Below are 56,758 nucleotides of genomic sequence, written 5' to 3'. Positions count from 1 at the left end.
ATTTCAGCGATGATTTTTCCCAATTATTTTTTTTGTTTGAAAACCATGTTTATGATTTCATTGTCAAATTAGATTACTTGGGGCTAATAGGCGTTTCTTTGATTTATCTGCTTGTGCTTATTTTAAAGCCTTTCACCCTCACGCGCCAAAAATGCGCTTGCGTAGGGATCTTATGCCTTTCTTTCTACGCTTGGAATTTTCCTGTTAAACATTCTTTAATGGTGCTTTATCTTTTCTATTTTGCGCTGTTAGCGGCTTTATTGTGGCGTTTTTTAGGGGCTAGCATGAAGCAATCTTTCTTGCCCTCTATGAATATTTGCATCGTGTGGGTTTTTGCTTCTTCTTTACAGAGTTTTAGATTTTTAAGCGTGTCTGATTGCGTGGATTTTTCCCTTTTTACACTCGCTCTTATTTTATTGATACTGGTTTTAATCTATCACAAACGCCTTTTTGGGTTGTATGAATACGCTAACACGCTTATTTTGATCGTGGGGCTTAGCGTGGTGGTGCTGTGTTCTAGCATGTTCATTCAAACTAAAGAATACTATGGCATGCGGTTGGGTTTTTACTTTTTAGGCTTATTGGGGTGGCTTTTAGAATACATCCATAACACTTTAAGGCGTTTGGAGCATCAAGTTTAAAGCTCTCATCAAATAGGGATAGCTAAAGTTTTTTGAGTGTCTTTGATTGAGTGTCTTTTTGGGGCTTAAAAGCGGGTTTAAGAAATCTTAAAGAGGTTTGATGATTTTTTGTTTTTGGCGTTCTTGCTCTAGTTTAGCCACTTGAGCGAAGACAATCGCCACCGCTTCAAACAATTCTTCTGGTATGGCGGCGTTTAATTTCACGTCTCTATAAAGCTCTCTAGCGAGCGTTTTATTTTCTATAATTTCTATGTCATGCTCTCTAGCGATGCCCTTAATCCTAATGGCTAAATAATCCGTGCCTTTAGCCACCACCACAGGCACAGGGTGTTCTTCATCAAATTGAAGAGCGACGGCATAATGGGTAGGGTTAGTCACCACGACATTAGCTTTAGGGATTTCTTGCATCATTTTATTCGTGGCGTTTTTTACCATCATTTGGCGGATTTTGGCTTTGATTTCTGGGTTTCCTTCTTGCTGTTTGTATTCGTCTTTAACTTCTTGTTTAGTCATTTTTAAAGAGTTGGTGTATTGGCGGCGTTTGATCACTAAATCCACAAAAGCCAAGACAAAAAATAAAAACAAAAGCGAAGAAATGAGTAATAACGCCTTGCTTTTAAACCACAACAACTGGCCTTGCAAATTCAAAAGAGCCGCATGGTTTAATTCCCCTAAAAACAAGGAAAAGATGAAAAACCCCAGAAAAAAAGCTAAAAAAACTTTTAAAGTGATCAAACTGCCATCAAGGAGCTTTTTTAAAGAAAAAAGGTTTTTGACGCCATTGATAGGGTTGATTTTAGAAAATTTGGGTTCAATGACTTTAGGGGCAAAGAGCCAGCCAAATTGCAAGACATTGGATAAAAACGCCACCACCATTAAAATGATTAAAAGGGGTAAAAGCAATAAAAAAGTGTCTTTAGCTAGTTGGTTAAACAGCTCTTGAACGCTTTCTTTATTAAAATCTAGGGAAAAGTCTTTCAACACATGGCGATACATTTCGCTAAAGCCATCCACCCACCATATAAAAAAAACAAAAATACTCATTAGCCCGGCTAATAACCCTAAAACCCCCACCACTTCCATGCTTTTAGGCACATTGCCTTCTTCTCTGGCTTTTTGGATTTTTTTCGCGCTAGGGAGTTCGGTTTTTTCTTCTTCAGCCATTTGATCCCTCTTTTAAAATTTGAACGGCTAATTCATAGTCTTTTAGGGTGTTGAGGTTTAAAAATTCTTCTTCTTTATCAAAATGGATAGCGGTTGAAGAGGTATTTTTCACAAGATCGCTCAAGCGATAATTTTGCGTTTTAAGGGCGTAACTAAGAGCGTTAAGGGTATTTTGATGCCACAAAGAAATCAAATAATGTTCTTTTGTGGGGCTTTTAGCATAGACTACGCTAAAGTTTTGGATTTTACAAAGAGTTTTAATGCTCTCAAAGGACACTAAAGGCACATCTACAGCGATAAAAAAAATATAAGGGGTTTGCAGCGTTAAAAAAGCGTTATAAATGCCAACAAGGGGTGAAAAAAGGCCGCTCTCTTTTTCTAAAAGGTAGGGAGCGTTTAGTTCATACGATTTCTTAGCGCTGATAATGACTTGTTTGAAAAGTTTTAAAAGGCGCGAGTATTGGTATTCTAAAAGGCTAGAATACGATTTTAAAGGCATGAGAGCCTTATTGATTTGAACATTATTGATGATGAAACGAGAGCTTTTGCCCCCAGCTAATAAAACGCAAGGAATGTTATCAATGATAGGGTTTTTCAAAAGATCTATCCGTTTTGATGTTGTTAAGTCGTTGTTTTATTATGTTACACTAAAAGCTTAAATAAAGGGCATAAGGGATAAAGGGAGTGTTAGTAGATAGTTTTAATAGGGTTATTGATTATATTAGGGTGTCTGTAACCAAACAATGCAATTTCAGGTGTCAGTATTGCATGCCTGCTACGCCATTAGATTTTTTTGATGATGAAGAATTATTGCCTTTGGATAATATTTTAGAATTTCTTAAAATCGCTATTGATGAGGGCGTTAAAAAAATTAGAATCACGGGTGGGGAGCCACTATTACGCAAGGGTTTAGACGAGTTTATCGCTAAATTGCATGCTTACAATAAAGAAGTGGCGTTAGTTTTAAGCACTAATGGTTTTTTACTCAAAAAAATGGCTAAGGATTTAAAAAATGCCGGGTTATCACGGGTGAATGTTTCATTAGATTCTTTAAAAAGCGATAGGGTTTTAAAAATCTCTCAAAAAGACGCTCTTAAAAACGCGCTAGAAGGGATTGAAGAGTCCTTGAAAGTGGGTTTAAAACTCAAATTAAACACGGTTGTGATGAAAAGCGTTAATGATGATGAAATCTTAGAGCTTTTAGAATACGCAAAAAACAGAAGCATACAAATCCGCTACATTGAATTTATGGAAAATACGCATGCTAAGGATTTGGTTAAAGGCTTGAAAGAGCGAGAAATTTTAGATCTGATCGCTCAAAAATATAAGATTATGGGCATGGAAAAACCCAAACAAGGGTCTTCTAAAATCTACACGCTAGAAAATGGCTATCAATTTGGCATTATCGCCCCGCATAGCGATGATTTTTGCCAATCTTGCAATCGTATCCGTTTGGCTTCTGATGGCAAGATTTGCCCATGTTTATACTATCAAGACGCCATAGACGCTAAAGAAGCGATCATAAATAAAGATATAAAAATGATGAAAAGGCTTTTAAAACAATCTATCATCAATAAACCAGAAAAAAACATGTGGAATGATAAAAACAGCAAAACTCCCACAAGGGCGTTTTACTATACAGGGGGGTAGGGGAAAATATTTACCATTTTAAACCTTTTTATTTAAAAATCAAGCGGTTTGTTTAGGATTTTTGGTTATAGTGGCTAGGATCAAACAATGAGGAGGTCTTTATGGAAAAAGTCCTAGCGTTTTTTATTTCCGGCTTTTTAGTTTCCGGTCTTTCGGGGGGGGGGTTACTTATAAGCCTACCCTAAACCTTTTAAAATCCCCAAAATCTCTCGCTTTTTTTAAATCTCTCTTTTTTGGAGTTAGGTCATGAAAAAAGATAGAGAAAAAAATACAACAACACCACAAATACAATCGGCGGACTTTGGGTCTTTAGTGCTAACGAATGTCTTTGAATGTATCGCAAAGGGTAAAGACCCCAAAGAATTGCTCAAGAACACCGCTATTGCCACGACAAAAGATGTAGTGCGTAGTTATGGTAGTGCGTTCATAGGATCATCTTTTGGAGAAATGGTGCAAAGTAGCGTTAATAAAGTCAGCCAAAGCCTTGGCAAAGACTCATGGCAAGCGATGATTTTAGATACTGGTGCGAAAAATGTTAAAATTTTTGATAATTATCTTTCTAAGAAGATCGATGAGACGGAATTGATTGAACAACTTCATCATGCTGGTAAAAATCTTCTGAGTGGCATTTTAGTTAAGTTTGGTAACAAAGTAGCTAGTATTAGTTCCTCTATTCCTGGGATTGGACCTTTGATTAGTGTTTTAGCTCCAATGGCGAGTAAATTTCTTCACACCTTTCTAAAGGCTCGTGAAGAGGCTAAATTGGCGCGCCAAAGGCGTATTGAGATTGAAAGAGAATGCCGTGAATTCATCAAGCTGTTAGAGATTTATCAAAATCAATTTAAGGAGGTGTTTGAGCAATATTTTCATGAAACTACAAGGTTTTTCAATCAGAATTTTGATGAGCTTGAGCGTGTGCTTTATGCAGGCGATGCGGATTCAGGTATAAGAGTCAATAATAAAAACCGAGAATGGCTAGGTCAAAAGCCGTTGTTTAATAATTCTAAAGAAATTTGGGAATTGATTACCAGTAATAAAGACATATAATAAAGACATAAGAATGTAAAGGAGAAAACATGGAAAAAAATGATAAATATGCGGTTGTAACCAATGTGATAGAGTCGCTAGAAAAGGGTGGTTCTTTCAGTCAAAGAGATCGTGAGAAATTCGCACAAGCCGCTAGAACGCATGGGATTGAAGACAGTGTTATTGAAGAAATGATTGATATTGCTCAAACGCTTCATTTTGCTTATCTCCATAAAGATCTGATTGATGCAAGCGATTTGCCAAGAGAACAAAAGAAAGCCGTGCACGCTGAGCTTCAAAAAAGCATTGATGAAAATCTAGAAGCTTTGAAAAGTATCAGACATGGTATTCTTATGAGAGATCTGCTGAGTCCTCTGTGGCTCATGTCTATGCGTTTTGCGTTCGATCATGTGTTCAAAATTCAAGAAATCTTAAACAACAAAAAATAACATTTAAGGAGAAAAACATGCCATTACCATTCATTTTAGGAGGGCTAGCCCTAGTGGCAGCAGGATACGGAGTCAAAAAAGGGATTGATGCGCTCGATGCCGATTGCGAAGCTGATGAATTTATCAAAAAGGCAGAGAGTTTAAAAGAGGAAGCAACTAAAAAGGCTGAGTCTGCGGAGTCTGATTGCAAGCGTGCTTTTATGAGGTTTGGCGAGAAAAAACTCCATGTTTTAAGCCATACGGTTTCAAACTTTTTGGATCATTTCCACCGATTGGAACGCAGTAGGATCACTATCGAAGATATCAACATCGAAAGTATCAACATGCAAGACATTCAAGGTCAAGTTTCAGACGCGCAAGAAATTACCAATCAATATCGTGAGATGGATTTTCTTGATGTTTCTGGTGCGGTTGGGAGCGCTATAGGAGGAGGAGTGTTTGCGGCTTATGGCGCATACGCTGGGGTGGGCATGTTTGCTAGCACGGCTACTAGTGGTGTAGCGATCGCTGAGCTTAGTGGTGTTGCAGCGACAAACGCTACCCTTGCTTGGCTTGGTGGTGGGGCGCTCTCTGTGGGTGGCTTTGGTATGGTTGGGGGTATGGCAGTGCTTGGAGGACTTGTTGCTGGGCCTGCACTCGCTATTTTGGGGGCTTTTAGCGCTTCTAAAATGGAAAAAAAGCGAGACGATGCTAAGGCTTATTGCTCTCAAGTTGAAGCAGCCGTCAAAAAAGCGGATGTGATGATTGATAATCTTAGATCCGTTGAGAAAATGGCAAAGCTTTTCACTAGGCAGATCACAAAGTTTGACGCGCTGTTTTTCTCGCTTTCTCAAGACGCCATCGCCACGATGAAAAAGCATCACTACGATATCTCTCGCTACAATCAAAAAGAAAAAGATCAACTTAGCGTTACCGTTTCAACCCTTATGACTTTGAGCGCTTTTTTGAAAGTGCCTATCATGGACGAACACCAAAAGCTTAACGAAAAAGCGCAAAACGCGCTCAATCTCATGCGAGATCAGACGGGTAGCTTAGAAAATGGGAATTATAGCTTGCGTGGTATTAGTTTTAGGCAGGCACAGCTTGAAGATCTAAGAGACGATAAGACTTCTTAGGGCTATAGAGCTTTAAAAGAGGAAAAAAGGGCATGAAAGAGAGAGTATAAAGAAGCGAGCAATGGAAGAATCAAAAAAGCAAACAACCCTTAATCGTTTCCCTTGCACCTCTTGTGGGCTTTGCTGTAAAAATATCGCTGGGATTATTGAGCTTATTGGGTTTGATGCTGGCAATGGGGTGTGCAAGTTTTTGGATTTAGAAACGAATCTGTGCAAGATTTATGAATCGCGCCCGTTAATTTGCAGGATTGATGAAGCGCACAAAAAGCTTTATTCCCATATCCCGCGCAAGGAGTTTTATGCCAAAAACGCAGAGATTTGTAACGCTTTGCAAGAAGCAAACCACATTGATATAAGTTTTAGGGTTATTATTAATCAATAATTTAGAATTTTATAAAAACGCTAATAGCATTTTTTAATTTATTGTTCCACAAACACCGCATCAACCAAATCTGCTATAAAGCGTTCTTCATCAAAAGCGATCAAATCGTCTTCTTTTTCGCCCATTCCTAAATAAAGAATGGGTAATTTCAACTCATACAGCACGCTTAAAATCGCTCCGCCTTTAGAAGTGCCATCAAGCTTAGTCATAATCACGCCGTCTAACGCCAAAGTCTCATGGAAAATTTTCGCTTGCGTTAGCCCAGAACTCCCTTGCGTGCCGTCTAAAATAAGGAATTTATAAAAGGGGGCGTCTTTTAAAACTTTAGAGCAGGTGCGTGCGATTTTAGAAAGCTCGTTTTTAAGGTTGGTCTGATTGTGCAGCCTCCCAGCGGTGTCTATAAAAACTTCATCTATATTTTTAGCGATCGCGCTTTCTATGGTGTTGTAAGCTAGAGAGCTTGGATCGCTCCCTTCTTTGGCGCTAATGACTTGAATGTTAAGCTTTTCGCCCCATAACTGCAGCTGTTTGACTGCGGCCGCTCTAAAAGTATCGCCGGCTCCTAAAAGCGTTTTTTTATGCTGTTTTAAAGAGAGCTTAGCTAATTTAGCGATCGTTGTGGTTTTACCCGCCCCATTAACCCCCACAATCAAATGCACTAAGGGTTTTGTGGTGATAGTCTTTAGGCGGGTTTTATCATAATAGCTTTCCCCACGCACAAAACGCAACAAAGCGACTTCTAATTGCTTGGGCGTAACCAAATCGCCTAAATGCTGTAACAGGCTCTCTATCAAATCGTATTGGATGTCAAAGCCAATCAAAATTTCTTCTAATGCCTCTTTAGGAATATTTTCACGCTTTTTTTCTTTAGTCTCTTCGCCCTTAATTTTATTGACAATTTTTTTGAAAAAATTAAACATAATTTTTAATCCTTTAAGTGGGAAATATCAAATTGGAGCATTTCTGCTGGCACGATCCCTTGATACATTTTAATCAATTGGTGTTTGTCATATAAGAGCATGTTAAAGGAATGGTTTAAAGCGTCATGGTTTAAATGATTAAAAAGAGCGGTATCTTTAGGGTTTAAAATCATCAAATCAGCTTGAAAATGTGCGCTAAAGTCTTTGATTGCATCGCTTGAGTAGGGTTGATTGAGTAAAATAAGCACTCTCAAACGATCTTTAAAAGTTTTTTTTAAGATGTTAAAGGTGGGGGCGTAATCTTTTAAAAAATCGTCTAAAGCGCTTAAAATCAATAGGGTAGGGGTGTTAGAATCCGGGCTGATATTTAAAGAATCTAAATCGCCTGTAATCGTGTATTCTTGGTTATTCAAATCCATAGCGGTGTAGGTTTTAGGGCTATTTTCTTGGGTGGTATTGTTTTGAGAATCTTGAGATTTTTGGGAATTTTTACAAGCGCTAAAACCCAACAAAACGATAAAAACCAGCGCGATAAAACGCAAAAAATAAGCCTTAATTCTCATTATAAACACATCCTTAAGAATAATAAAATGGTAACTAATAACCTAAAATTATACTATAATGTAAGTCTAAAATTTAAGGATTATAACCATTAAAACGATTTTTAGAGATTTTTGTAAAGAACGCTTGAAAAGGGCTAAAGCAAAAAATAAAGTCAGGGATAAATTGGCTTGCAAGCTTTTGTTTTGGAAACTCAAAGATTATCAAAATATTTTATTGTATAGCCCATTAGGGCATGAGCTTGACATTAGGCCTTTGATTTTGAAGTTAAGACAAAAAAATAAGCGCGTGTGGTTGCCTAAAAGCATCAAAAAAGGCACTCATTTTTCTAAAGAGGGTTTTAGTATCGCACCCTTTAGGTTGCCCTTAAGGCGTTTGGGGTGGTTTGATGAGCCGAGTTTGTCGCGCTATTATAAGCGGGAATTAGATTGCATTGTCGTGCCGATCTTAGGAATGGATACAAGCTTTAGGCGCGTGGGTTTTGGGCTAGGCATGTATGATAGGAGTTTGCCCCAATTGCTCAAAAAGCAACTAAAACACCCCTTAATCGTGTTTGTGAGTAGGGAATTAGCGATCGCTAATGGTATTCTTACAGACGCCTATGACATTGAAGCGAATCTTTACATGAATGCTCGTATCGTTATGAAGAATAATAAGAGGAAGCATTATGAGCAGCGGGTTAATTTACATTTCATTAGAAGTCTTGGTAGCGTGTTTGATTACCGCTCTAATCATGTATTATGTGATGAAAAAGATCTATTATGCTAAAGGGCAAGCCATTTTAAAAAGCGCTTCAGCTAAAGCCAAATTGATGGAGTTTCAAGCGAAATCTTTTGTGGAAGCTGAAGAGATGCGCATGAAAGGCCAAGAATACAAGTTGCAACAGCAATATGAAAACAAAAATTTGCAACTCCAAACCCATTTTGATAAAAAAGAAGCGCATTTGAAACATTTAGAAGCGCAGCACAAAGAATTTGTAAGAGATGAAAAACGCTATTTGGAAAAAGAAAAACAAGAGCTTGAAAAAGAACGCCAAATTTTAGAACAAGAGAGGGAAAATTTTAAAAAACAGTGCGCTATTTGTAAAGAATCTCAAGCCAAAGCGCTAGACGCGATGCTCAATTACATGGCTTATACTAAAGATGAAATTAAAAGCATGATTTTAGAGCAATTAGAAGAAGAATTAGAAGCCCAAAAAAGCGCGTTAATCAGGCGTTATGAAAAAGAAGCCAAAGAAGAGGGCAAGAAAAAATCGTATGCCATTTTAGCGGAAGCGACAGCCCGTTTTGCGGGTAATTATGCGACAGAGAATTTAACAAGCTGTATCGCTTTGCCTTGCTCAGATTATATCGGTCGTGTGATAGGCAAAGACGGGAAAAATATTGAAGCGTTTAAAAAGGTCAGTGGGGTGGATATAGAATTTAGCGAAGACAGCAGCAAATTGTGTTTGTCTAGTTTCAATCTTTATCGGCGTGAAGTAGCGAGCGAGACGCTTAAAATTTTAATAGAAGACGGCCGTATCCAGCCTAATAGGATTGAAGAGGTTTATAACAGAGTCGCGCGCAACCTAGAAAAAGAATTGCTTTCTGAGGGAGAGAGCGTCGTTTTAGAATTAGAGCTTGGGACTATGGAAGATGAGCTTAAAATTTTACTGGGTAAAATGCGTTACCGCTCTAGTTTTGGGCAAAACGCCTTACAGCATTCTAAAGAAGTCGCTCTTTTAGCCGGCTTGATTGCAGAACAGCTTGGGGGGGATAAAAAGCTCGCTAGAAGAGCTGGTATTTTGCATGATATTGGTAAAGCGCTCACCCAAGAGCTTGGGAGAGACCATGTGAATTTGGGCGTTGAAGTGTGCAAGCGTAATAGAGAAGATCCGGTTGTGATTAATGCGATTTATGCCCATCATGGGCATGAAGAAATCATGAGCGTGGAGTGCGCGAGCGTGTGCGCGGCTGATGCGCTTTCAGCAGGGCGTCCTGGGGCTAGAAGAAAGAGCGATGAAGAATACGCTAAACGCATGCAAGCTTTAGAAGAGATTGCGCTGGAATTTGAAGGGGTTGAAAAGGCGTATGCGATGGAGAGCGGGCGAGAATTAAGAGTGATTGTCAAATCCAACCAAGTTAGGGACAATCAAGTGCCTATTATTGCCAGAAAGATCGCTAAAAAGATAGAAGAGAGCGCTCAGTATGTGGGTGAAGTGGGCGTGCAAGTGGTGCGAGAAAGCCGTTTCAAAACGACCGCTACGCTCAAGCAATAATCAAGCCTTTTTCCCGCACCTTTTCCATATGCCTTTAGAAAAAACTTTATAGTAGATGAATGAGCGCAAAAAAGTTTCTGATGCGATCACTACAAAAATAAATTCCACCTTAAAATGATAGATTAAAAGCAAGTAAATAGGCATGATCCTTAACCCCCATAAGCTTAAGGTGTTAATGTATAGTGAGACTTTAGAAATGCCAGCCCCCCTAAAAACTCCATCTAGCACAAAATACCCAATTAAGGGGGATTGAGAGAGGCCCACAGCGATCAAATAAGAGCGCGCCACTTCCAAAACTTCTTCATCTTGAGAAAAAAGGCTCGCGAATTCTTTAGCGAATAAGACTAAAACAAGCCCTAAAACCCCCATTAAACCCATAGAGATTTTTAAAATCAAATGCGCGTATTCTGTGGCGATCTTTGGCTTGTTCGCTCCTAAATTTTGCCCTGTTAAAACCATCGCTGCGATCATAAACCCAAATCCTGGCATGAATGAAAAGGTTTCCACCCTAATGCCTATTTGCATGCCCGCTAACACTTTATCCCCATAGCTCGCTACAAATTTGGATAAGAGTATTAAAGAAAACAAGCTCAATAAACGCTCAAACCCAGCCGGCCAACCCACTCTAAACATGGTTTTTAAAAAAGAAAAATGAAAGGTTATTGTGAATTTTAAAGGGATTTTTTTGATTTGTATCCAAACGCTAAGCGCGAGTAATTCCCAATAAGAAACAACCACATTCGCTAAAGCAGAGCCTACAATCCCCATTTTTTTAAAACCAAAATCCCCAAAAATCAAGGCTTGATTCAAGAAAATGCATGCAATGACCATGATGATTTTGACAATAAAGGGGGTTAGGGTGTCTGAAAAGCTAGCGAGCGCTGAAACTAAAACGTTTTTTAAAAAAATACTCGGTAGCGCGATAACCAAGACTTCTAAATAATCTCGCGTCAATTGGCGTGAAGGATCTTGCAATTGCATCCAATTTAAAAAAGGCTCAATCAAAAAATAAGAAACAAACAGCACACCCAAACAAATCACAAACGCCCCAATGAAAATGCTTGAAAAAGCGTGATTGATTTGAGCAAAATCCCTAGCCCCCACAAGCCTAGAAAGAATGGCGTTAGTACCGGTGTATAAAATCGTGTTGATGCCATAAAAAAGCATCAAAAATTGCAAGCCCACCCCTAAAGCCACAATGTGATGGTGTGAAATCTTGCCCACAAAAAAGACCGAGAGCGCGACCACCAACACATCTAAAAAGGCATTAACCCCAGAGGGTAGGGCTAAAGAAAAGATTTTCTTAATTTGATAGATTAGCCTAATAATAACGCTCCAAGAACTCCAAAAACAATCAAAGGGAGATTATAAACTAAAAAAGTCGGCACGCATGTGTCATAGATATGATTGTGTTGGTTGTCTGCGTTAAGCCCGCAAGTAGGCCCCATGGTGCTATCGCTAGCCGGTGAGCCTGCATCGCCTAAAGCTGCGGCTATACCAACGAGTAAAATCGTGGATTCTATGCTGAATCCTAATTTCGCGCACAAAGGGACATAAAACACAGCGATGATAGGAATCGTGCCAAAAGAAGTCCCTATCCCCATAGTGATAAAAAGCCCTACAACAAGCATTAAAAAAGCCCCTAAAAGCTTCCCTTGGACTACGCTTGTGATCGCATTCACTAATCCATCTATCGCATGCACTTTTTGCAACACTTCTCCAAACCCGCTAGCCACTAACATCACAAAAGCGATAAACGCCATCATTTTCACGCTATCATCCATTAAAGAGTCTGTTTCTTTAAACTTAATGCCACGCCCTAGTAAGATGATCGCTAACGCTAAAAAAGCGGCTAAGGGCATAGAATCGGTGGCTAATTGGATCACAAACGCCACGACAATCCCTATAAAAGTCAAATAGTCATGGTAGTTTAATTGGAGCGAGGCGTAATTTTCTATATCAAAAGATTTTTCTTTGTAGCGCCTGGGTTTTTTGTATAGCGTCAATACCGCTAAAAGCAGCCCAGCAACCATCGCTAATCCTGCTATCCACATCACTCCTGTGATTTGCGCTATGGTAGTGCTAACGCCATTAGCTTTTAATTGCTCTAAAATGGTGGTTTGAAAAATCAAGCCAAACCCTACAGGAAGCACCAAGTAGGGGGCTTGCAAGCCAAAAGTTAAAGCGCAAGCGACCGCTCTTCTATCCAGTTCTAGTCGGTTCATTAAATGCAAAAGAGGGGGGATCAAAATAGGGATAAAAGCGATATGCACCGGCACTAAATTTTGCGAAAAACATGCAATAAAAGCGATCAAAAAGCAAAAAGTGGATCGCTTGTAATCCATTAAGCTTATTAATTTACTCAAAGCAACTTTAATGAGATTGCTTTTAGCGATCGCTACCGCTAAAGCCCCTAAAAGAATGTAGCTTAAAGCGATGTTTAAATTGCCTTTCATGCCGTCTATCATCACATTAAAACTCTCTGTGATTCCAAGCCCTCCCATAATCCCTGCTATGAGAGTCGCACTAATCATAGAAAGCATGACATTGAGCCTTAAAAGGCTAAGAACGCACATGCAAATGATAGCTACAAAGGCAGGATTGCTCCATATAGAGCTATTTTCTAGCATTTTTGCTCCTTGTTAAAGTGAAAATACCGCACAAAAATGATAGAATTTTTGCGCTTTTTTAGCGCAAGAAATTACACCTACCATGTTTAATCCTTTCTAACCTTATTTTCTAATCTTAAATGGACTAGCTATAGCGTTTCAACAAATCGTTATAAAAATCAATGCGTCTGTCTCTTAAAAACGGCCACATTCGGCGCACTTCTTCGGTGCGTTCTAAATCAATCTCTGCATACAAAATTTCTTCTTTATCGCTCGCTTTAGCTAAAAACTCGCCTAAAGCCCCCACCACAAAACTAGAGCCAAAAAAAGTAATGCCCCCTTTAATCGCACCGCTCGGATCTAACTCTACGCCCACTCTGTTAGTCGCAATCAAAGGCAAGCCATTAGCGATCGCATGCCCTCTTTGGATCGTCTCCCATGCGTTTTGCTGACACTTTTTTTCTTCATTAGAGTCTTCTTCTAAAAACCCTATCGCGCTAGGATAGATTAAAATTTCTGCCCCTTTTAAAGCCATGATCCTTGCCGCTTCAGGATACCACTGATCCCAGCACACCATAAGCCCTAATTTCCCCACGCTTGTAGTAATAGGCTCAAAGCCCAAATCCCCCGGCGTGAAATAAAATTTTTCATAAAAACCTGGGTCATCAGGAATGTGCATTTTGCGATACACTCCAGCGATTGATCCGTCTTTTTCAAACGCAACCGTGCTGTTGTGATACAGCCCTTTAGCGCGTTTTTCAAATAAAGAAGTAATAAGCACTACCTTGAATTTTTGAGCTAAAGCGCTAAAAAAAGCCTTATCCTCTTCAAAATACTCGCCCAAATCAAAAAATTTAGGGTTTTCGCTCTGGCAAAAATAACTATAAGGGTTTAATTCTTGCAACACCACTAAATTGGTTTTAGGGTGTTTTTTTAGCGCTTGTTCAAGCAAGTGTGCCGTATGCTCTATAGTCTTTTTTCTAGAGCCGCAATAAGCGTGTTGGAGGATGCTCGTGCAAATCATTTTTCACTCTTCTTCATAATCAGAGCTATAGTCTTCATAATCGTCATCATCATAGACATTTTTATAATCATCATACCCTTCATCATCTTCTTCAAAGCCCTCTAATTCTTCTTCTTCAAAATCTTCCAATTCGTCTTCGTAATCCTTCATTTCACTGCCTTTCATGTTTGATAATATCTTGCACGACTTCACTCGCTATTTGCAAACCAAAACTCGCCGTAACCGCATTAAAACTCCCAAGCTCTATGCAATGCGGGACTTCAGGGCTAAAAACCACTTTAAAATCCCCTTTAAAACGGCGTTTTTTTAACAAATCCCTAAATTTACGCCCGAATTTATCGCCATAGCTTTCCCACACGCTCCCCACTTGGATGTGTTTAGGGTTCAAGCGTTTCGCGCTCCCCATAGAGCTGATAAACTTCCCGTAAGCGAAATTCTGGCATTTTATCGCTAATCTTGTTTTAATAGGCAAATCGTCCATGCAATCTAAAATGTAATCATAATCTCTAAAATTAAATGAATTTAAAAACGCTTCATCTATGCGAGAATTCAAGGCTTGAATGCCCTTATAGAGATCTTGTAACACCAACACTTTAGATTCTCCTATTCTTTCTGAGCCAATCTGGCGGTTTTGATTGGTAACATCAAACACATCTTTATCAATAATAGTGATTTGCCCTATCCCCACACGATACAAAGAATCCAGTGCAAAGCCCCCAACACCCCCCACGCCACAGATTAAAACTTTTTGTTGGCGGATTTTTTCAAAATCGTTTTTAAATAACCACCTGATGCGTGTGAATCTATCTATGGGTTCGGACAATCTTTAGCCTTCAATAAAAATAGTGCTTTTATTGTATCGTAGTTTAAAAAATCTAAGACAAAAATTTTTGAATCTTTTTAGCCTTATACATTTGCGATTGCAGTTCTTCTTTTTCTTTTTCTAATAGTTCAATGCTTTGGGCTATCATTTCCTTAAGGCTTAAAAGCGCATCTAAATCCAAGCTTTTTATTTGCTCTAAAGAAAGGCGTTCTATCAATGAAAAGGCGAGTTTAGAATCTTTTTTAACAAGAGCGATTTTAAAGGAATCTAATAACGCATTAGGCGAGTTCATCTGAATGGATTTCCCTCCATGCTTCTAACAACCCCCTAGCCACATTCAACACCAAATCAATCTTACTCACATCATTTTCCACATTGGCTTGCGTTAAAACTTTGATTTGATGGGTGTATAAGCCTGTAAGATACACCGCCACTTCCCCCCCTTTTTCATAATCTAAAATATTCAACAATTCCGTGAAAATATCCGTAACCCTGTTAATATAATAGATTTTTTTTTCAATGTCTTCATTTTCAATACAGCGTTTGGCTTGCGAAGAAAATCTTAAAATCCCTTCATAAAGCATTTCAATGAGTTTTGCCGGGGATTCCACGCTCACTCGGTTATGCTGGTAGGCTTGATAAGCGTTAGCGTATTGCATAATGTTCCTTTATCCTTTAAAATTGATGACTCTCTGTTTTTTAATTCTTTTTAGCCGCCGCTTGATCGATCATCATTTGCACGGAATTGAATTTTTGATTCGCTTTAGAGATTTGACTATCATAAGCCGCAAAACGCTCCGCCATGATGTTGTAGCGGGTTTTTAAAAGCTCTTGAGCGTTTTCTTTGTCTTTGGTCAGGCTTTTAGCGTCTCTGTCTAGGGAATCTTCATAAATCTTTAATTTAGCGTTCCCTCCGTCTATGAGATTGGCGATGACTTGATTGAATTTAGAAAAAATGCCCTCTTGGTGGATTTCTCTGCCCCCCATGTCCTTGCTATCGCTCCCATAGAAAAAATCTTGAGTCGCTTTAGGGTTAGAATTTAAGGCACTACTCAATTTAGCTTCATCCAAACTCATCACGCCCTTATCGTCTAAACTAAGCCCGTATTTCATCAAGCTTTCTACCCCATTATCCGTATGCACGCTATAAGAAAACACGTTATTAAGAGAAGAACGGATCGCGCGAATATCGCCCACGCCGTTAAAAATCCCAGCGATTTTAGTGTCAGCGTCATAGCGCGTGTCTTCGTCTAGTTTGGGGATAAGCTCATTATAGGCTTTCACAAATTCCGTAAGGCTGTCTATAATGGCTTGATTGTCCCTGCTCACGCTGATAATGGCGGGTTTATTAGGCTCTGTGGTTTGCTCTAAAGTGATATTAACCCCACTGATCACATCATTGACCTCATTAGTGGGGCGCGTGATGCTCACCCCATTATAAGTGAATTGCGAATCGCTCGCTTTTTGTAAATTTTTAGACATAAAAAGCGTGTTTTGTGAAGCTTCATAAGATTGCATTATGCCAGCGCTCAAACCCAAATCCTTCAAACTAGCCTTGCCTAAAGCGTCCTCGCCCTTAATGGTGAGCATTCCGGTTTTAGAATTGATCACAAGCTTGCCTTCGGCGTTTTTAAACGCATTCAAGCCTTCTTTAGAATTAATCGCTTGAACGATAGCGTCTGTGTTTTCTTCGCTAGTGTTGCTCTCTTTGGTTAAGGCTTTTAAATCCAATTTTTGACCATTCAGGCTAATCACCCCTTCTAATTTACCCTCTTTTATCGTGCGAGAGCTTTTTAACAAATCGCTTTCTTGGGTGGCGGTTTGCAAAAACCCAAGCTCTTTAGCCTTACTCCCTTTAATTTCAATGTTTCCCCCACGCCTGTCATTAATGATTAAAGATTCCCCCCCATGAAGAGTGTCTATAGAAATATCCCCATTAGCGATCAAGTCTTTAAAATTAGGGTCGTTTTCTAAAGCCTGCTCTATCGCTTTTTGGATCGCTGTGTTTTTTTGTTTGATAGAAGCGCTTTCAGGGAGTTCTAGCATAATGGGGACTTCATGCATGTTCCCATCAGCCCCCTTTAAATTCAAACTCAATTCGCTTTTTCCGCTTCCATCAAGTCCCAAAGAAAGGGCGTTTTTGTTAGTGAGCGTGGATTGGAGGTGTGAGCCAAAATAGATTCGGTTGTCTTCGCCGGTGTTTTTGGTATTCACCATTAATTGGTAGGGGTCATTCCCTCCTGTTTTCATCACAATGCCCATCACTTCGCCATTGGTAGCGTCTGTGATGCTTTGAGCCACATCGCCCAAAGTCATTCCTGCTTTAATGTCAACGGCGTAGTCCTTGTTTTGCGTGTAAAATTTGAGCGTGGTATCCACTTGGCTAAAAATATCATCTCTTGAAGAAAATTTCGCCCCTAATTCATTAATATCGCCTTGCGCTAAACTTTGCACATCCACTTTAATATCCTGGATAGGCACGCCAGCCCCCACGCTCGCACTCAGTGCATCGCCTGTAACATTGCTTTTTCGGCTGATATAAGTGGAATAATCTGAAAGCGTTTTAACCGGGCCTTTTAGAGATGAAAGGAGCGTTTTAATTTCTACAAGGGCTTTTTGTTTTTCAACATTTTGCTCCATTTTCTTGTCTAGTGGGGCGATTAAAGCTTTTTCATCAGCGTCCTTAAGCTTGTCAATCACATCGTAATTCAAAACCTTACTGCCAAGCCCTAATGAGCTTAATGAACCTATTGCCATGTTTTACCTCTAATGTTTAGCCTCTTTTATCAAAGATAATGCCTATCACATCACGCATTCTTTGCATAAGCTCCACGGCTTCTTTAGAGGGTATTTCTCTTATCACCTTATCCCCATTAGCGTCTTTGACTGAAACCACCAACCCCTTGATCGTATCGTTATAACTAAAATTAATATCCGTGCCAATGCGTTTCATTTCTTCATTCAGACGCTCGCTCAATAATTCTAGCTTGGGTTTGTATTGATCAGGGTCTATCGTTGTCTTAGATTCATCAATAGTGCTTTCTATAGTGTTTATAGTGTTTGTGCGACTGATCTCTTTTGTGGGGGTTGTTTGAACGCTTGTGTGAGATGTGGGAATCCCAATCCCTTGAACTTCATTGACCATAAAAACCTCCAAATTTTTCCATGCCTACAAGTATAATTATTTCTTTGTTTGCATAAGCTCTTTAGCCAATATCGGCAATAAAAATGATTTGTTTAATTGCGCGCGATGAGTTCTAAGGGGTTAATGTGTTTTTCTCTCATGGTAACTTCAAAGCCCAAGCGTTGCTCAATGCGCCCTAAAACATAGCCTTTTTGAATCCGCATGCCGCTTTTAATGGTGGGGGCGATTTTATCCAGTTGGGAATAAATCGTGCGGATGCCGTTTTTATGCTCAATGATAACGACTTTTTTAAGCATGTTGATTTCTTTAGCGAACACGATTTTTCCGTCTAAAACATTACGCACTAAAGCGTTTGGGGTTTTTGACACTAGCGTGATAGACTCGCTAAAAATTTTTAAATTATAAACCGGATCAATATAGGGGCCAAATTTTTGCACCACTTCATAATCGTTCAAGGGGGCGATCGTTTTTGGCCCGTTATAGCTCGTGGTGTTGATATTTTGATAAGAGCTAGCCACTTGTTTGACTTCTAAGGCTTGAGAAGATTTTTTCAAACTGACCCTCTCTTCATTTTCTCTGTTTTGTTTGATGATATTCAAGCGTTTTAAAAGAGCGTTTAAATTCTGGCGCTCTTTTTCTAAAAGGGTTAATCGTTGGTTATAGATCGCATAGTCTTTTTGCATGCTCAAAATGAGCTTATTTTGTTCGGTTTGCAAGGATTTTAAGGTTACTTCACGAGTTTTTTGCTCATCTATAATGGAGAAGATTTTTTGAATGCTGCTTTTGACTTTTAAAGCTTGCGTATTGAGATCTTTTTCTTCTTGGCTTAGTTGCGACATTTTAGACAGAGTGCTTTGGTGCAAGTTTTCAAACGCTACTTGTAAAATCACATCATTAGAAGAGGCTAAATTCTGCCCCTTTAAGGCTTGTGAAAAAAGAAAATCCTCTAAAAGCGTATCAAACACTCTCTTTTGTAAAAATGATCGTTGTTTTTGCAAATGATCTAAAGACTTGCGGTAGTTAGTTAAAACTTTTTCTTGCGCCAAACTTTCGTTACGATTTTTTTCAAGACTCTTTTTTAAGGCAACCATTTGGCGCTCAATTTCCGCTTTTTGAAGCTCTTTAGAGCGGATCGCTTCACCTAAAGAACTCAAACGGCTGTTTAGTTGGTTTTTTTCTTCATGGGTTTTTTTTAAGAGGGTTTCTTTGTGTTGAATATCTTTGGCAATATCGCTCACTTTTTGCGTGTTAGCGAATAGTAAGGTGGCTAATAAAAATATTCCTAATTTATACATGTCTAGTCCTCCAAGCTACAAGTAAAACAGAAACAAATGAGACCACAAGGCTAAAAAGCAGTCCCCATAAAAAATGGTTTAAAACAAACGCGCCTCCTATAATACCCAAAGTATCCATCGTTTTTTCAAAACCTTTTTGCGAAGTGATATAAAGCATGAGCATGGGGGCTAAAAAACTAGCGATTACAGAATCCATTAAAGCTATTTTATACAAAAATCCGTTTTTAAAAGACACCGAAGCCCCTAATAAATCCATGATCTCTAACCTCTCATGGTATTGATAGATCCAAATGCGGACTTGCTTAAACATCAATAAAACCGATAAAACAAAGACCACTAACGCAAAGATATAGACCGCTGCTTTAATAAAACTCAAGAGATCATACACTTGCATGTAAGTTTTGGCAAAGACTTCAACTTTTTGAACGCCAGGGATTTTGAGCAATTTTTCTTTAATGTTTTCTAAACGCTCTTGAGTGGGGAATGTGGAAAGTTGTAAAGAATAAAAAAAGGGTAAATTTTTTTTTAATTCCTTAAGCCCGTCTGTGCCTAAAGTTTTTTGAAGAGGTTCTAAAGAATAATTAGGATCAATTTCTTTTAACGCTATGATTTCGTTAAAATTTTGACGCAACAATTCCAAGCCTAATTTTTGCGTGCTGGCCAACACGACTGAATAATCTTCAATCAATTTTTTTTCTTTCTGTTCGATCGCTTGATTGATAAACAACACGCACTCCAAGCTAAACAATAACGCTACTAGGGGAATGATAAAGGCTAAATGCTTTTTAAGAGTATTCATAAACTTCCCCATCTTCTATATAAAATTTTCGGTGATAAGCGCTAAAATTTTTAGGGAATTTATGCGTAACCACCACGATCGTAGCGTTTAATTGCGTGTTCATGCCCCTTAATAGGCTCCAGATTTTATCGCTAGAATAATCGTCTAAATTCCCAGTAGGCTCATCGGCTAAAATGAGTTCAGGGCAGTTCGCCATAGCCCTAGCCATAGCCACTCGCTGTTGTTCGCCCCCACTGAGCTCTTTGGGGTAGCGGTTAGCCTTATGGCGTAAATCAATATGCCCTAAAAGTTTTTCTAGCTGCAAATGGCATTCTTCTTTTTTGATTCCGCAAATAACCATCGGTAGTTTGATGTTTTGCTCAATCGTGTAATCCTGGATCAATTTATAATCTTGGAAAACCACGCCAATATTTTTACGCAAATCCAAAATCGTTGCTTTTGAAGCGTTATTCATGTTGATATTGCAAACTTCTAACTTGCCGCTAAAAAGTTTTAAATCCCCATAGAACGAACGCAAAAGCGTGCTTTTCCCGCTCCCGCTAGGCCCTGAAATGAACACAAAATCCTTCCGTTTGATGCGTAAATTGGCATGCTTGATGACCGGCTCGTTTTGCTGGTATTGTAAGCATAAATTATTTGCTGCAATGATGATACTCATCCAATTCCTTTAGGATATTTTGAAGCAAAAGATGCGCTTTGTGGTTGTTTAAGGTTTTTAAGGGGCTTTTATTGAGGTAAAAAATCTGATTTTCTGCCAATAAAACAAACAAACGCACAGGCCAATTAAAATCCCCCATGCTCAATTCCACTAAAAAATCCCCCTTATTCTCATAAATATTACAAACATGCACAAAATACCCCTCTTGAATGGTTTTTGGGGTTTTTAAAATCGTTTTAACGCTCTTTTTATTTATTGTTATTGTATCAAAAGAAAAATCAAATGCATGGTTATCAAAAGGGGTTTCATCCAATTCTAAAGAATAAATTCTTAAATCATAAATATCTTTTTTGAGTTTATTCCAACGCGCTTCATACTTGCTGACCACCGGGATTTGAGCGTTTTTTTTGATTTCTACCTCGCATTGAAAGTTTTTTAGGGCTAATTTTAGGCTGTCTTCAAAATAAAGGCTATCGTCGGTGCGTAATTCCAAAAACCCTTTAGGCTTTAAAACCCTTAAAGCTTCGTTTAAAAACTTTTCGCTTAGCACCCGGCGGTGTTTTTTCTCATTCCATGGCACAGGGAAATGCACAAAAATCTTCTCGCACTTGTGATTTGGCATGCTCTCTAAAATCAAACGGCCATCGCCTTGCAAGATGTGCAGATTCTTTAAATCCAACAATTCAATTTGCTTTAACGCTTGCGCGATAGAGGGGGTGTGAATCTCTATCCCTAAGCATGTTTTAGTGGGGTTGTTTTTGGCTAATTCTATCAAATGCCTCCCGCTCCCAAAACCAATTTCTATTAAAATAGGGGCTTGATTGTTTTGGATAAAGCCTTCAAAAGTTTCTAAATCAAGGGCTTTTTTTTGGCTCGCATGTTTAGAATTTTCTTGCAAATTATGCGAAATGACTTCAAAAGATTGCGAATAAATCCTTAAAGCTTGTTTTAAAATTTCTCGTTTTAAGGGCGTTGCTTTTTCGCTTTTGATCAAAAAATCACCCGCTCGCCGGATTTTTTGCAATAAAAAAATATGATCCTTAAAACTCGCATACACACAGCTTTTAGTGGGGTGTTTTAAGCTTAAAAATTCCTTATGAAAACAAAAATCCCCTTCAATTAAGGGGTATTCTAAAGGCTTGGAGTCTAGTCTGGCTAAAAAATGGGGCATTAAAACCCTTTTAGCGCTCTAAAAACAAACGCACTTCTTTGCTTGGGTGCGACTCTAAACCATCTTTATCCACGCTCACCACTTGATAGCGGTAAGCCACGCCCACTTTCATGTCTTTATCCACGAATTGGTTTTTGGTGATATTCCCAAAACGCAAAGGGGTTTTAGAATTGGCTTCAAAACGATACACCGCATAAGTGGCTATTTTAGCGCTTGGGTTATTTTCCCATTGGATAAAGGCTGAAGAATCTTGAATAGTCCCTTTAGTGATGATAGGGGCTTCGGGTCTGTCAGCGGTCTCACCCATGGCAGGCTCTTTAGGTAAAGCCCCTTCAAGATGCGTTTTATCAAGGGCGACGACTTTATAATAACGAGCGAGATTGTCTTTTTCTATCTTATCCACATAGGAAGTGTTGGTGGTTTGAGCGATGAATTTGTATTTGTCGTTGCGGTTATTGGAAGCGTAAATGCGATAAGCTATCACATCTTCTTCTGGGGATTTATCCCAACTCAATTCAATGTGTCGTGTGAGGTTTTGGCTCACTCTAACATTAGTGATTTCTTTGGGTAAGTCTTTGGTTTTCCCCTCCACTATCACGCTAGGCCTGGATTTATCCCCCATGAAATTTTCGGCGATGACTTGGTAGCGGTATTTTTTCCCATCCTCTAAATCTTTATCAAAAAACTCCACAAACAAGCGGTTTTTTACAGCCCCCACATTTAAAAATTTGCCGTCTTTATTCTGCCTTTGAATGATGTATTTAGAAACGCTGGGATTTGGGTGCGGGCTCCAAAAGACTTTCACGCTTTTAGGGTATTCAAGGCTTGCGAACACGCTTTCTACAGGATTGATAAAAGAGGTTTTTACTAGAATGGGGTCTGAAAGGTTAGAGATTTTATCGCCCTTGTAAGTAGCGAGTTGGTAAGTGTAAGAACTCTCTGTTTCTAGCCCCTCATCATAATAATGGGTCGCATAAGGGTTTTTAATCGTGGCGATTCTTTTGAGTTGGGAGTCTTTTTTCAAACGATACAAAATAAACCCATCAATGTCATAAGTATCAGCGATTTTAGGCCATTCAAAGCCTACTGAACTCACATCGTTAATGGTTTTAACAGAATGGACTACCGGAAGCTTAGTATCTGTATTTTCTTGATTATTAAGGGCTGAAAAAGTATGATTCCTGGTAGAAGAACACCCTATAAAAACCGCTAATACCACACTACTTTGCAATAAAAGCGTGAAGTATTTTTTCTTCATCCAAGACCTCATCTAAATTCTCCTTGTCAAAAACTTTTTTAAGGTATTCTAACATATCCTTTAATAGGGGAACTTTAAAGCACAGTTTTTGCTCGCTTCTGGGGTGTTTGAACTCTATCAAATAGGCATGCAGCATGATTCTTATGTCTTCTTTAGGAAGCGCTTCATTAAGCCCATAAAGATTATCGCCAATGATGTGTCTGTTTAAATATTCTAAATGCGCTCTGATCTGGTGCGTGCGCCCGGTAAATAGTTTAGCCCCTATCAAATCCATGCCATTTTGAGAAGTCAGCAAGCTAGTAAATGCGCTTTTAGAATAGCGGCTTTTTTCTTTTTGAGCCGCTTTGAGCGCTATCATTTTTAAGCGGTTATTGGGGTTTCTTGTCAAATAGCATTCCACGCTCATTTTTTCTTCTTTTAAGGGCGTTGAAAGCAAGGCGATATAATAGCGCCCCATTGTTTTAGTTTTGAGTTGCTCGCTCAAATGAACATGGGTAAAATTGTTTTTAGCGATGACAATCCCTCCGCTCGTGTCCTTATCCAAACGATGCACAATCCCATAGCGCTCTTTTAAGCCAAGATTAGAAAGCTCGTAATTTTGAGATTCCAACCAATCCACTAAAGTAGGCTCTTTCACGCTTGGGGCTTTATGGACGACTAGATTAGGGGGCTTATTCAACACTAACAAATCTTCATCTTCAAAAATGACTTCTATTTCTAAATCAAGCTCTTTTTTTAAGGGTTTGGGTGCGATTTTGGGCGTTAAAAGCGCGATTGCATCGCCCTCTTTTAAGGCTAGCCCCCCTTTTTTGACCTCCTTTTTTTGACAAAACACTAGCCCCTCTTTAATCAAATTCAATACCTGGTTTTTAGAAATTTGCAATTCTTTGGCTAAAAATTCATCAATGCGTTTGTAATGGGTAGGGGCGATGAAAACTTTTTGCATTCAAACTCTTTTTTGCATTTTTAAAAACCATTATTCTACTCAAAACCTTAAAAAAATCCTATTTCATTATTTGAATACGCTATAATCGGTGCGCCAACATTTCGTGGCTCAAATCATTTTTAAAGGGGTTCTAATGGAACATAATGGGCATGATAAACTGAACGGCGTTTTGCGTGGTTTTTTAGGCGACTCATTCACGCTTGATGGGAAAGAGGGAGGATTGAATATGAGCAAGATGCTTGAATTCATCAAAAAAGAAAAACCCAAGATGAATGTTTTGCTCATGGGGGCTACTGGGGTGGGTAAAAGCTCGCTCATTAACGCTCTCTTTGGTAAAGAAATCGCTAAAGCAGGCGTAGGAAAGCCCATCACTCAGCATCTTGAAAAATTCATTGATGAAAAGAAGGGCTTGATTTTGTGGGACACTAAAGGCATTGAAGATAAAGATTACCACGACACCATGCAAAGCATTAAAAAAGAAATGGAAGATTCTTTTAAAACGCTTAGCGAAAAAGAAGCCATTGATGTGGCGTATTTGTGCGTTAAAGAGACTTCTAGTAGGGTTCAAGAGAGAGAGAGTTATTAAGCTTCGCTAAAAATTGGAATATCCCAACGATTGTCGTTTTCACAAACACTCAAGCCGAAGCCGGCGATGCGTTTGTCCAAGAAACTAAAGAGATCATAGGCGAAGAATGGGGGTTTAAAGGTTTTGTCAAAGCTTATGTGAGAATCAATTCCGTTGCCTTTTCATTTAGAGGGTTGAAAGTCCCTGTTGAAGGTTTAGAAGAATTGGTAGATGAAACGAAAAAATGCCTTTCAGACGCTATAAAAAATAAGAGAAGGCATTTCTTGAGTATTCAAAAAGTTAAGATTCAAGAAAGAAAACAGGCTATGATAGAGGAATGTAAAACCATTATCCATTTTGCATCCGGCGCTGCAGGAGCGGCTGGGCTTATCCCCATACCTTTTAGCGATGCGCTCGCTATCGCACCCATTCAAGCAGGAATGATCTATAAAATGAATGACGCTTTTGGAATGGATTTGGATCAATCTGTGGCCACGAGTTTGATCACAGGATTGTTAAGCGTAACCGCTGTCGCACAAGTGGGGAGAACGCTCGTTAATGGTTTCCTTAAATTCATTCCTGTTGTGGGGAGTGTTTCAGGGGTTGCAACCGCTGTTGCTATCACAGAAAGCATTGGGTTTGCGTATTTGAAAGTGCTAGAAAAGTGCTTTAATGATGAGACGGGCGAAGTCAATTTGCCTGATGAAGTTGGCATGATAACTTCTCTCTTTAAGGAGAATTATCTCAACTTGGATACAATCAAAAAATTAACACAATAAGATTAGGGGTTATGAAAAACGCATGGCATTAGACAAAAGGATTTGGATGCATTTTGATCTTTTGCCTTTTGTGTTTATCATCCCTTTGTTGGTGGTTTCTTTTGTATTGATTTTTGAGAGCAGCGCGGTTTTGAGCTTGAAGCAAGGGGTTTATTATGCGATAGGGTTTCTTCTCTTTTGGATCGTGTTTTTTATCCCTTTCAGGAAGCTCGATCGGTGGCTTTTTGTGTTTTATTGGGCGTGCGTGATTTTATTGGCGTTAGTGGATTTTATGGGGTCTAGCAAGCTTGGAGCGCAGCGATGGCTAGTCATTCCCTTTACTTCTATCACTCTACAGCCCAGCGAACCCGTGAAAATCGCTATCCTTTTGTTATTGGCGCATTTGATTAAAATAAACCCGCCTCCTTTTAAGGGCTATGATTGGGGCATGTTTTTAAAGCTTAGTTTTTACATTTGCTTACCGGCAGCTTTGATTTTAAAACAGCCTGATTTAGGCACGGCTCTTATTGTTTTAATCATGGGTTTTGGGATTTTGTTGATCGTGGGTTTAAGGACTAGGGTGTGGCTCCCTCTTTTTGCCGCTCTATTAGTGGCTTCGCCTATCGCTTATCATTTCTTGCATGATTACCAAAAAAAGCGCATCTCAGACTTTCTTTCTGAAAAGCCTAATTACCATGTCATGCAATCCATTATCGCCATAGGATCGGGCGGGTTTTTAGGCAAATCCAAAGAAGCCTGCACACAAACCAAATTCAAATTCTTGCCTATTGCAACGAGCGATTTCATCTTCGCTTACTTCGTGGAGCGTTTCGGGTTTTTAGGGGCTATGTTGCTTTTTGCGATTTATATAGGCTTGAGTTTGCATTTATTTTTTTATCTGTTTGAGAGCAACAGCGATTGGTTTTTAAAGATTGTAGCCCTTGGGATTTCTATTTTAATCTTTGTTTATTCCAGCGTGAATATCGCCATGACTTTAGGGTTAGCCCCTGTGGTGGGGATTCCCTTACCCTTATTCAGCTATGGGGGGAGCAGTTTTATCACTTTTATGATCCTGTTTGCAATCCTAGAAAACCTGCTTGCTTTTCGCTATATTTTTGGATACAATAGCAAACCATCTTTTGGGAATTTTGGATTCTTAGCTCAGCTGGTCAGAGCGCTCGGCTCATAACCGATTGGTCGTAGGTTCAAGTCCTACAGAATCCACCACTCCAGCTTTTTTATTCCTTTTTTAAGTGAAAAGCGATTGGACGCTTTCGTTATGATAAATCCTTCTGATCACTTCCGCAAATAAGGGCGCTACGCTTAAAGTGGTGATTTTATCGCATTTTTGAACTAAAGGGATGGAGTTAGTTACCACCACTTCATCTAACGCGCTTTCTTTAATGCGCTTGATCGCATTCCCGCTCAAAACCGCATGCGTGCCTAACGCCATCACAGAAGTCGCCCCCTGCTCTTTTAGAGCCAAAGCGGCTTTACAGATCGTACCTGCGGTATCAATCATATCATCCACTAAAATCACATCGCGCTCCTTGGCTGAGCCGATAATATTCATCACTTCGCTTTCATTAGCTTTTTCACGGCGCTTATCCACGATGATTAAATCCAACCCCATTTGATTGGCAAAATACCTAGCCCTTGTAACCCCACCCACATCAGGGCTAGCGATCACAGGGTTTTTGAGCGCTTTAGAGCGGATATAGTCTCTAAAAACGATAGATCCGTATAAGTTATCCACCGGCACATCAAAAAAGCCTTGGATTTGCCCGGCATGCAAATCCATCGTAATGATCCTTTCAATCCCCACTTCTTGCATCAAATTAGCGACCATTTTAGCCGTGATAGGCACTCGTGGAGCCGCTTTTCTATCCTGTCTGGCATAGCCAAAATACGGCAACACCGCTGTGATAGAATTGGCCGAACTGCGCCTTAAAGCATCTACCATGACTAACAATTCCATTAAATTGTCATTGACAGGCACGCAAGTGGGCTGGATAATAAAAATATCCTTACCGCGCACCGATTCGCTGATTTGGATATTGATTTCGCCATCGCTGAATTTGCCTATCACCGCTTTGGATAAGGGAAAGCCTAAATGCTTTGACACTTCTTTGCCAAAGGCAGGGTGAGCGCTCCCTGAAAAAATCTTAAACCCACGCATCTTTGCCTTAAACCCACGCGCCTTCATCGCTGACACTCCCTAAAATGAATTAAAATCAATTGTAACACACCCAAATTAAAAGCGTTTGTTTTCAATGAAGCTCCTTTTCTAATAAGTTTTTTAAGGTAAGATAGGTTTCATTTAAATCAATCCCGCACACCCTGGTTTGAGCGATAACGCTCATAAAATTGCTATCGCCTAAAAACCTAGGCACTAAATGCATGTGCAAATGCTCAGGGATCCCTGCTCCGGCGTTTCTGTGCAAATTCAAACCTACATTGATCCCTTGAGCGCCATAAGCATACAACGCTTTTAACACTTTAGGCACTAAAGCATTCATGTTCAGCCAAATGTTCAGATCTAAAAGTTCAACGCTCGCTTGATGCGCATGAGGAACGATCAACAAATGCCCCGGGTTATAAGGGTAGGCGTTCATCACCACAAAGAGATCGCTATTCCTATAAAGCACTCTGTTTTCTAAATCTTTTGTAGGGTTTTGAGAAATCTCGCAAAAGACACAACCTTTATTTTTCTCTTTCAAATAACTTTCGCGCCAAGGAGCGTATAAATGTTGCATGTTCATTTCCTAAATGTAATTAGGGGCGTCATTAGCGAATAAAATCAAATCGCCTTGAATCGTGGTGGCTTGTAAGATATTTTCCAATTGCCCCTTATCCTTGAGTAAGATTTTTTGCGGTTTCTTTAAATGGGAAGCAATCGTTTTGGAATTCAACTCCCCTGTGATGATAGCGACATCAAAAACCTCGTCTATTTTTTGCGCTAAAGTCTCATTACTTTCTGTATTGCTTTCCACTAAACCCGGTGTTACAATAACCTTACGGCCTTGATGCAAGCTCGCTAAACGAATGCCCTCTAACATGCCCTTTAAATTCCCATTGAAGCTATCGTCTATGATGATTTTTTGATTCACTTCCAAAAGTTGCAAACGATGCGCAATAGGGTTGAGTTCTAAAACAAGCCGTTTGATCTTTTCTGTCTCTAAGCCTAAATGCTTAGCGACTAAAATCGCTGAAGCGATATTATAAGCGCTAAACTCCCCTAAAACCTTCGTTTCAAATCTTTCCCAAACGCTATCTATCAGCGTTTCAAAAGAAGTGCCTTTTAAAGTGGATTGGATGTTTCTAACCAGGCTAGAAACATCTATTAAAGGGCTATCTTTAGGGGCATAGGATTTGATTTTTTCCACAGAGTAACAAAAGGCTTTTTCTAAGTGCTTGGAATCCAATAATTCCGCTTTAGTCTCGCAAATATTTTCTAAAGTTTTAAAATATTCTAAATGCTGTTCGCCCACTTCTGCGACCACGGCAAGGTGCGGTTCAATGAGACGGGTGATTTCTTTAATATCGCCCTTGTTCCTCGCCCCGGCTTCAGCGATATAGATTTCACTCCTATCGTCTAAATTCTGATTAATATCATTCGCAATGCCTAAAAGGGTGTTGACGCTTTTGGGGCTTGCATGCGCGTTGAATTGGGTTTGTAAGATTTGATGCAAGAAATTTTTGGTGCTGGTTTTCCCAAAGCTTCCTGTAATGGCGATGACTTTTAAATTTTTTAAAGAGGCGATTTTATCTTTAGCGGTTTGCAAATACTGCTTGGATAGGACTTTTTCAAAGATTAAAGAAGCGCTCAAAACGAATATAAATAAACACCAATAGCCAAGCGCGAGCGAAATCCCATTTAAAGGGGCTAATTCTGTGTTTAAGATTTCATGCAAGATTAAAAAGAGTAATAAGAAAATAAAAAAGCGCTTCACCCTTGGCGTGAAAACTAAAGGCTTGTCGTTGCGTTTGGCCCAGATAATGAGCATGGGCATTTGAATCACGCCGCAAAAGAAATCAAAAACAAACGGCATTTTGAAAGCATACGACAGGATAAACACCCCTAAAGGCAATAAAAAATAAATCCCATGCCAACGCATTTTGTGGTGCTTGGTTAAGATCCTAAACACGCTGTAATGATACCATTGCAATAAAGTCATTATATAATAGCCAAGCCCTGTTATAAAGAGCCAACGAAACGCTAAATTCAGCCAACTAAGACTTTGCATGATGATAATTCTCCACTAGTTTTTCAATCTCTTTTGCTTGGTTTAAAAAAAAGAAATGATCCCCTTCTAAAACGAATAATTCGCTCTTTTTCAATAAGGTTCGCATTTTTTGAGCGGAGCTTAAGGGGGTTGCTTTATCATCTTTACCCCAAAATAATAAAACTTCCTTCTCGCATCGTTTGAAATGATCGCTAAAGTCTTCGCTAATTACTTTTTTAAAGGTTTCATACATGACTTGATTAAGCCCCATAGCGTCCTTACTCCTCAAAAACCCTAAATTCAAGCCTAATTTTTTAAAGATTTTAGCTAAAAGGATTTTACAACGCACTTTTAAGGGTTTTGGCTCTAAAATCCCGGCACTACTCAATAAAACCATCCGTTCGTTTTCACACAAAATCGCTACTTTCCCTCCAAAGCTATGCCCAAAAACGACATGCGCTTTTTTACCCACGCTTTTTAAGAATAAATTGATGATGTTAGCATAATCTTTAGTTTCTAAGACTTTTTCATCGTTAGGGCTTTGATTGAAACCGGGCAAATCCACATACAAATGATTATAATTTAAAAAACAACCTTGAAACGCTTGTTGCATGATTTCTTTAGAACTCCCCCAACCATGCAAAAACAAGGCGTTTAAAGGGCTATGGTGGTCTATAAAAGTGTAGGAAATGTCAAAAACGCTATCCAAATAAGCGATACTGCGTTTAGCCATTCATTTATTCTTTTGGATTTGCAACAAATAAGAGTTTTTGATTTGGATTTTAGGGGTTTTGGGCAATGATTGCGCTAAATGTTCTAGCGTTGTTTTAAAATCATCAAACAAATAATTCGCTAAACTGCCAGGAATGGGGTTGATCTCATTGAGATACACTTCATTTTCTATGACAAAAAAATCGCAACGAATGATCGCGCCATCAAACAAATCGTTATAGAGTTTTTTAAAATTTTCTTTTAATTGTTCTTCTAGGGCGTTAGAAAGGTTCGCTTTAGGGGCTTTGGCGCGTGAAAAATCCAAATATTTTTGTTTGAAATCTAAAAATTCCTGTTTGTTAGGCTCTTCCACATAGGAAAAACAAAAATCCTTTTTGATCTTACAGCCGGCTAAATTGTATTCTTTCACGCCCTGAATGAAAGGCTCTATTAAGACTTCTTTAGAATATTCAAACGCGCTGTCTAAAGCGTAAATTAATTCTTTTTCTTCTTTCACAATATTCACCCCTAAAGAGCTTCCGGCGTTACTGGGTTTGACAATAAAGGGAAAATTAAACCCAATCAAATCTAGGGCGTTAGCACGGTTTTTTTCATTCAAAAGAACATAATCTAAAACCTTTATTCCTAAATCTTTAGCGTAAAGCTTGGTTAAATATTTGTTATAACTCAGCACGCTCGCTTCAATCCTAGGGCCTATGAAAGCGATACGATAAAATTCCAACAAGCTCGCTAATTTTCCGTCTTCGCCATCGCCCCCATGCACAAGATTGATCACTAAAGGCAATTCTATCGTTTTAGCGCCTAAAAACGAGTTTTTAAGCAAGCCATTATGTGTCAGCATTAGGGGGGGTAATTTTTTTTCTTTGATTTGAGCGAAGTATTTTGAATGCATGTTGGATTCTTCAATCAAATAAAAATGGTGGTTTTCATCTAAAAAAATAAAATATTTAATCCTGTCTTTTAACACTCCTTTAAGCGCGATCGTGCTCACAATGCTAATTTCATGCTCAAAACTCGCTCCACCAAATAAAACGCAAAACTCCACGATCAAACTCCCTAAAAACGATTACAATAAAGTCTATCTATTTTACCTAAAAAAAGGCTTTTGAATTTTCTTAAAATCAGAGTTTAATGTTAAAAAATCCTAAAATATTGATGACTAACAACGCACTCAATCCGGCTAAAACACCCGCTAAAGCGTCATCAGCCACAACCCCTAAACCCCCCTTAACTTCTTTGTCTATCTTACCAATGAGTGAGGGCTTAGTAATATCATAGATCCTAAAAAAGATAAAACTCAAAACCACACCTGCTAACGATAACCCGCTAATCGCCATCGCAAGCCACATGCCCACTAATTCGTCTATCACAATGTAAGAGCTGTCATGCCTCTTAGTCTCTTCTTCTTCTTTATCTATTTGAGCGATAGCGACAAGCCCAACAAAAATCGCCCCTAAAAACAAAGTGTTAGCCGAAAAAATCAAAATAGGTAAGCCCAGTAACAACGCTACTAAACTCCCTATCGTTCCAGGAGCTTTTTTAGAATACCCGCTAAAAAAAAGGGTTAAAAAACACGCACGAAGACTAAATTTATCCAATCATTGCCTTAAATTCTTTTTAAACCATGGCATTTTAGCATTTTATTTGCATTAAAAAGCGATTTTCTTAAACAATAAGGCTTAATTTTAAGCGCGTTTTAGTATGATAACTTTTAAATTCTCTTTAAAAATTAAAGGTTAATTTTAAAATGTTGCTTTTCACTCCAGGCCCTGTAGCCATTAATGAAGAGATGCGCTCAAGCTTTTCTCAGCCAATGCCCCACCACCGCACCAAAGATTTTGAAAAGATTTTCCAAAGCGTGCGAGAAAATTTAAAAAAAATGACCGGTTTAGAAGAAGTTTTGCTTTTGAGCAGTAGCGGGACGGGGGCTATGGAAGCGAGTGTGATTTCCTTATGTCAAAAAGAGTTGCTTTTTGTTAATGCGGGTAAGTTTGGCGAAAGGTTTGGCAAGATCGCTAAAGCCCACTCCATCAAAGCCCATGAATTAGTCTATGAATGGGACACACCGGCTCAAGTGGATGAAATATTAAACGCGCTTAAAGCTAACCCTAATATTGATGCGTTTTGCATTCAAGCATGCGAGTCTAGTGGGGGGTTACGACACCCTGTGGAAAAAATCGCTCAAGCAATCAAAGAAACCAACCCCAATGTTTTTGTAATCGTGGATGCGATCACCGCTTTAGGGGTTGAGCCTTTAGAAATAACGCATGTGGATGCGCTCATTGGGGGGAGTCAAAAAGCGTTCATGTTGCCTCCTGCGATGAGCTTAATCGCATTGAGCCAGAAAGCGATTGATCGCATAGAAGAACGCGATGTGGGGTTTTATTTCAATTTAAAGAGCGAATTGAAAAACCAAAAAAACAACACCACAAGCTACACCGCTCCTATTTTACACACTTTAGGGTTGCAGCGCTATTTTGAATTGGTGCAGAATTTGGGGGGCTTTGAAGCGCTCTATCAAGAGACTAAAAGAGTTGCTTTAGCCACTCAAAAAGCCGTTTTAGCGCTCGGTTTAAAGATTTTCCCTAAAAGCCCGAGCTTGAGCATGACAACGATTGTTAATGAGCATGCCAAAGAATTAAAAAACCTTTTGAAAGAAAAATACCAGGTGCAATTTGCGGGCGGTCAAGAGCCTTATAAAGACGCGCTCATTCGTATCAACCACATGGGGATCATTCCTGTTTATAAAAGCGCCTACGCTTTAAACGCCCTAGAGTTAGCCCTAAACGATTTGGATTTAAGGGAATTTGACGGCACGGCGAATGCAACCTTTTTGAAGCAATATCATGAAATTTAAGGATCACAATGCATTATTCTTATGAAGCCTTTTTGAAAGACAGCTTGGAATTAGTGAAACAAGTGGAGCGCCTTTGCGGTATCCCAGAAGCCCTTGTGTGCGTGATGCGAGGGGGCATGACTTTGACGCATTTTTTGAGTTTGCACTGGGATTTAAGGGAAGTTTATGGCATCAATGCGATTTCTTATGACACCACCCACCGACAAAACGCCCTAAAAATTGAAAATATCCCCACGATCAAAGAGCGTCTAAAAACCATTTTAGTGGTAGATGAAATCGTAGATAGCGGTAATTCTTTGGAAGCGGTGCTTAAAGTGTTGCAAGACAAACACCCTGATAAAAAGTTTTATAGCGCGAGTTTGTTCCAAAAAACAAGCGCGAAATACAAAGCTGACGCGTTTTTAAAAGACGCTCCTGAATGGATTGATTTCTTTTGGGAAGTGGATTTGAAAAACTTAAAAAGCCATTAACATGCAAGTTAAAGAAAACAAACAACTTTGCTTAATCTCATTAGGTTGCTCCAAAAACTTGGTGGATTCAGAAGTGATGCTAGGCAAGCTTTATAATTACACGCTCACCAATGACGCTAAAAACGCCGATGTGATCCTTATCAATACTTGCGGTTTTATTGAAAGCGCTAAACAAGAGAGCATTCAAACCATTCTCAACGCCGCTAAAGACAAAAAAGAGGGAGCGATTTTGATTGCGAGCGGGTGCTTGAGCGAACGCTATAAAGATGAAATCAAAGAGCTGATCCCTGAAGTGGATATTTTTACCGGCGTGGGGGATTATGACAAGATTGATATTTTGATCGCTAAAAAACAAAACCAGTTCAGCGAGCAAGTGTTTTTAAGCGAGCATTATAACGCACGCATCATCACCGGCTCTAGCGTGCATGCTTATGTTAAAATTTCTGAGGGCTGTAACCAAAAATGCTCTTTTTGTGCTATCCCTAGCTTTAAGGGGAAATTGCAAAGTAGGGAATTAGACTCCATTTTAAAAGAAGTGGAGAATCTAGCTCTTAAAGGCTATAAAGATATGACTTTTATCGCTCAAGATTCTAGCTCATTTTTATACGATAAGGGGCAAAAAGACGGCTTGATCCAGCTCATTAAGGCGATTGACAAACAGCAAGCCTTAAAGAGCGCGCGTATTTTATACCTCTACCCCTCTAGTACCACTTTAGATCTGATTGGCGCGATTGAAGACTCGCCTATTTTTCAAAATTATTTTGACATGCCCATCCAACATATCAGCGACTCCATGCTTAAAAAAATGCGGCGCAATTCCAGCCAAGCGCACCATTTAAAGCTTTTAGATGCCATGAAACAGGTTAAAGAAAGCTTTATAAGAAGCACGATCATTGTAGGGCATCCAGAAGAAAATGAGGGCGAATTTGAAGAATTGAGCGCGTTTTTAGACGAGTTCCGGTTTGACAGATTGAATATTTTTGCTTTCAGCGCGGAAGAAAACACGCATGCCTATTCTTTAGAGAAAGTGCCTAAAAAAATCATCAACGCTCGCATTAAAACTTTGAATAAAATCGCTTTAAAACACCAGAACCATTCTTTTAAGGCTTTGTTGAATAAGCCCATTAAGGCGTTAGTGGAACATAAAGAGGGCGAGTATTTTTACAAAGCTAGGGATCTCAGGTGGGCGCCTGAAGTGGATGGGGAAATTTTAATCAATGACAGTGCCTTAACCACCCCTTTACAACCCGGGCATTACACGATTGTGCCTAGTGTGTTTAAAGACAATATCTTACTCGCTAAGGTTTTAAGCCCTTTTTAAAAGTTAGCCATAGGGCTAAAAGCGCGGCTAGAGCGTAGTTAGAGCGTGGGGGTTTGCGTTTTTTTTTGTTAAAATGCGCAAGAAAAATCCGCTTTGAGGCATGCAAAAATGAAAAACATTTATTCTAGCGTAGAAAAAAGTATTAAAGATCTTCAGAGTATTTTTAAAAACACTGATGCTAAAGATGAAAAACTAAAGCGATTCAACCAAGAAGCGTTAAAGGTATTCCAGCAATTAGAATCTAAAAGTTTAAAAGAGCTTGAAAGCTTGAAAAATAATGAAGAGTGGGAAAATTTTACCATTGCCTTTTATGGGGAAACCGGTGCGGGGAAATCAACCCTTATTGAATGTTTGAGGATGTTTTTTAAAGAACAAAGCAAAGTGGATTAACAAGAACGATTCAAGCGGCTTTATTCAACTTACCAAAACAATTATCAAAATGATGAACGCAACAAACAGGCTATTTTAAACGAACTCCATTCATTGCAAGATGGAGCGACTATAGGCGATGGGAGGAGCGATTTCACTTTAAAAACACAATCTTATTCTTTCCGATACAACCATCAAACCTTTACTTTTCTGGATGTTCCAGGGATAGAAGGCAGAGAACAAAAAGTGATTGATCAGATTTCTAACGCAACGCAAAAAGCCCATGCTATTTTTTATGTTACCAAAACGCCTAATCCTCCGCAAAAAGGAGAAGAAGGGAAAAGGGGGACGATTGAAAAAATCCAAAGACAGCTTGATTCGCAAACAGAGGTATGGACGATTTACAACAAACCGATTACCAGCCCAAGAGCCTTAAAAGATAAGCTTATTAATGAAAACGAACAAGAAAGCTTAAAAATTTTAGACGAAAAGATGAAAGGCGTTTTAGGAAAACATTACAAGGGTCATAAGGTAGTTAGCGCCCAAGCGGCTTTTTATGGCCTTTCACAGGCTTTGATCCCAGAGACTGATTTTGATGAAAAGAAACAAAAATTTCTAGAAATTTTTAAAGCAGGAGAATTATTGTATAAATCCCATTTCAAACCATTAGTAGAATTTATAGCCGAAGAGCTTTTTAAAAACTCGCGCGCCAAAATCATTCAATCAAACTGCAATAAAGCCTTAAAAGTGGTAGAAGAATTACAAAAAGCGATCGAAATTACGATTGAAAAACAGATCGATCCAACGATTAAAGACATGCAAGAACACCAACAAGAAGCTCGCTTTAATTTGGATCGTTCTAAAGAAAAATTTATATCAGATTTGGAAAAATCAGCGGCCAACAAAATCCATCAATTCGAATCTGATTTTAGAAAAGAAATGCATGAACGCATTGAAAGAGGTATTGGAAATGGCGAATGTAAAGAAATTTTTGACAATGAACTCAAACAAAGAGAGACAAAATTGATTGAAGATATAGAACGGCGGTTCAAAGAATGCGAGGAACAATTCTGCGGAAGTGTAGGAAAAAATATTGAACAACTTGAAGAAAGAATTAAAGATTCTCTAGCGATTATAGAACGCATCGGTATTAATAATCTTAATCCTAATGCTGATTTTAATATGGATAGCGGCATTGATACAGTGGACTTATTGGCTTCAATAGGAGGTTTGGTGTTGCTTCTATTGACGCCTATAGTAGGTGAGTTTGCGCTAATTGCAGGAGTGGGTTTAGCATTAGTGGGGGTAATTAAAGCAGTGTGGAGTTCTTTTGATTCAGACTATAAAAAATCACAACAAAGAAAAGAAGTGGATAAAAATTTAGATAAAGCTTGTGAAAAAATTGCAGAGAATGTGAAAAGCTGCATTGAAAATTATAAAAAAGGCGCATTGGGAATGATTGAAGAACTCAACGCCGGTTTTAACAAACTTGTTGATCATTGCGAACGCATGAAAAGACAATTGAAAGAAGCCCATGAAAAATTAGGGTACATCTCTCATAACATCAATCTAATAATATCAAAACAAGGAGCATGCAATGAAGAATGAAACGCTAGAACAATTTAAGAAAAATCAAGAGAGAAATCAAAAAAACCTCCAAAAATTACTTAATTTTATTAAAACTGGCGAAAAATACGGCATCAATATTGAAGATTCTTTCAAAGATAAAATCCGTAATGCGATGGAAAATGCGGGTGGTCAAAAACTTAAAGTGGCTTTAGTGGGAGGTTTTTCTGAAGGGAAAACATCCATAGCGGCAGCTTGGATCGAGCGGCTAGATGAGAGCATGAAGATAGACCACAAAGAATCCAGCGATGAAGTTAAAGTCTATGACATAGATAATGAAATTGAGCTCGTTGACACCCCGGGATTGTTCGGATTTAAAGTAAAAGAACACGATAGCGGCAAAATAGAACGCTATAAAGATATTACAAAAAAATATATCAGTGAAGCTCATCTTATTTTATACGTGCTTAACCCGTCAAACCCCATCAAAGAAAGCCATAAGGACGATTTGAATTGGTTGTTCAGGACGCTCAATCTTTTATCCAGGACGGTATTTGTCATCAGCCGTTTTGATGAAGAAGCGGATATTGAAGACGAAAAAGATTACAACAAAAGATTTGAGATCAAAAAAGAAAACATCCAAAACCGACTGAATGAATTGATTTCTTTAAGCGAAAAAGAAAAAGAAAGTTTGATTATTGTCGCTGTGGCGGCAAACCCTTTTGACTTGGGGTTTGAACACTGGCTAAAGCATAAAGAAGAATTCCAAAAGCTCTCGCATATCAAAGCCTTGCAAGACGCGACTCAAAAAAAGATTAAAGAAAATGGCGGGAAATTAACCATCATAGAAGAAGCCAAAAAAAGCGTCATTCAAGATGTGGTCTATAGGCAAACGCCACCCGCAAAACAAGCGTTGCAAGATATTAATAGAGAAATGGAACGCTTGAATAAAACGCTTGAAAAAAAGGCGAAAGGATATTCAAGATTTAAATAAAGAAATTTCTCAAGCCCGCATCCATTTAAGAGAATTTATAATAAGGTATTTTAGCGATCTCATCCGTCAAGTTCTTGGCACTAGCCTAGAAACCTTTAATGATTTCGCTATTAGAGAAATAGGCGATGAATGTATCAATATGGAAACAAGAGTCAAAAATGAATTTGAAAAACAAACGCAAGGGATTGTAAATGAAATTGCTAAAATTGAAACGAGTTTTAACGCCGATGTGAGTTCTTTTGAAAAACATGCCGGGACATTTGGAAGGATTGGAATCGATCTTTTAAAACAAAGCAAGTTTATCAATGCAACTAATATCAAAGCGGCTAGAGACGGGATAGTGGCTGTGGCAAAATTTACAGGCATAGATTTGGTTTTAAAATTCAAACCTTGGGGCACTGTCAGATTGGCAGGCAATTTGAACAAAGCTTTACCGCTTTTATCGGTCTTGCTTTTGAAGCATGGGATTCTTATAACAAATACCAAAAACAACAAGAATTTGAAGAAACTAAAGAAGAAATGAAATCTCATTTTGACGGACAAAAACAAGAAATCTTAGCCCTCATCAATGATGAAACCAGATTCAAACAAACATGTTTCCCGAGCGTGTTGGAACTAGAAAAATGCATTCAAGAATGCGAAGAAAGCGTTAAAAAAACGCAAGAGTGCGCTCAAGGTCTTGAAAAGTGGATTCAAACTGGCGAGGATTTTATCAAAGGCGAAGATTTCATAGATGTTGAGCCTGAAGAGGAATGAACTAAAATTGTGCTAAAATTTCAAAAACGCATCAAAAAGGCTTTTTGGCTGAGCTTGAAACGGGCTAAGCCAACAAGCGGTATTTTAAATCTTTCAATAAGGAAAAGCGATGTTTTCTAAAATTTGCTCATCTTTTAAGCTTGCAAACGCGCTTAAGTGCTTTTTAATCAAACGCATTTCAAGCCCCATACAAAGCGCTTGCATTACCAATATGATTTTGGATATAAAAAAGGCTTTTGATAACGACAAAGATCCATCAAATAACGCTTTTGAAGCTTTGGATTTGGTAGTGAAGTTTAAGAAAGAGCACCCGCAAGATTTTAACGAATTGTTTGAAATTTTAAAAGATCTCATCCAAGAATACGAACAAAATCCTGATGAGATCAAGAAAAACCTCAAAGAAATCCTAAAATAAACTCAAGACATGAACCACCTTTTAATCTTGTATAACCCTTACTACCAACAAGATGTTATTCAACAACATTTAAGCGTTTTACAGGAAAAATCCCAAGTGGGCTTTGGTAAGATCCGATCAAAGCTCAACGATCAAGAAAAGTGCGACTCTTTAGAAGAAATTTACAAAGCCACTAATGAAAAAAATTTTTTACAGCTTTTTTTGACCGATTACGCTAATTTATTTGCCGCTAAGGTGATAAAGGTTTCTAAAGAGATTGATGAGGGTTTGATCCCTAGCTATTATAAAGAAAAAAATTTGGAAGTGGAAGACTTTTTTATTATCAGCGATTTAAGGGAATTAGTCAGGGAAGACTTCAGCCTTTTAAGGGATCAATTTTTAGCCAATTTCATCGCGCCAAACAACCACACTTACGCCATTTATGGGAATAATTATGTCTATCCTTTGCCGGTAAAGTTAAAAAAAGAGCGTTCTTATTTTTTAGGCGATGAAAAGCATTATTTGAGCGTGTATATGCCGGTAAAGTTAAAAGAAGAGCGTTCTTATTTTTTAGGCGATGAAAAGCATTATTTGAGCGTGTATAAAAGCAAAGAATATTTAACCATGCAAGAAAATTTCATGCGTTTTGTTTTTGGCAAAAGGCTTTTTTACCTCTTACACCCTGATAGCATCAATAACATCATTCATGCCGAATTAGAGCTTTTACAAAGCGAAAACGATCTTTTGAATGATTTTACCAGCATCATCGTCAAATACACCAAAACCTTAGAATACGAAATTTATACTTTTGCTAAACAAGTTCTTTTAAAGGCTTGCAAAAAAGATCCCAGCCTTTATGATTTAGTTTATAAAGTCCAAGGAAAATCTCTTACGCTTAAAGATTTTTTCACTAAAAAGCCTAATTTTGGGACCATGAAACTCCTACTCAAACACGAAAAAGTCCAATACCATTTAGAAGAAAACTTAAAAAGATTCATCAATTATCCTTTTTCAAAAAGCCTAAGCCTCATTCAAAACATCCGCAACGAAGCCGTTCATCAAAAAGCTCCAGGTTTGAATGAAGTGGAAAAACTCAGGAATGAAATTTTAGGCATAGAAGGCGCGAGCTTACTCAAAGGCATTTTAACCTACAAGGAAACTTCATGAAAAAACGCCATCAATCCAGCATGCGTTTAGCACCGATTTGACAGCGCGAGATTTTAAAAATTATTTAGATCCTTTAAGGGAGGGTCAAAATTTATTGGGTTTTTCAGGTGGGTTGGATTCCACTTGCTTGTTTCATCTTTTAGTTGGAGAAAATATCGCTTTTGACATCGCTTTAGTGGATTATAACACGCAAAAACAACGCCTTGAAATCATCCAACACGCCCAAAAACTCGCAAAAACACACCATAAAAAATGCTACATCCATCACGCTCAAAAAATCGCGCGCAATTTTGAAATGCAAGCGAGAAAAGTCCGTTATGATTTTTTTGAAACCCTAATCAAAGAGCATTCTTACAAGCATTTGATTTTAGCGCACCATTTGAATGACAGGCTGGAATGGTTTTTGATGCAATTAAGTAAAGGCGCCGGATTAAACACGCTTTTAGGCTTTCAAGCCTATGAAAAAAGAGGGTTTTATGCGATTGTGCGCCCCTTGCTCTACACCCCTAAAGACACCCTTAAAACGCTCGCTAAAGATTGGGAATTTTTTGAAGATAATTCTAATTCTTCTTTAAAATTCAAACGCAATTTTTTCAGGAAACGTTACGCTAACGCCCTGATGCAACACTATTCTAAGGGCATTATCCAAAGTTTTAAATTTTTGGATCAAGAAAAAGAGCGGCTTTATCCTTTAACGCCCGTTTCACAAAGGCATGGGATCACTTTTTTTAAGTATTCGCAAAACGCGCTGTTTATGGTGGATAAAATCTTAAAGCAAAAGGGGTATGTGTTGAGCTTTTCTCAAAAAGAAGAAATCAAACGCCATTTTTTTAGCCTAGAAATCGCTCAAAAATTCATCATTGAAAGCGACAAAGAGCATGTGTTTATCGCTCTTAAACCCCAACAAACTTTAAGCATGCCAAAGGATTTTAAAGATAAAGCTAGGAGGTTGAATATCCCTAAACGCTTACGGCCCATTTTATACGCAGAGTTTTTAAAACAACCAACGCATGATTTTTTAACCCGTTTTAAACAGAGTTTCATCAATCTGTAAAAGTTCATTTTAATCAAGCGATAAGTTTTAAAGCGTTTTTTAACCTTGATTGTGTCAAAATAGGGCAAAAACTTTGATATGAGAGCGGATGGACTTTAAGAATAAAAAATGGCTTTTTCTAGCCCCTCTAGCAGGCTATACGGATTTGCCTTTTAGAAGCGTGGTGAAAAAATTTGGCGTGGATGTTACCACAAGCGAAATGGTGAGCTCGCATTCGTTGGTGTATGCGTTTGATAAAACTTCTAAGATGTTGGAAAAATCCCCTTTAGAAGATCACTTCATGGCGCAAATTTCAGGCTCTAAAGAGAGCGTAGTCAAAGAAGCGGTTGAAAAAATTAACGCTTTAGATCATGTGAGTGGGATTGATTTTAATTGCGGTTGTCCTGCCCCTAAAGTGGCTAATCATGGTAACGGGAGCGGGTTATTGAAGGATTTAAACCACTTAGTGAAGCTTTTAAAAACAATCAGAGAAAACACCAATAAAAAAATCACAAGCGTGAAAGTGCGTTTAGGCTTTGAAAAGAAAATCCCCAAAGAAATCGCTCATGCCTTGAATGATGCGCCGGTGGATTATGTGGTGGTGCATGGGAGGACGCGAAGCGATAGGTATCAAAAAGACAAAATAGATTATGAAAGCATCGCTTTAATGAAAGGGATTTTAAAAAAGCCTGTGATAGCCAATGGTGAAATTGACAGCGTGAAAAAAGCCTTTGAAGTCTTGCAAATCACGCAAGCGGATGGGCTAATGATAGGGCGAGCGGTCTTAAGAGCCCCATGGATATTTTGGCAAATCAGAAACAACACCACCGAATTGCCCGCAGTCGTGAAAAAAGACCTGGTTTTAGAACATTTTGATAAAATGGTGGAGTTTTATGGGGATAGGGGGGTAATCATGTTTAGAAAGAACTTGCATGCTTACGCTAAGGGCGAAATGCAAGCGAGCGCGTTTCGCAATTGCGTCAATACCCTTACAGAAATAAAGAGCATGCGAGAGAGCATAGAGGAATTTTTTAATCAAGAAATGTTACAAAGTGAAGTGCCATTATGGGTAGAATTGAATCAAAAAAGCGTTTGAAAGCGTTCATTTTTTTAGCGAGTTTGGGGGTTTTGTGGGGCAATGCCACTGAAAAAACGCCTTTTTTTAAAACGAAAAACCATATTTATTTGGGCTTTAGGCTAGGCACAGGGGCTAGCACGCGCACAAGCATGTGGCAACAAGCCTATAAAGACAACCCCACTTGCCCTAGTAGCGTGTGTTATGGCGAGAAATTAGAAGCCTATTATAAGGGGGGTAAAAACCTTTCTTATACCGGGCAAATAGGCGATGAAATCGCTATTGATAAATACCATATTTTAGGCTTAAGGGTGTGGGGGGATATAGAATACGCTAAAGCGCAATTAGGTCAAAAAGTGGGGGGTAACACCCTTTTATCCCAAGCGAATTATGACCCGAGCGCGATTAAAACCTACGATCCTATTTCAAACGCTCAAGGTTCTTTAAATTTACAAAAAACCCCAAGTCCTCAAAACTTCCTTTTGAATAACGGGAATTTCATGGCGTTTGGTTTGAATGTGAATGTGTTTGTCAATCTCCCTATAGACACCCTTTTAAAACTCGCTTTAAAAACAGAAAAAATGCTGTTTTTTAAAATAGGCGTGTTTGGTGGGGGTGGGGTGGAATACGCCATCTTATGGAGTCCTAACTATCAAAACCAAAACACGAAACAAGAGGATAAATTTTTTGCCGCAGGTGGGGGGTTTTTTGTGAATTTTGGAGGCTCTTTGTATATAGGCAAACACAACCGCTTCAATGTGGGGCTAAAAATCCCTTATTACAGCTTGAGCGCGCAAAGTTGGAAAAACTTTGGTGCTAGCAATGTGTGGCAGCAACAAACGATCCGACAAAACTTCAGCGTTTTTAGGAATAAAGAAGTTTTTGTCAGCTACGCGTTCTTGTTTTAGTGTGGCTTCGTTCCCATTAAACACTGATAATAAAATTCAAAAAATCATTTTATCGTTCCAAAAATTAACACTCCAAAGATAAATAGTTAAAAAATACCCCAAAATCTTTTTTTTTTTTTTTGAAAATCCAAAAAATTTATTGTAAAATTAAACTCATTGTAAATCTATTATTATTTTAGAATATTTTTGCAACAAAAAAATTACTTTAAGGAACATTTTATGAAAAAACGATTTTTACTCTCTCTCTCTCTCTCGCTTGCGGTATCATCGCTCCACGCTGAAGACAACGGCTTTTTTGTAGGCGTGGGCTATCAAATCGGCGAAGCGGTGCAAATGGTCAAAAACACCGGTGAATTGAAAAACTTGAACGACAAATACGAGCAATTAAGCCAGTATTTAAACCAAGTGGCTTCGTTGAAGCAAAGCATTCAAAACGCTAACAACATTGAGCTGGTCAATAGCTCTTTAAACGATTTGAAAAGCTTTACCAACAACAACTACAACAGTACCACCCAATCGCCCATCTTCAATGCCGTGCAAGCCGTTATCACTTCGGTATTGGGTTTTTGGAGTCTTTATGCAGGGAACTACCTCACTTTTTTTGTGGGTAATAAGGATAGTAAACGACCCGCTAGTGTTCAGGGCAACCCTCCTTTTCAAACGATCATTAATAACTGCTCAGGAATTGAAAACTGCGTGATGAATCAAACCACTTACGGCGAGATGAAAAAACTCGCTGAAAGCCTCCAAGCAGCCCAACAAAACGCTACCACTAAAGGCAACAATCTTTGCGCTTTATCCGGATGCGCTACAACAGAAGGTTCAAACTCGCCAAATTCAACCGTAAGCAGCGCTCTTGAAGCCGCGCAAAAGCTCATGGATTTAATCGCAAGCACTAAGACGGCTATGATGTGGAAAAATATCGTCATCAATGGCGTTTCAAACGCATCCGGCGCTATCACATCCACTAATTACCCAACGCAGTATGCGGTGTTTAACAATATCAAGGCGATGATACCTATCTTGCAACAAGCGGTTACGCTTTCTCAAAGTAACCACACCCTATCCACTCAGCTGCAAGCTCAAGCTACAGGGACTCAAACAAACCCTAATTTCGCTAAAGACATCTACACCTTCGCTCAAAACCAAAAGCAAGTCATCTCTTACGCTCAAGACATTTTCAACCTCTTTAGTTCTATCCCTGCAGAGCAGTATAAGTATCTAGAGAAAGCCTACTTGAAAATACCCAATGCGGGTTCAACGCCTACTAACCCTTACAGACAGGAGGTGAATTTGAACCAAGAAATTCAGACGATTAAAAACAACGTGAGCTATTATGGTAATCGGGTGGATGCGGCTTTAAGCGTGGCTAAAGATGTTTATAATCTAAAATCCAATGAAGCAGAGATCGTGAGTGCCTATAGCAACGCTAAGAATTTGAGCCAAGAAATTTCTCAATTCCCCCACAACAAAGTCAATACAAAAGACATCGTTACCCTACCTTACGATAAAAACGCCCCAGCAGCAGGCCAATACAACTACCAAATCAACCCAGAGCAACAATCCCAACTCAATCAAGCTTTAGCGGCGATGAGCAATAACCCCTTTAAAAAAGTGGGCATGATCAGCTCTCAAAACAACAACGGCGCAATGAATGGGCTTGGCGTGCAAGTGGGCTATAAACAATTCTTTGGCGAAAGCAAAAGATGGGGATTAAGGTATTATGGCTTCTTTGATTACAACCACGGCTATATCAAATCCAGCTTTTTTAATTCGTCTTCTGACATATGGACTTATGGCGGTGGGAGCGATTTATTGTTTAACTTTCTTAACGATAAAGCCACTAAAAATAACAACAAGCTTTCTGTGGGTCTTTTTGGTGGTATCCAACTAGCAGGGACGACATGGCTTAATTCTCAATATGTGAATTTAACAGCGTTCAATAACCCTTACAGCGCGAAAGTCAATACCTCTAATTTCCAATTCTTGTTCAATCTCGGTTTGAGGATGAATCTCGCTACAGCTAAGAAAAAAGACAGCGAACATTCCGCACAGCATGGCGTGGAATTAGGCGTTAAAATCCCTACCATTAACACCAATTACTATTCTTTTTTAGGCACTAAGCTAGAATACCGAAGGCTTTATAGCGTGTATCTCAATTATGTGTTTGCTTACTAATGCTTTAAACCCTCTTTTTTAAGGGAGGGTTTAGAAAAATCGTCAAGCTTTTATCGTTGATGATAAAATCTACAAAACTAACGGTGCGACAACAAACCCTAACGCTACACTCAAAGACACGACTAAAACTCCAGGGATCAAAAACGCATGATCGAACACATAACGGCCCATTTTAGTGGTGCCGGTGTTATCCATAGCGATCGCTCCTAGTAAAGTGGGGTAAGTGGGTAACACAAACAACGCTGAAACGCTCGCAAAAGAAGCCACGATAATATACAAATGCTCCGTATGATTAGCGCTAATGCCTAAGGCTGTGATCACGCTTGGGATGAGCGCTTTAGAGGTGGCAGCTTGCGAATACAAAAGCATGGAAGCTAAAAAAAGCGCCACAGCCAATAAAAACGGGTAATCAGCGATCAAAAAAGAAGCGTATCGCTTGATTTCATCTATATGATTGCTCACAAAAGTATCGCCTAGCCATGCCACGCCCAACACGCACACGCACGCTTGCATGCCGGATTTAAACACGCTTGAATGAGCGATTTCATTAGCGTTGATTTTGCAAAAAATCACAATGAAAGCCGCCACGCTCAACATGAAAGACACAATCGCGTAATCTCTGCCTAAAACCACCGGGCTGATCAAAGCGATATTTTTAGAAATTGCGCTCGCATAAAAAACGATCGCTACAACCCCGCCGATAAAAATCCATAACGATAATTTCGCGCTTTTTGAAGTTTCTTTTTCTTCTTTGATTTTAGGGGGCGAAATTTTGCCCGCTTTCAAACGCTCTAAATAATGCGGATCGCTGTCTAATTTCAAATCAGTAAAGCCCATAATAAACGCCGTGAGCATGCACGCTAAAAAAGTTGTAGGGATCCAAACCATTAAAAGGGTGAGATAATTCGCTCCTAAAGGCTCTAAAATACCGCTCATAAACACCACCGCCGCGCTCACCGGGCTTGCGGTAATAGCGACTTGACTGGAGACTACCGCTAAGCTTAAAGGCGCTTTGGGTTTGATGTTTTGGCTCTGGCTCACTTCCACAATCACCGGAATCAAAGAAAAAACCGTATGCCCGGTGCCGGCTAGTATCGTTAAAAAATACGCTACGCTGGGCGCTAAATAGTTGATTTGCTTGGGGTGTTTCCTTAAAATTTTTTCAGCGATTTGGACTAAGTAATCCAAGCCCCCCGCTTTTTGCATGGCACTGATAGCGCTAATGACTGCCATGATGATTAAAATCACATCAAAAGGGATTTTGCCCGGGTTTAGCCCCAAAAATAAGCATAAAACAAGCACGCCCAAGCCTCCCGCATAGCCCACTCCCAAGCCCCCTAGTCTTGCCCCTAAAAAAAGCGAAAAAAGTAACACGATAATTTGAAAAAAGGTATCCACAACCAACTCTTTTTAAATTTATTTTAACAACGATTTACTATACTACAAAATCTTTAAATCCTTTTATTTTGTTTGAAGGGGCAAGTCATGGCTAAATATTTACCCACCATCGTTTTACTAGCGACAGGGGGGACGATTGCCGGGAGCGGCGCAGGCAAGAGTTTGGGCCGTTATAAGAGCGGTGAGTTGGGTATCATAGAGCTTTTGAAGGCTATCCCTAATCACCTTATTAAGATCGCTCGCATTCTAGGGGAGCAGATTTCTAACATCGGCTCACAAGACATGAATGAAGAAGTGTGGTTCAAACTCGCTCAACGCACCCAAGAATTGCTCAATGATAGCCGTATTAAGGGCGTGGTGATCACGCATGGCACGGACACTTTAGAAGAGAGCGCGTATTTTTTAAACTTGGTTTTACGCTCCACAAAACCGGTCGTGCTAGTAGGAGCGATGCGTAACGCTTCTTCTTTGAGCGCGGATGGCGCTTTGAATTTATACAACGCGCTGAGCGTAGCGATCGATGAAAAAAGCGCGAATAAGGGCGTGTTGGTGGTGATGGATGATAGTATTTTTAGCGCTAGAGAAGCGATTAAAACGCACACCACCCACACTTCCACCTTTAAAGCCTTAAATAGCGGCGCGATAGGGAGCGTGTATTATGGCAAGGCACGCTATTACATGCAGCCTTTAAGAAAGCACACCATAGAGAGCGAATTTTCCATTTTAGAGCTCAACCCCCCCTTGCCTAAAGTGGATATTATTTACACGCATGTCGGCATGACCCTTGATCTATTCCAAGCGAGCCTAAACTCGCATGCAAAAGGCATTGTGATAGCTGGGGTGGGTAACGGGAATGTGAGCGCTGGGTTTTTAAAAGCGATGCAAGAAGCGAGCGAAATGGGGGTGGTTGTTGTTCGTTCTAGCAGGGTAGGTAGCGGTGAGATTACTTCAGGCGAGATTGATGACAAGGCCTTTATCACAAGCGATAATTTAAACCCTCAAAAAGCTAGGGTGCTTTTACAACTCGCTCTAACTAAAACGAATGATAAGGCAAAAATCCAAGAAATGTTTGAAGAGTATTAAAACACTCTTTTGAATGGTTTGCAACGCTGAAGCGGTTTTAGATTTTTATTTTTTGATTGGAATTTTATCAAATTGTGGTTGGGGGTAGAAGTCGCCTTTAATCGTAAATTCAGCGTTTGTTACCAAATCTATAACATTGAAATCCAAAGTTACTTGTTTTATCACACACTGAAACCCTGTGTCGTCTTTTAAAGTGCATCCGCCTAAAATAGGATTTTGCTTCCTTGCGTTAAGCCATGTCTTATAGGCTGGGCTTGTTTTAAGAATGGGGATTTTAATTGTGATTGGTAAGAAAATATTCATGCTTACTACGGTTTGTGCGGCAGCTGGTAACCTTTTGACTATCTCATCTTCCATTTCCACGCTCATCTGTTCCTCGCCTAAATCAAAAGGCGTTATATCAAAGGCACTATTGTTGCTAAAGACGGCCGTGTTAAATACACGATCTAAAATATTCATTTCACTATTTGGGTTATATGTATAATCCATAATAATATCCTTTATTAAAAAATTTAAATGGCTAAAATTATACAATACTCTATTTTAAAAACCAACAAATACAAATTACTAGTGATATTTGTTACGATAGCTAACAGAACGCATTTATCCCAAACGCTAAAAGCGTTTAGGATTTCTGCTTAAAGAATTTGAAGCTTTGATAGAAAAAGTGGTGTGGTTTAAGCTTTATTTCTCATTTTCGCCATGATCATCATGATCGTGATCTTTTTTGCCTTGTTCTTTGCCATGCCCTTTGCCATGTTTGTCATGACCACCACGTTTATGGTGTTTATGTTTTTTTCCATGATCGCATGATCGCAACCCCAAATCATCATCCATGTCTTTCATGTTGCCTTTTTTAAGCGCTTCTTTAACGGCTTTTTGGCGGGCTTCAAAATCCGCTACGGTCATGCTGTCTGTGTTTTTAACCGCGTATTCATGCAATTGTTTATGAAACGCCTTTCTCTTATCTTCAGGCATCTTTTCCATGCGCATTTTTAACTCTTTTGTGTAATCCACAACATCTTGAGGAGCGACAATGCCAGCCATTTTAGCTAAATCTTCATCGCTTGTTTTGCTGAAATCTTTGGCGTTTAAAGCCACAAATAACAACGCACTAACAGAAAGTATTTTCAACGCTTTTTTCATATTTTTCCTTTTAAATTAAATTTTATCTCACTTAGGAGAGCAATGTTCGTCTTTTTTCTTAACAGCCCTACACCAAACTTTTCTCGTATCACCACTGCAAACGCTCACATTAAGCCCTTTTGCCTTAATTTCTTCATCGCTTAGACCTTTGGTTTTTTCTTCTAATTCTTTACGCACTTCTTCACGCATTTTTTTGAAATCCTCTTCACTCATTTTGGAAAGATTCTTCCTAGCGATCCGGCTGAAATTCGTGCGGAATTTCTTAGCGTCTTCAGCTTTTAAAGCTTTAAGGCGTTTAGACACTTCCATGCGATAATCAATCGCTTCATTAGAAGGCAGAGTGCCTGCTAATTTTAAAAGTTCCTCGTTTTTGAGTTGCGAAAAATCCCTAGCGCCTAAAACCTGTAATCCAAGCAAAGCTAAAAGGCAAAAAGCCAAACTCCTTCTCATTCCCAATTCCTTGTTGTCTAAATTTTTGCCGCATGACGACAGCAAATCTTGGCATTCTACCATGTTAATTTTAACTTATTCTCAAACGCTTTTAAGAGCGGTAAAAAATGGGGTTTTTAATTTTAATAGCCATTGTGTCATCATTTAACTTTTAATTTATAAAGGTCGTTTTAAACCCTAAAATTTTAAAATACCCTTTTGGATGATTGGTTTGTATGGCGTTGGTAGTTTTTGGCTTATTTTGAGTGAAAGGATTTAAGCAAGATGTTTGTGGTTTTTATAGAAGGTTTTGGTTTAGCGATTTCTTTGTGCGCGGCGGTGGGGGCGCAATCCTTGTTTATTATAGAGCGAGGCATGGCTAGGAATTATGTGTTTTTGATTTGCGCTCTGTGTTTTATGTGCGATATTGTGTTAATGAGCATGGGCGTGTTTGGCGTGGGGGCTTATTTCGCTAAAAACCTTTATTTGAGCTTGTTTTTGAATTTATTTGGGGCAGTTTTTACCGGATTTTACGCTTTTTTAGCTTTAAAAACCCTTTTTCAAACCTTTAAAAAGAAGCAAGTCCAAACTCCCAAAAAACTATCTTTAAAAAAGACCTTATTATTCACTTTAGGCGTTACCTTACTCAACCCTCAAGTGTATTTGGAAATGGTGTTTCTCATTGGCGCGAGCGCTTTGTCTTTTAACTTAGTGCAAAAATTTGTCTTTCTAGCCGGCACTTTATCGGCTGCCCTTTCTTGGCTTTTATTGTTATGCACCCTGTCCTTACGCTATGGCTCTAAACTTTTAAACAATCAAAAAATCTTTATGGGCGTGAATCTCTTTGTAACCGCTATCATGGGGACGCTTAGTATTAATTTATTTAAAGATTTTTTAGTGCTATTGAGCAAAACCTAAAAAGGGGCTAGTTTTTAAGTCATTTTGCATTACAATACTTCTAAATGAGTTTTAAGGATTACAATCAATATGCAAGTTTTAGCGTTAAAATACCGCCCCAAACATTTTAGCGAGCTAGTCGGTCAAGAGAGCGTGGCTAAAACGCTTTCTTTAGCCCTAGACAACCAGCGTTTGGCTAACGCTTATTTATTCAGCGGGTTAAGAGGTTCGGGTAAAACCAGCTCTTCTAGGATTTTTGCTAGGGCTTTAATGTGCGAAACAGGGCCAAAAGCCGTGCCTTGCGATACTTGCATCCAATGCCAGAGCGCTTTAAACAACCACCACATAGATATTATAGAAATGGATGGGGCGTCTAATAGGGGGATTGATGATGTCCGTAACCTCATAGAGCAAACGCGTTACAAACCAAGCTTTGGGCGCTATAAAATCTTTATCATTGATGAAGTGCATATGTTCACCACTGAAGCGTTTAATGCGCTTTTAAAGACTTTAGAAGAGCCTCCTAGCCATGTGAAATTCCTTTTAGCGACAACGGACGCTTTGAAATTGCCCGCTACCATACTCAGCCGCACCCAGCATTTCAGGTTTAAAAAAATCCCTGAAAATTCCGTTATTTCTCATTTAAAAACCATTTTAGAAAAAGAACAAGTGAGCTATGAAAACAGCGCGTTAGAAAAACTCGCTCACAGCGGGCAAGGGAGTTTGAGGGATACGATCACTCTTTTAGAGCAAGCCATCAATTATTGCGATAACGCTATCACAGAAAGCAAAGTGGCTGAAATGTTAGGGGCGATTGATAGGAGCGTTTTAGAAGATTTTTTCCAAAGCCTAATCAATCAAGATGAAGCGCGATTACAAGAGCGTTATGCCATTTTAGAAAATTATGAAACCGAGAGCGTTTTAGAAGAAATGATGCTTTTTTTGAAAGCGAAATTATTAAGCCCTGATTCGTATTCCATTCTTTTAATAGAGCGCTTTTTTAAAATCATTATGAGCAGTTTGAGCCTTTTAAAAGAAGGGGCAAATGCTAGTTTTGTGCTGTTGTTATTGAAAATGAAATTCAAAGAAGCTTTGAAGCTCAAAGCCCTAGACGATGCGATTTTTGAATTAGAGCAAACCCCTTTCAATCAAAACCCTAGCATAAGCTATAACGCCCCTAAACAAGAACCCAAAAGCACAGAAAAAATAGAACAAGCAGAAAGAATAGAGGGAACAGAAAAAAGAGAAAAGCTAGAAAAAAGAGCGAGCGCAGAAACCCCACAAACTCCCATGCTTTCAGCTAAAGATCGCATTTTCCACAACCTTTTCAAACAAGTCCAAACATTGGTTTATGAGCGCAATTACGAATTAGGGGCGGTGTTTGAAAAAAATATCCGTTTCATTGATTTTGACAGCCAGACTAAAACCTTGACTTGGGAGTCTTTAGCCACTGATAAGGATAAAGAGCTTTTAAGAGAGCGTGTTAAAATCGTGAAAAGTATCGTTGATAGCGTTTTTGGCAAGGGCGAAAATATCAAAATCGCTTTAAAAAATCATTTGGAAAATAAAAGCGCTCCAGAAGAAACTAAAGAGGTTAAAGATTTTAAAATCTCTTCTTTAAGGGAAAAAATTTTACCCCAACCAACCACCGAAACCACGGCTGAAATGCAAGAAAATGAAACTAAAGAGGCGGTTAAAAAAGAAACTAAAGAAAAAGAGATTCAAAAAAAAGAAATTAAAGAAAACGACACTAAAGAGGTTAAAGAAAAAGAGGTTCAAGAAACCCAACCCAAAGAGGCCCCTACAGCCTTGCAAGAATTTATGGCTAACCATTCCAATCTCATGGAAGAAATTAAGAGCGAGTTTGAAATCAAAAGCGTGGAATTGTTATGAGAGCGAATTTAGACGAGTTAGACAAAGTGGCGGCTGCAATTTTAAAAGATGATTTTAAGGGGGTGGTGCTTTTAAAGGGCGTTGTGGGGAGCGGTAAAACGACTTTAGTTCAAGCGTGCTTGAAACACTTGGGGTTAGACATTCAAGCGACTTCGCCCACCTTTAGCTTGATGCATGCTTATAGCGAGAGCGTGTTCCATTATGATTTTTACATGCGCGATTTAAAGGCTTGCTTGGAGCTTGGCATGTTGGAGTGCTTGTTAGAAAAGGGGATCCATTTTGTGGAATGGGGCGATGAAAAATTAGAAAAAATTTTAAAAAAATACGATTTAGCTATTAAGGTTGTGGAAATCAAAACCGAATCAACTAGCCGTTTTTATACGATAAAGATCGCTTAAAGGGTCGCTTGAATGGATATTTTAAAAGCAGAGCATTTAAACAAACAGATTAAAAAAACCAAAATCGTTTCAGATGTTTCTTTAGAAGTGAAAAGCGGCGAAGTGGTGGGGCTTTTAGGGCCTAATGGGGCGGGTAAAACCACCACCTTTTATATGATATGCGGGCTTTTAGAGCCTAGTGGGGGGAGCGTTTATTTAAACGATGTCAATTTAGCTAAATACCCTTTACACAAGCGTTCTAACTTAGGCATAGGCTACTTGCCCCAAGAATCCAGCATTTTTAAAGAATTGAGCGTGGAAGAGAATCTAGCCCTAGCAGGGGAGAGCACTTTTAAAAACTCTAAAGAGAGCGAAGAAAAAATGGAAAGCTTGCTAGACGCTTTTAATATCCAAGCCATAAGAGAGCGCAAGGGCATGAGCTTGAGTGGGGGAGAAAGAAGGCGCGTAGAAATCGCTAGGGCTTTAATGAAAAACCCTAAATTCGTATTATTAGATGAGCCTTTTGCGGGTGTGGATCCGATTGCGGTGATTGACATTCAAAAAATCATTGAAAGCCTGATTGGATTAAACATCGGCGTGTTGATTACTGATCACAATGTGCGAGAGACTTTGAGCGTGTGCCATAGAGCGTATGTGATTAAAAGCGGCACGCTTTTAGCGAGTGGGAACGCTAATGAAATTTATGAAAACGCTTTGGTGCGTAAGTATTATTTAGGGGAAAATTTTAAGGTATAGACATGGCGATCTTACGCGCAAACCTTAGCCCTAAAAACAAATTAAACGCCACTTTAAAAGGATGGCTCCCCATTTTACAAAGCGAGCTTGAAGATTTAGAAGAAGTGTTGAAACAAAACGCTTTAGATAACCCTTTAATCAAAATTGAAAACAAACGCATCAAAAATTTTAGCGATCGTTTTAGCGCTAAAAAGAGTAGCGATCATTTAGAAAATTTCGCAACCGCTTCTAAAAGCCTTTTTGAAACTTTAGAGACTCAAATCATTCCCCCTCTCTTTCCCACTGAAACCTCTCAAAAAATCGCTATGGATATTATCAGCGGGTTGAATAATGAGGGGTATTTTGAAGAAAATGTTGAAGAAAGGGCTAAGATTTTAGGGGTAGAGAGCGAAGTTTATGAGAAAGTGCGCAAGCGTTTTAGTTACCTTAATCCCGCTGGCATTGGCGCTAAAGATGTGAAAGAGGGCTTTTTATTCCAGTTAGAGGGTAGGGAATTAGACAATAACGAGCTTTATGAAGAGGTGCGAAAAATCATTTTAAATTTAGAAAAGCACCATGAATTTTCTAAAGATCTTTATTATGAAAAGGCTTTAAAGATTTTAAAATCCTTTAAAAACCCCCCAGCCATTGAGTTTTTAGAAAAAGAAATAGAGATCATTCCTGAGATTTTTATTTTAGAAGTGGACAATGAAATCATCGTGCGTTTGAATGATGAGAGCTACCCGACGATCAGTTTAGAAGAAAATCGCTTTGAGAATAGCGATTATTTGAAAGAAAAACTAAAAGAGGCTAAAGATTTGATTGATGCGTTAAATTTAAGAAAAGCCACGATTTATAAAATCGGTCTGATGCTTTTAGAGTATCAATACGATTTTTTTAAGGGTAAGGAATTACGCCCTTTAAAGCTATTAGATTTAGCCAATGAATTTAACCACTCTGTAAGCACGATTTCAAGGGCCATTTCTAATAAATATTTGGCATGCGAAAGGGGGGTTTTCCCCATTAAGCATTTCTTTAGCATCGCCTTAGACAATAGCGAGACTTCAAACGCTGTGATCAAAGACTATCTTTTAGAATTGATTAAAAACGAAGACAAAAAAGAGCCTTTGAGCGACGCTAAGATTTTAGAACTCATTGAAGAAAAATTCCATTTGAAAATGGTAAGAAGAACGATCACCAAATACCGCCAACTGCTCAACATCGCTTCTTCAAGCGAAAGGAAAAAGCTCTATTTGATGCGCGCTTGAAAACCATGATTTTAGGGCTTATTCTTATTTAATACCATTTGCCCTTGTATGCGTGTGAGTTCGAACTCTTGGGATACTTTGGCGAGTTGGTATAAGATTTCTGTATTATGCGTGTCTAAAGCCTTAATGTAAGCTTCTTTTTGTTCTTTGGTGATCATAAATGGTATTAAGTTTTGCTCTAAAACGCTATAAAAGATTAGCATTCTGCCCACCCTACCATTACCATCGTTAAAAGGGTGTATCCTTTCAAACAAAATGTGTTGTTCTAAAATAGCTTTTAGTTTTTCTTCTTTATCTTGTAAGGTCTTCATCTTATAATTGAGGTTATCGCACCATTCTTTCATAGCCATAGGCGCTTGAAAATGGGGGGTCGTTTCAAAACTATCTCCTAAAATGGTATTATCAGTCGTTTTGAAAGCCCCCTTATTAGGGAGTAAAAAATTCATTAAAATCCCATGCAACTCTCTTATAAAAAAGCTATCAACGCTTTGTCCTTTATCCAGATTTTCTAATAGAAAGAAGAGCATGTTTTGATAGTTTTTCACTTCAAAGAAGGCTCTTTGGGGCATTTCTCTAGGAATGTATTCAGTGGTTAAAATACTTATAGTTTCAGCAAGGCTCAAAGGATTGTTTTCAATAGCGGTGCTATGATGTGCTGTGCGAATGGTTAAATCCATAGCGTAATCGTTAAATTCTAATAATTCTTTATAGTTCATTACTTAAAATCCCTAAACAATTTCCCTAAATCCAAATCAAGCAGTTCTGTTTGGGATCGCAATTCTAAAAGGTTTTGAGCCCCTTTAATCAAATCGTTACTGGAAATGCCATGAGAAAGAGAGATTTGAGCTTCTAAAAACGCACTCAAATGATCGCACACCTTCAAAAGCTCCCCACAAACCCCAAAATATTCATCGCTGTTATAAAGCGTGAACAATTCTTCAGCGTCTTTAGTGAAAACGATTTGATGAGACTTGTCTTTGTAGCGGTTTTTAAACTCGTTTTCGGTGAAATATTTCAAATCTTCTTGAACGCCCAAAGACACAAAGGAATAGACTTTGTTTTGCATTTCCTTTTTTTCAATTTCTTTAATGCAGTGATCAAGCCCTGCAACGCTTTGTTTGATGGGTGTGATAATGTCTCGGGTTAAAATCTCGGGTAAATCATGGAAAAGCCCGCCCAAAAAATGATTGATCCGCATGCTTTTACAAGCTTTTAAATCAAAGCTCAATAAATACCCCATAATCGCCACGCATAAGGTATGCCCTAGGACACTGGTTTGTGGCACTCTTGGAGTTTGGCTCCAGCGCTTTTGGAAACGCAACTGCCCAAACATGCTCACCAATTTTTTCAAATCTTCTTTTTCCCCAAAAAGCCCTTCAAACAAATGCTCGTTATTGTGGAGTTGCTTGTCAATTTTATCTTTAATTTCTTTCACGCCATACATGTTGGGGTTAAAATGATAAATAATATCAAACTCCCACTTAGACGCATAAAAATGCGCGCTCTCTAAAATTTGAGTTTCTAAAATTTGGGGTCTGTGGCTTAAATACTCTTTGAGTTCCTCTAAAGAAAAATACGCACTGATTTCATCTTGCAAGCTTTGCGCGACATAGGAGGCTAATTCTTGGCTGTGCGTTTGTTGGAGAGCGTAAAAAATAGGGGGTTTAATATCGGTTAAAACCAAGCGCTCCAAAAACTCAAAGCAAAAGAACTTGATTAAAAGATCTAAATCTAAATCTTTACCCCTGTCTTTTGAATCTTTAGCGAGCAAATACGCAATCATCGCTTTATGGGCTTGCTTGTCTAATTCCACAAATTCCAAAGGGCATGCTTGGTCATTCCAGCGCCTAATAGACGCGCCCGCAAACACACGCCTTAAAAATTGAGTTTTGAGTTTAGGGGCTTTTAGGGGTTTAATAGGATGAGCCGCATACATAACTTTCCTTTTTATACTATTTTGAATATTAAAGCTATGATCTTATTAAAAAATATTGATTCGATCGCACAGGTTTGAAAAATCTTAGCGTATCATTATCAACACTAACTTAAATCTTATTATAAGAAAAAAAGACAAAAATAAGGCTTTTATTTAAAAAAATATTATTTCTGTCAATGGATTTCGCGCTTAATGGATTTCACACTCAAAACACCCACCCGTAATTAAAAAACACCTTAAAATGGCTAGCCCCTTCATTGAAAACAAAAGAGTTCGTGTAATCGCTACCACTAGAAACGACGCTAGCTTTTCTTTGGATTAAAGGGATGCTAAT

Annotated in this window: 60 protein-coding genes, 1 tRNA gene and 1 pseudogene (1 of these 62 cut by a window edge); 31 read left to right on the top strand and 31 right to left on the bottom strand. The window is 38.8% G+C overall.

The genetic code is table 11. The annotated features are described in order from the left end of the window. Positions 1–641, top strand: partial view of a hypothetical protein gene (locus EAL44_RS04000; protein ID WP_121074970.1) — the 3' portion only. 97 nt of this gene lie to the left of the window's left edge; the window shows 641 of its 738 coding nt (coding positions 98–738); its start codon lies off the left edge, out of view; it ends in the stop codon at positions 639–641. Positions 642–728: 87 nt separating this feature from the next. On the opposite strand, the gene flhB is transcribed toward EAL44_RS04000, so the two are convergent. Together flhB and mobA are read right to left on the bottom strand one after the other, a co-directional pair. Continuing rightward, entirely contained in the window at positions 729–1,805 is a 1,077-nt protein-coding gene (gene flhB / locus EAL44_RS03995; protein ID WP_121074967.1) for a flagellar biosynthesis protein FlhB, read from the bottom strand. Then, positions 1,798–2,403 carry a molybdenum cofactor guanylyltransferase MobA gene (gene mobA / locus EAL44_RS03990; protein ID WP_121074964.1) on the bottom strand — a complete coding sequence of 202 codons (606 nt, stop codon included), beginning with the start codon at positions 2,401–2,403 and terminating at the stop codon, positions 1,798–1,800. Before mobA ends, flhB begins: the two co-directional genes overlap by 8 nt. A gap of 86 nt (positions 2,404–2,489) precedes the next feature. Here mobA and moaA point away from each other — a divergent pair, with 86 nt between their 5' ends. The 5 genes from moaA to EAL44_RS03960 all read left to right on the top strand — a co-directional run bounded on the left by moaA (position 2,490) and on the right by EAL44_RS03960 (position 6,427). Further along, a complete protein-coding gene (moaA, locus tag EAL44_RS03985) occupies positions 2,490–3,455 on the top strand; it encodes a GTP 3',8-cyclase MoaA (protein WP_121074961.1) in 966 nt (321 codons plus the stop codon). Positions 3,456–3,701: 246 nt separating this feature from the next. Continuing rightward, on the top strand, positions 3,702–4,502 hold the full coding sequence (locus EAL44_RS03975; RefSeq protein ID WP_121074958.1) for a hypothetical protein: 801 nt from the start codon (positions 3,702–3,704) through the stop codon (positions 4,500–4,502). Between the two features lie 29 nt (positions 4,503–4,531). Beyond that, the gene (locus EAL44_RS03970; protein ID WP_121074955.1) at positions 4,532–4,930 is read left to right on the top strand and encodes a hypothetical protein; all 399 of its coding nucleotides are present in this window, start codon (positions 4,532–4,534) and stop codon (positions 4,928–4,930) included. A gap of 17 nt (positions 4,931–4,947) precedes the next feature. Then, complete coding sequence (locus EAL44_RS03965; RefSeq protein WP_121074952.1) at positions 4,948–6,045, top strand: glycine zipper family protein; 1,098 nt, start codon at positions 4,948–4,950, stop codon at positions 6,043–6,045. Between the two features lie 61 nt (positions 6,046–6,106). Further along, positions 6,107–6,427: a YkgJ family cysteine cluster protein gene (locus tag EAL44_RS03960; RefSeq protein WP_121074949.1), complete on the top strand. Its 321-nt coding sequence runs from the start codon at positions 6,107–6,109 to the stop codon at positions 6,425–6,427. A gap of 38 nt (positions 6,428–6,465) precedes the next feature. On the opposite strand, the gene ftsY is transcribed toward EAL44_RS03960, so the two are convergent. Further along, on the bottom strand, positions 6,466–7,347 hold the full coding sequence (gene ftsY, locus EAL44_RS03955) for a signal recognition particle-docking protein FtsY (protein ID WP_121074946.1): 882 nt from the start codon (positions 7,345–7,347) through the stop codon (positions 6,466–6,468). Between the two features lie 5 nt (positions 7,348–7,352). After that, positions 7,353–7,910: a hypothetical protein gene (locus EAL44_RS03950; protein WP_121074943.1), complete on the bottom strand. Its 558-nt coding sequence runs from the start codon at positions 7,908–7,910 to the stop codon at positions 7,353–7,355. 97 nt (positions 7,911–8,007) lie between these two features. On the opposite strand from EAL44_RS03950, the gene EAL44_RS03945 reads away from it, so the two are divergent. Further along, positions 8,008–8,676: a 5-formyltetrahydrofolate cyclo-ligase gene (locus tag EAL44_RS03945; protein ID WP_121074940.1), complete on the top strand. Its 669-nt coding sequence runs from the start codon at positions 8,008–8,010 to the stop codon at positions 8,674–8,676. After that, the gene (gene rny, locus EAL44_RS03940) at positions 8,654–10,165 is read left to right on the top strand and encodes a ribonuclease Y (protein ID WP_240448897.1); all 1,512 of its coding nucleotides are present in this window, start codon (positions 8,654–8,656) and stop codon (positions 10,163–10,165) included. Before EAL44_RS03945 ends, rny begins: the two co-directional genes overlap by 23 nt. On the opposite strand, the gene EAL44_RS03935 is transcribed toward rny, so the two are convergent. The 15 genes from EAL44_RS03935 to EAL44_RS03865 form a co-directional block, all read right to left on the bottom strand. Then, on the bottom strand, positions 10,166–11,482 hold the full coding sequence (locus EAL44_RS03935) for an MATE family efflux transporter (protein WP_240448895.1): 1,317 nt from the start codon (positions 11,480–11,482) through the stop codon (positions 10,166–10,168). Continuing rightward, positions 11,482–12,795 carry a Na+/H+ antiporter family protein gene (locus EAL44_RS03930; RefSeq protein ID WP_121074931.1) on the bottom strand — a complete coding sequence of 438 codons (1,314 nt, stop codon included), beginning with the start codon at positions 12,793–12,795 and terminating at the stop codon, positions 11,482–11,484. The genes EAL44_RS03935 and EAL44_RS03930 overlap by 1 nt, the downstream gene beginning before the upstream one ends. A 124-nt stretch (positions 12,796–12,919) precedes the next feature. Further along, positions 12,920–13,798 carry a carbon-nitrogen hydrolase gene (locus EAL44_RS03925; RefSeq protein WP_121074928.1) on the bottom strand — a complete coding sequence of 293 codons (879 nt, stop codon included), beginning with the start codon at positions 13,796–13,798 and terminating at the stop codon, positions 12,920–12,922. Positions 13,799–13,801: 3 nt separating this feature from the next. Further along, on the bottom strand, positions 13,802–13,948 hold the full coding sequence (locus EAL44_RS03920) for a hypothetical protein (RefSeq protein ID WP_020972388.1): 147 nt from the start codon (positions 13,946–13,948) through the stop codon (positions 13,802–13,804). A gap of 1 nt (position 13,949) precedes the next feature. Continuing rightward, positions 13,950–14,621: a tRNA threonylcarbamoyladenosine dehydratase gene (locus EAL44_RS03915; RefSeq protein ID WP_121074925.1), complete on the bottom strand. Its 672-nt coding sequence runs from the start codon at positions 14,619–14,621 to the stop codon at positions 13,950–13,952. Between the two features lie 52 nt (positions 14,622–14,673). Continuing rightward, positions 14,674–14,913, bottom strand: coding sequence for a hypothetical protein (locus EAL44_RS03910; protein ID WP_121074922.1), 240 nt, complete (start codon positions 14,911–14,913; stop codon positions 14,674–14,676). Next, positions 14,900–15,280 carry a flagellar export chaperone FliS gene (gene fliS / locus EAL44_RS03905; protein WP_120818059.1) on the bottom strand — a complete coding sequence of 127 codons (381 nt, stop codon included), beginning with the start codon at positions 15,278–15,280 and terminating at the stop codon, positions 14,900–14,902. Before fliS ends, EAL44_RS03910 begins: the two co-directional genes overlap by 14 nt. A gap of 40 nt (positions 15,281–15,320) precedes the next feature. Continuing rightward, positions 15,321–17,378 (bottom strand): flagellar filament capping protein FliD, encoded by a 2,058-nt coding sequence (gene fliD / locus EAL44_RS03900; protein ID WP_162970348.1) that lies wholly within the window; start codon positions 17,376–17,378, stop codon positions 15,321–15,323. A 16-nt stretch (positions 17,379–17,394) separates the two neighbouring features. Further along, positions 17,395–17,766, bottom strand: coding sequence for a FlaG family protein (locus EAL44_RS03895; protein WP_100979406.1), 372 nt, complete (start codon positions 17,764–17,766; stop codon positions 17,395–17,397). Positions 17,767–17,858: 92 nt separating this feature from the next. Continuing rightward, a complete protein-coding gene (locus EAL44_RS03890) occupies positions 17,859–19,061 on the bottom strand; it encodes a murein hydrolase activator EnvC family protein (RefSeq protein ID WP_121074919.1) in 1,203 nt (400 codons plus the stop codon). Further along, positions 19,054–19,860, bottom strand: a complete 807-nt coding sequence (locus EAL44_RS03885) for an FtsX-like permease family protein (RefSeq protein WP_108253462.1) — start codon at positions 19,858–19,860, stop codon at positions 19,054–19,056. Before EAL44_RS03885 ends, EAL44_RS03890 begins: the two co-directional genes overlap by 8 nt. After that, on the bottom strand, positions 19,847–20,518 hold the full coding sequence (locus EAL44_RS03880; RefSeq protein ID WP_120990370.1) for an ABC transporter ATP-binding protein: 672 nt from the start codon (positions 20,516–20,518) through the stop codon (positions 19,847–19,849). The genes EAL44_RS03885 and EAL44_RS03880 overlap by 14 nt, the downstream gene beginning before the upstream one ends. Continuing rightward, entirely contained in the window at positions 20,493–21,689 is a 1,197-nt protein-coding gene (trmB, locus tag EAL44_RS03875) for a tRNA (guanosine(46)-N7)-methyltransferase TrmB (RefSeq protein ID WP_121074916.1), read from the bottom strand. The genes EAL44_RS03880 and trmB overlap by 26 nt, the downstream gene beginning before the upstream one ends. Positions 21,690–21,699: 10 nt before the next feature. Beyond that, positions 21,700–22,947: a fibronectin type III domain-containing protein gene (locus EAL44_RS03870; protein WP_162970353.1), complete on the bottom strand. Its 1,248-nt coding sequence runs from the start codon at positions 22,945–22,947 to the stop codon at positions 21,700–21,702. Next, positions 22,910–23,893, bottom strand: a complete 984-nt coding sequence (locus tag EAL44_RS03865; protein WP_121074910.1) for an RluA family pseudouridine synthase — start codon at positions 23,891–23,893, stop codon at positions 22,910–22,912. Before EAL44_RS03865 ends, EAL44_RS03870 begins: the two co-directional genes overlap by 38 nt. Positions 23,894–24,026: 133 nt before the next feature. Between EAL44_RS03865 and EAL44_RS03860 the strand changes: the two genes are divergently transcribed. The 4 genes from EAL44_RS03860 (at position 24,027) to EAL44_RS03845 (ending at position 26,443) form a co-directional block, all read left to right on the top strand. Next, positions 24,027–24,479 (top strand): GTPase, encoded by a 453-nt coding sequence (locus tag EAL44_RS03860; protein WP_121074907.1) that lies wholly within the window; start codon positions 24,027–24,029, stop codon positions 24,477–24,479. Positions 24,480–24,616: 137 nt separating this feature from the next. Further along, a complete protein-coding gene (locus tag EAL44_RS03855; protein ID WP_240448887.1) occupies positions 24,617–25,237 on the top strand; it encodes a YcjF family protein in 621 nt (206 codons plus the stop codon). A gap of 22 nt (positions 25,238–25,259) precedes the next feature. Continuing rightward, positions 25,260–26,405, top strand: a complete 1,146-nt coding sequence (locus EAL44_RS03850; RefSeq protein WP_121075190.1) for an FtsW/RodA/SpoVE family cell cycle protein — start codon at positions 25,260–25,262, stop codon at positions 26,403–26,405. Next, a tRNA-Ile gene (locus tag EAL44_RS03845) sits at positions 26,367–26,443 on the top strand. Before EAL44_RS03850 ends, EAL44_RS03845 begins: the two co-directional genes overlap by 39 nt. 22 nt (positions 26,444–26,465) lie before the next feature. On the opposite strand, the gene EAL44_RS03840 is transcribed toward EAL44_RS03845, so the two are convergent. The 6 genes from EAL44_RS03840 to EAL44_RS03815 form a co-directional block, all read right to left on the bottom strand. Next, positions 26,466–27,422: a ribose-phosphate pyrophosphokinase gene (locus tag EAL44_RS03840; RefSeq protein ID WP_000647423.1), complete on the bottom strand. Its 957-nt coding sequence runs from the start codon at positions 27,420–27,422 to the stop codon at positions 26,466–26,468. 64 nt (positions 27,423–27,486) lie between these two features. Then, a complete protein-coding gene (locus EAL44_RS03835; protein ID WP_121074902.1) occupies positions 27,487–27,972 on the bottom strand; it encodes an HIT family protein in 486 nt (161 codons plus the stop codon). A 9-nt stretch (positions 27,973–27,981) separates the two neighbouring features. Continuing rightward, positions 27,982–29,463, bottom strand: a complete 1,482-nt coding sequence (locus tag EAL44_RS03830; protein WP_121074899.1) for a Mur ligase family protein — start codon at positions 29,461–29,463, stop codon at positions 27,982–27,984. Continuing rightward, the gene (gene estV, locus EAL44_RS03825) at positions 29,450–30,175 is read right to left on the bottom strand and encodes a lipase EstV (RefSeq protein ID WP_121074896.1); all 726 of its coding nucleotides are present in this window, start codon (positions 30,173–30,175) and stop codon (positions 29,450–29,452) included. The genes EAL44_RS03830 and estV overlap by 14 nt, the downstream gene beginning before the upstream one ends. Continuing rightward, positions 30,176–31,219 (bottom strand): D-alanine--D-alanine ligase, encoded by a 1,044-nt coding sequence (locus EAL44_RS03820; protein WP_121074893.1) that lies wholly within the window; start codon positions 31,217–31,219, stop codon positions 30,176–30,178. A 76-nt stretch (positions 31,220–31,295) separates the two neighbouring features. Beyond that, the gene (locus tag EAL44_RS03815; protein WP_121074890.1) at positions 31,296–31,772 is read right to left on the bottom strand and encodes a phosphatidylglycerophosphatase A family protein; all 477 of its coding nucleotides are present in this window, start codon (positions 31,770–31,772) and stop codon (positions 31,296–31,298) included. 149 nt (positions 31,773–31,921) lie between these two features. Between EAL44_RS03815 and EAL44_RS03810 the strand changes: the two genes are divergently transcribed. From EAL44_RS03810 to sabA, 13 genes and pseudogenes are all read left to right on the top strand, one after another. After that, on the top strand, positions 31,922–33,031 hold the full coding sequence (locus tag EAL44_RS03810; RefSeq protein ID WP_121074887.1) for a pyridoxal-phosphate-dependent aminotransferase family protein: 1,110 nt from the start codon (positions 31,922–31,924) through the stop codon (positions 33,029–33,031). Between the two features lie 8 nt (positions 33,032–33,039). Continuing rightward, positions 33,040–33,501: a phosphoribosyltransferase gene (locus tag EAL44_RS03805; RefSeq protein WP_108394536.1), complete on the top strand. Its 462-nt coding sequence runs from the start codon at positions 33,040–33,042 to the stop codon at positions 33,499–33,501. Between the two features lies 1 nt (position 33,502). Continuing rightward, positions 33,503–34,822, top strand: a complete 1,320-nt coding sequence (rimO, locus tag EAL44_RS03800) for a 30S ribosomal protein S12 methylthiotransferase RimO (protein ID WP_121074884.1) — start codon at positions 33,503–33,505, stop codon at positions 34,820–34,822. Between the two features lie 108 nt (positions 34,823–34,930). After that, positions 34,931–36,799: pseudogene (locus EAL44_RS03785) on the top strand (GTPase). Continuing rightward, on the top strand, positions 36,789–37,751 hold the full coding sequence (locus tag EAL44_RS07970; protein ID WP_162970346.1) for a LeoA/HP0731 family dynamin-like GTPase: 963 nt from the start codon (positions 36,789–36,791) through the stop codon (positions 37,749–37,751). Before EAL44_RS03785 ends, EAL44_RS07970 begins: the two are co-directional and overlap by 11 nt. Then, complete coding sequence (locus tag EAL44_RS07965) at positions 37,714–38,274, top strand: LeoA/HP0731 family dynamin-like GTPase (RefSeq protein WP_240448885.1); 561 nt, start codon at positions 37,714–37,716, stop codon at positions 38,272–38,274. Before EAL44_RS07970 ends, EAL44_RS07965 begins: the two co-directional genes overlap by 38 nt. Beyond that, the gene (locus EAL44_RS07960; RefSeq protein WP_423240980.1) at positions 38,271–38,507 is read left to right on the top strand and encodes a LeoA/HP0731 family dynamin-like GTPase; all 237 of its coding nucleotides are present in this window, start codon (positions 38,271–38,273) and stop codon (positions 38,505–38,507) included. Before EAL44_RS07965 ends, EAL44_RS07960 begins: the two co-directional genes overlap by 4 nt. A 166-nt stretch (positions 38,508–38,673) precedes the next feature. After that, complete coding sequence (locus tag EAL44_RS03775; protein WP_240448892.1) at positions 38,674–38,922, top strand: hypothetical protein; 249 nt, start codon at positions 38,674–38,676, stop codon at positions 38,920–38,922. A gap of 9 nt (positions 38,923–38,931) precedes the next feature. After that, positions 38,932–40,068, top strand: a complete 1,137-nt coding sequence (locus EAL44_RS03770; RefSeq protein ID WP_121074875.1) for an HP0729 family protein — start codon at positions 38,932–38,934, stop codon at positions 40,066–40,068. Between the two features lie 37 nt (positions 40,069–40,105). Next, the gene (gene tilS / locus EAL44_RS03765) at positions 40,106–41,122 is read left to right on the top strand and encodes a tRNA lysidine(34) synthetase TilS (protein WP_121074872.1); all 1,017 of its coding nucleotides are present in this window, start codon (positions 40,106–40,108) and stop codon (positions 41,120–41,122) included. A gap of 88 nt (positions 41,123–41,210) precedes the next feature. Beyond that, the gene (locus EAL44_RS03760) at positions 41,211–42,197 is read left to right on the top strand and encodes a tRNA dihydrouridine synthase (protein ID WP_121074869.1); all 987 of its coding nucleotides are present in this window, start codon (positions 41,211–41,213) and stop codon (positions 42,195–42,197) included. After that, the gene (locus tag EAL44_RS03755) at positions 42,167–43,084 is read left to right on the top strand and encodes an outer membrane beta-barrel protein (protein WP_121074866.1); all 918 of its coding nucleotides are present in this window, start codon (positions 42,167–42,169) and stop codon (positions 43,082–43,084) included. Before EAL44_RS03760 ends, EAL44_RS03755 begins: the two co-directional genes overlap by 31 nt. Before the next feature lie 219 nt (positions 43,085–43,303). Further along, the gene (gene sabA, locus EAL44_RS03750) at positions 43,304–45,262 is read left to right on the top strand and encodes a Hop family adhesin SabA/HopD (protein ID WP_121074863.1); all 1,959 of its coding nucleotides are present in this window, start codon (positions 43,304–43,306) and stop codon (positions 45,260–45,262) included. Between the two features lie 69 nt (positions 45,263–45,331). Here sabA and EAL44_RS03745 read toward each other — a convergent pair whose 3' ends face one another. After that, on the bottom strand, positions 45,332–46,660 hold the full coding sequence (locus EAL44_RS03745; protein ID WP_121074860.1) for an anaerobic C4-dicarboxylate transporter: 1,329 nt from the start codon (positions 46,658–46,660) through the stop codon (positions 45,332–45,334). Between the two features lie 57 nt (positions 46,661–46,717). Between EAL44_RS03745 and EAL44_RS03740 the strand changes: the two genes are divergently transcribed. Continuing rightward, on the top strand, positions 46,718–47,743 hold the full coding sequence (locus EAL44_RS03740; protein WP_276206208.1) for a type II asparaginase: 1,026 nt from the start codon (positions 46,718–46,720) through the stop codon (positions 47,741–47,743). A 45-nt stretch (positions 47,744–47,788) separates the two neighbouring features. On the opposite strand, the gene EAL44_RS03735 is transcribed toward EAL44_RS03740, so the two are convergent. The 3 genes from EAL44_RS03735 to EAL44_RS03725 form a co-directional block, all read right to left on the bottom strand. Continuing rightward, a complete protein-coding gene (locus EAL44_RS03735) occupies positions 47,789–48,232 on the bottom strand; it encodes a hypothetical protein (protein ID WP_121074854.1) in 444 nt (147 codons plus the stop codon). 195 nt (positions 48,233–48,427) lie between these two features. After that, complete coding sequence (locus EAL44_RS03730) at positions 48,428–48,889, bottom strand: sialic acid-binding protein (RefSeq protein ID WP_121074851.1); 462 nt, start codon at positions 48,887–48,889, stop codon at positions 48,428–48,430. Between the two features lie 27 nt (positions 48,890–48,916). Beyond that, complete coding sequence (locus EAL44_RS03725; protein ID WP_121074848.1) at positions 48,917–49,339, bottom strand: DUF1104 domain-containing protein; 423 nt, start codon at positions 49,337–49,339, stop codon at positions 48,917–48,919. Between the two features lie 264 nt (positions 49,340–49,603). Between EAL44_RS03725 and EAL44_RS03720 the strand changes: the two genes are divergently transcribed. The 5 genes from EAL44_RS03720 (at position 49,604) to EAL44_RS03700 (ending at position 54,488) form a co-directional block, all read left to right on the top strand. Beyond that, positions 49,604–50,236, top strand: a complete 633-nt coding sequence (locus EAL44_RS03720; protein WP_121071106.1) for a LysE family transporter — start codon at positions 49,604–49,606, stop codon at positions 50,234–50,236. A 69-nt stretch (positions 50,237–50,305) separates the two neighbouring features. Continuing rightward, positions 50,306–52,108 carry a DNA polymerase III subunit gamma/tau gene (locus EAL44_RS03715; protein ID WP_121074845.1) on the top strand — a complete coding sequence of 601 codons (1,803 nt, stop codon included), beginning with the start codon at positions 50,306–50,308 and terminating at the stop codon, positions 52,106–52,108. After that, a complete protein-coding gene (gene tsaE, locus EAL44_RS03710; protein ID WP_001202505.1) occupies positions 52,105–52,506 on the top strand; it encodes a tRNA (adenosine(37)-N6)-threonylcarbamoyltransferase complex ATPase subunit type 1 TsaE in 402 nt (133 codons plus the stop codon). Before EAL44_RS03715 ends, tsaE begins: the two co-directional genes overlap by 4 nt. A 12-nt stretch (positions 52,507–52,518) precedes the next feature. Beyond that, complete coding sequence (gene lptB, locus EAL44_RS03705; protein ID WP_000353241.1) at positions 52,519–53,241, top strand: LPS export ABC transporter ATP-binding protein; 723 nt, start codon at positions 52,519–52,521, stop codon at positions 53,239–53,241. Between the two features lie 2 nt (positions 53,242–53,243). Beyond that, a complete protein-coding gene (locus tag EAL44_RS03700; RefSeq protein ID WP_121074842.1) occupies positions 53,244–54,488 on the top strand; it encodes an RNA polymerase factor sigma-54 in 1,245 nt (414 codons plus the stop codon). Between the two features lie 11 nt (positions 54,489–54,499). On the opposite strand, the gene EAL44_RS03695 is transcribed toward EAL44_RS03700, so the two are convergent. Beyond that, positions 54,500–55,204, bottom strand: a complete 705-nt coding sequence (locus tag EAL44_RS03695) for a Fic family protein (protein WP_121074839.1) — start codon at positions 55,202–55,204, stop codon at positions 54,500–54,502. Next, entirely contained in the window at positions 55,204–56,424 is a 1,221-nt protein-coding gene (locus tag EAL44_RS03690; RefSeq protein WP_121074836.1) for an HD domain-containing protein, read from the bottom strand. The genes EAL44_RS03695 and EAL44_RS03690 overlap by 1 nt, the downstream gene beginning before the upstream one ends. Positions 56,425–56,758 lie beyond the last annotated feature (334 nt).

This window comes from Helicobacter pylori (assembly GCF_003637685.1).
Classification (GTDB): Bacteria; Campylobacterota; Campylobacteria; order Campylobacterales; family Helicobacteraceae; genus Helicobacter; species Helicobacter pylori_CJ.
This window is presented reverse-complemented; position numbering and strand designations above follow the sequence as displayed.

Excerpts from the sequence above, each read along its gene's own strand:
- flhB (WP_121074967.1), bottom strand. The coding sequence starts at position 1,805 with ATGGCTGAAGAAGAAAAAACCGAACTCCCTAGCGCGAAAAAAATCCAA.
- EAL44_RS03975 (WP_121074958.1), top strand. The coding sequence starts at position 3,702 with ATGAAAAAAGATAGAGAAAAAAATACAACAACACCACAAATACAATCG.
- EAL44_RS03970 (WP_121074955.1), top strand. The coding sequence starts at position 4,532 with ATGGAAAAAAATGATAAATATGCGGTTGTAACCAATGTGATAGAGTCG.
- EAL44_RS03965 (WP_121074952.1), top strand. The coding sequence starts at position 4,948 with ATGCCATTACCATTCATTTTAGGAGGGCTAGCCCTAGTGGCAGCAGGA.
- EAL44_RS03960 (WP_121074949.1), top strand. The coding sequence starts at position 6,107 with ATGGAAGAATCAAAAAAGCAAACAACCCTTAATCGTTTCCCTTGCACC.
- ftsY (WP_121074946.1), bottom strand. The coding sequence starts at position 7,347 with ATGTTTAATTTTTTCAAAAAAATTGTCAATAAAATTAAGGGCGAAGAG.
- EAL44_RS03950 (WP_121074943.1), bottom strand. The coding sequence starts at position 7,910 with ATGAGAATTAAGGCTTATTTTTTGCGTTTTATCGCGCTGGTTTTTATC.
- rny (WP_240448897.1), top strand. The coding sequence starts at position 8,654 with ATGAAAAAGATCTATTATGCTAAAGGGCAAGCCATTTTAAAAAGCGCT.
- EAL44_RS03930 (WP_121074931.1), bottom strand. The coding sequence starts at position 12,795 with ATGCTAGAAAATAGCTCTATATGGAGCAATCCTGCCTTTGTAGCTATC.
- EAL44_RS03925 (WP_121074928.1), bottom strand. The coding sequence starts at position 13,798 with ATGATTTGCACGAGCATCCTCCAACACGCTTATTGCGGCTCTAGAAAA.
- EAL44_RS03920 (WP_020972388.1), bottom strand. The coding sequence starts at position 13,948 with ATGAAGGATTACGAAGACGAATTGGAAGATTTTGAAGAAGAAGAATTA.
- EAL44_RS03910 (WP_121074922.1), bottom strand. The coding sequence starts at position 14,913 with ATGAACTCGCCTAATGCGTTATTAGATTCCTTTAAAATCGCTCTTGTT.
- fliS (WP_120818059.1), bottom strand. The coding sequence starts at position 15,280 with ATGCAATACGCTAACGCTTATCAAGCCTACCAGCATAACCGAGTGAGC.
- fliD (WP_162970348.1), bottom strand. The coding sequence starts at position 17,378 with ATGGCAATAGGTTCATTAAGCTCATTAGGGCTTGGCAGTAAGGTTTTG.
- EAL44_RS03895 (WP_100979406.1), bottom strand. The coding sequence starts at position 17,766 with ATGGTCAATGAAGTTCAAGGGATTGGGATTCCCACATCTCACACAAGC.
- EAL44_RS03890 (WP_121074919.1), bottom strand. The coding sequence starts at position 19,061 with ATGTATAAATTAGGAATATTTTTATTAGCCACCTTACTATTCGCTAAC.
- EAL44_RS03885 (WP_108253462.1), bottom strand. The coding sequence starts at position 19,860 with ATGAATACTCTTAAAAAGCATTTAGCCTTTATCATTCCCCTAGTAGCG.
- EAL44_RS03880 (WP_120990370.1), bottom strand. The coding sequence starts at position 20,518 with ATGAGTATCATCATTGCAGCAAATAATTTATGCTTACAATACCAGCAA.
- trmB (WP_121074916.1), bottom strand. The coding sequence starts at position 21,689 with ATGCCCCATTTTTTAGCCAGACTAGACTCCAAGCCTTTAGAATACCCC.
- EAL44_RS03870 (WP_162970353.1), bottom strand. The coding sequence starts at position 22,947 with ATGAAGAAAAAATACTTCACGCTTTTATTGCAAAGTAGTGTGGTATTA.
- EAL44_RS03865 (WP_121074910.1), bottom strand. The coding sequence starts at position 23,893 with ATGCAAAAAGTTTTCATCGCCCCTACCCATTACAAACGCATTGATGAA.
- EAL44_RS03860 (WP_121074907.1), top strand. The coding sequence starts at position 24,027 with ATGGAACATAATGGGCATGATAAACTGAACGGCGTTTTGCGTGGTTTT.
- EAL44_RS03850 (WP_121075190.1), top strand. The coding sequence starts at position 25,260 with ATGGCATTAGACAAAAGGATTTGGATGCATTTTGATCTTTTGCCTTTT.
- EAL44_RS03840 (WP_000647423.1), bottom strand. The coding sequence starts at position 27,422 with ATGAAGGCGCGTGGGTTTAAGGCAAAGATGCGTGGGTTTAAGATTTTT.
- EAL44_RS03835 (WP_121074902.1), bottom strand. The coding sequence starts at position 27,972 with ATGCAACATTTATACGCTCCTTGGCGCGAAAGTTATTTGAAAGAGAAA.
- EAL44_RS03830 (WP_121074899.1), bottom strand. The coding sequence starts at position 29,463 with ATGCAAAGTCTTAGTTGGCTGAATTTAGCGTTTCGTTGGCTCTTTATA.
- estV (WP_121074896.1), bottom strand. The coding sequence starts at position 30,175 with ATGGCTAAACGCAGTATCGCTTATTTGGATAGCGTTTTTGACATTTCC.
- EAL44_RS03810 (WP_121074887.1), top strand. The coding sequence starts at position 31,922 with ATGTTGCTTTTCACTCCAGGCCCTGTAGCCATTAATGAAGAGATGCGC.
- EAL44_RS03805 (WP_108394536.1), top strand. The coding sequence starts at position 33,040 with ATGCATTATTCTTATGAAGCCTTTTTGAAAGACAGCTTGGAATTAGTG.
- rimO (WP_121074884.1), top strand. The coding sequence starts at position 33,503 with ATGCAAGTTAAAGAAAACAAACAACTTTGCTTAATCTCATTAGGTTGC.
- EAL44_RS07970 (WP_162970346.1), top strand. The coding sequence starts at position 36,789 with ATGAAGAATGAAACGCTAGAACAATTTAAGAAAAATCAAGAGAGAAAT.
- EAL44_RS07960 (WP_423240980.1), top strand. The coding sequence starts at position 38,271 with ATGAAATCTCATTTTGACGGACAAAAACAAGAAATCTTAGCCCTCATC.
- EAL44_RS03770 (WP_121074875.1), top strand. The coding sequence starts at position 38,932 with ATGAACCACCTTTTAATCTTGTATAACCCTTACTACCAACAAGATGTT.
- EAL44_RS03760 (WP_121074869.1), top strand. The coding sequence starts at position 41,211 with ATGGACTTTAAGAATAAAAAATGGCTTTTTCTAGCCCCTCTAGCAGGC.
- EAL44_RS03755 (WP_121074866.1), top strand. The coding sequence starts at position 42,167 with ATGGGTAGAATTGAATCAAAAAAGCGTTTGAAAGCGTTCATTTTTTTA.
- sabA (WP_121074863.1), top strand. The coding sequence starts at position 43,304 with ATGAAAAAACGATTTTTACTCTCTCTCTCTCTCTCGCTTGCGGTATCA.
- EAL44_RS03735 (WP_121074854.1), bottom strand. The coding sequence starts at position 48,232 with ATGGATTATACATATAACCCAAATAGTGAAATGAATATTTTAGATCGT.
- EAL44_RS03730 (WP_121074851.1), bottom strand. The coding sequence starts at position 48,889 with ATGAAAAAAGCGTTGAAAATACTTTCTGTTAGTGCGTTGTTATTTGTG.
- EAL44_RS03725 (WP_121074848.1), bottom strand. The coding sequence starts at position 49,339 with ATGAGAAGGAGTTTGGCTTTTTGCCTTTTAGCTTTGCTTGGATTACAG.
- EAL44_RS03720 (WP_121071106.1), top strand. The coding sequence starts at position 49,604 with ATGTTTGTGGTTTTTATAGAAGGTTTTGGTTTAGCGATTTCTTTGTGC.
- EAL44_RS03715 (WP_121074845.1), top strand. The coding sequence starts at position 50,306 with ATGCAAGTTTTAGCGTTAAAATACCGCCCCAAACATTTTAGCGAGCTA.
- tsaE (WP_001202505.1), top strand. The coding sequence starts at position 52,105 with ATGAGAGCGAATTTAGACGAGTTAGACAAAGTGGCGGCTGCAATTTTA.
- lptB (WP_000353241.1), top strand. The coding sequence starts at position 52,519 with ATGGATATTTTAAAAGCAGAGCATTTAAACAAACAGATTAAAAAAACC.
- EAL44_RS03700 (WP_121074842.1), top strand. The coding sequence starts at position 53,244 with ATGGCGATCTTACGCGCAAACCTTAGCCCTAAAAACAAATTAAACGCC.
- EAL44_RS03695 (WP_121074839.1), bottom strand. The coding sequence starts at position 55,204 with ATGAACTATAAAGAATTATTAGAATTTAACGATTACGCTATGGATTTA.
- EAL44_RS03690 (WP_121074836.1), bottom strand. The coding sequence starts at position 56,424 with ATGTATGCGGCTCATCCTATTAAACCCCTAAAAGCCCCTAAACTCAAA.